47 protein-coding genes and 1 tRNA gene (2 of these 48 cut by a window edge) are annotated in these 57671 nt (G+C 47.0%); 27 read left to right on the top strand and 21 right to left on the bottom strand.

Features of this window, described 5'->3' with window-relative positions; translation table 11 throughout:
- Positions 1–375 carry the 3' end of a S66 peptidase family protein gene (locus B5D42_RS02405; protein WP_078829821.1) on the top strand. It extends 534 nt beyond the left edge of the window, so only the last 375 of its 909 coding nucleotides appear in the window; its start codon lies beyond the left edge, outside the window; its stop codon occupies positions 373–375.
- A gap of 103 nt (positions 376–478) precedes the next feature.
- A complete protein-coding gene (locus B5D42_RS02410; RefSeq protein WP_078829822.1) occupies positions 479–1417 on the top strand; it encodes a hydrogen peroxide-inducible genes activator in 939 nt (312 codons plus the stop codon).
- Here B5D42_RS02410 and B5D42_RS02415 read toward each other — a convergent pair whose 3' ends face one another.
- The 4 genes from B5D42_RS02415 to B5D42_RS02430 all read right to left on the bottom strand — a co-directional run bounded on the left by B5D42_RS02415 (position 1418) and on the right by B5D42_RS02430 (position 5434).
- Complete coding sequence (locus B5D42_RS02415; protein WP_078829823.1) at positions 1418–2230, bottom strand: alpha/beta hydrolase; 813 nt, start codon at positions 2228–2230, stop codon at positions 1418–1420.
- 71 nt (positions 2231–2301) lie between these two features.
- Complete coding sequence (locus tag B5D42_RS02420; protein ID WP_078829824.1) at positions 2302–3090, bottom strand: alpha/beta hydrolase; 789 nt, start codon at positions 3088–3090, stop codon at positions 2302–2304.
- A gap of 50 nt (positions 3091–3140) precedes the next feature.
- Positions 3141–3449, bottom strand: coding sequence for a rhodanese-like domain-containing protein (locus B5D42_RS02425; RefSeq protein WP_078829825.1), 309 nt, complete (start codon positions 3447–3449; stop codon positions 3141–3143).
- Complete coding sequence (locus B5D42_RS02430) at positions 3446–5434, bottom strand: KUP/HAK/KT family potassium transporter (RefSeq protein ID WP_078829984.1); 1989 nt, start codon at positions 5432–5434, stop codon at positions 3446–3448. Before B5D42_RS02430 ends, B5D42_RS02425 begins: the two co-directional genes overlap by 4 nt.
- A gap of 164 nt (positions 5435–5598) precedes the next feature.
- Between B5D42_RS02430 and B5D42_RS02435 the strand changes: the two genes are divergently transcribed.
- The 5 genes from B5D42_RS02435 (at position 5599) to B5D42_RS02455 (ending at position 11304) form a co-directional block, all read left to right on the top strand.
- On the top strand, positions 5599–7125 hold the full coding sequence (locus B5D42_RS02435; RefSeq protein WP_078829826.1) for a hypothetical protein: 1527 nt from the start codon (positions 5599–5601) through the stop codon (positions 7123–7125).
- A gap of 11 nt (positions 7126–7136) precedes the next feature.
- Positions 7137–8120, top strand: a complete 984-nt coding sequence (locus B5D42_RS02440; RefSeq protein WP_078829827.1) for a hypothetical protein — start codon at positions 7137–7139, stop codon at positions 8118–8120.
- A 76-nt stretch (positions 8121–8196) separates the two neighbouring features.
- The gene (gene purQ / locus B5D42_RS02445; RefSeq protein WP_078829828.1) at positions 8197–8859 is read left to right on the top strand and encodes a phosphoribosylformylglycinamidine synthase subunit PurQ; all 663 of its coding nucleotides are present in this window, start codon (positions 8197–8199) and stop codon (positions 8857–8859) included.
- A gap of 32 nt (positions 8860–8891) precedes the next feature.
- Positions 8892–9344, top strand: coding sequence for a protein-disulfide reductase DsbD domain-containing protein (locus B5D42_RS02450; RefSeq protein ID WP_078829829.1), 453 nt, complete (start codon positions 8892–8894; stop codon positions 9342–9344).
- A gap of 13 nt (positions 9345–9357) precedes the next feature.
- Positions 9358–11304, top strand: coding sequence for a protein-disulfide reductase DsbD family protein (locus tag B5D42_RS02455; protein WP_078829830.1), 1947 nt, complete (start codon positions 9358–9360; stop codon positions 11302–11304).
- 73 nt (positions 11305–11377) lie between these two features.
- Here B5D42_RS02455 and B5D42_RS02460 read toward each other — a convergent pair whose 3' ends face one another.
- Positions 11378–11959, bottom strand: a complete 582-nt coding sequence (locus B5D42_RS02460; RefSeq protein WP_078829831.1) for an RNA polymerase sigma factor — start codon at positions 11957–11959, stop codon at positions 11378–11380.
- A 206-nt stretch (positions 11960–12165) separates the two neighbouring features.
- Here B5D42_RS02460 and uvrA point away from each other — a divergent pair, with 206 nt between their 5' ends.
- Positions 12166–14997: an excinuclease ABC subunit UvrA gene (gene uvrA / locus B5D42_RS02465; RefSeq protein WP_078829832.1), complete on the top strand. Its 2832-nt coding sequence runs from the start codon at positions 12166–12168 to the stop codon at positions 14995–14997.
- Positions 14998–15079: 82 nt separating this feature from the next.
- Positions 15080–15286 (top strand): response regulator transcription factor, encoded by a 207-nt coding sequence (locus B5D42_RS02470; RefSeq protein WP_176112876.1) that lies wholly within the window; start codon positions 15080–15082, stop codon positions 15284–15286.
- 24 nt (positions 15287–15310) lie between these two features.
- Here the strand turns inward: B5D42_RS02470 and B5D42_RS02475 are convergent, their stop codons facing one another.
- Positions 15311–15718 (bottom strand): DUF4293 domain-containing protein, encoded by a 408-nt coding sequence (locus B5D42_RS02475; protein WP_078829834.1) that lies wholly within the window; start codon positions 15716–15718, stop codon positions 15311–15313.
- A 133-nt stretch (positions 15719–15851) separates the two neighbouring features.
- Positions 15852–17132: a serine hydroxymethyltransferase gene (gene glyA / locus B5D42_RS02480; protein ID WP_078829835.1), complete on the bottom strand. Its 1281-nt coding sequence runs from the start codon at positions 17130–17132 to the stop codon at positions 15852–15854.
- A 176-nt stretch (positions 17133–17308) separates the two neighbouring features.
- Here glyA and B5D42_RS02485 point away from each other — a divergent pair, with 176 nt between their 5' ends.
- Together B5D42_RS02485 and B5D42_RS02490 are read left to right on the top strand one after the other, a co-directional pair.
- Complete coding sequence (locus B5D42_RS02485; RefSeq protein WP_078829836.1) at positions 17309–18304, top strand: sugar phosphate nucleotidyltransferase; 996 nt, start codon at positions 17309–17311, stop codon at positions 18302–18304.
- Positions 18305–18345: 41 nt separating this feature from the next.
- The gene (locus tag B5D42_RS02490) at positions 18346–19293 is read left to right on the top strand and encodes an NAD(P)H-dependent flavin oxidoreductase (RefSeq protein ID WP_078829837.1); all 948 of its coding nucleotides are present in this window, start codon (positions 18346–18348) and stop codon (positions 19291–19293) included.
- A 20-nt stretch (positions 19294–19313) separates the two neighbouring features.
- On the opposite strand, the gene B5D42_RS02495 is transcribed toward B5D42_RS02490, so the two are convergent.
- Complete coding sequence (locus B5D42_RS02495; RefSeq protein WP_078829838.1) at positions 19314–20069, bottom strand: SDR family NAD(P)-dependent oxidoreductase; 756 nt, start codon at positions 20067–20069, stop codon at positions 19314–19316.
- A 16-nt stretch (positions 20070–20085) separates the two neighbouring features.
- Positions 20086–21279, bottom strand: a complete 1194-nt coding sequence (locus B5D42_RS02500; RefSeq protein WP_078829839.1) for an MFS transporter — start codon at positions 21277–21279, stop codon at positions 20086–20088.
- A gap of 83 nt (positions 21280–21362) precedes the next feature.
- Here B5D42_RS02500 and guaB point away from each other — a divergent pair, with 83 nt between their 5' ends.
- The 5 genes from guaB to B5D42_RS02525 all read left to right on the top strand — a co-directional run bounded on the left by guaB (position 21363) and on the right by B5D42_RS02525 (position 30901).
- Entirely contained in the window at positions 21363–22862 is a 1500-nt protein-coding gene (gene guaB / locus B5D42_RS02505; RefSeq protein ID WP_078829985.1) for an IMP dehydrogenase, read from the top strand.
- Between the two features lie 170 nt (positions 22863–23032).
- The gene (lnt, locus tag B5D42_RS02510) at positions 23033–24604 is read left to right on the top strand and encodes an apolipoprotein N-acyltransferase (RefSeq protein WP_139366947.1); all 1572 of its coding nucleotides are present in this window, start codon (positions 23033–23035) and stop codon (positions 24602–24604) included.
- Positions 24601–25407, top strand: a complete 807-nt coding sequence (locus tag B5D42_RS02515) for an alpha/beta fold hydrolase (RefSeq protein WP_078829841.1) — start codon at positions 24601–24603, stop codon at positions 25405–25407. Before lnt ends, B5D42_RS02515 begins: the two co-directional genes overlap by 4 nt.
- 39 nt (positions 25408–25446) lie before the next feature.
- Positions 25447–28038 carry a PKD domain-containing protein gene (locus B5D42_RS02520; RefSeq protein WP_176112877.1) on the top strand — a complete coding sequence of 864 codons (2592 nt, stop codon included), beginning with the start codon at positions 25447–25449 and terminating at the stop codon, positions 28036–28038.
- A gap of 181 nt (positions 28039–28219) precedes the next feature.
- Positions 28220–30901 carry a PKD domain-containing protein gene (locus tag B5D42_RS02525; protein ID WP_078829843.1) on the top strand — a complete coding sequence of 894 codons (2682 nt, stop codon included), beginning with the start codon at positions 28220–28222 and terminating at the stop codon, positions 30899–30901.
- Here B5D42_RS02525 and dprA read toward each other — a convergent pair.
- The 4 genes from dprA to B5D42_RS02545 all read right to left on the bottom strand — a co-directional run bounded on the left by dprA (position 30894) and on the right by B5D42_RS02545 (position 35569).
- Positions 30894–32000 carry a DNA-processing protein DprA gene (gene dprA / locus B5D42_RS02530; RefSeq protein ID WP_078829844.1) on the bottom strand — a complete coding sequence of 369 codons (1107 nt, stop codon included), beginning with the start codon at positions 31998–32000 and terminating at the stop codon, positions 30894–30896. The genes B5D42_RS02525 and dprA overlap by 8 nt on opposite strands.
- Before the next feature lie 57 nt (positions 32001–32057).
- Positions 32058–33965, bottom strand: coding sequence for an OmpA family protein (locus B5D42_RS02535; RefSeq protein WP_078829845.1), 1908 nt, complete (start codon positions 33963–33965; stop codon positions 32058–32060).
- 89 nt (positions 33966–34054) lie between these two features.
- The gene (locus B5D42_RS02540; RefSeq protein WP_245825526.1) at positions 34055–34678 is read right to left on the bottom strand and encodes a 7-carboxy-7-deazaguanine synthase QueE; all 624 of its coding nucleotides are present in this window, start codon (positions 34676–34678) and stop codon (positions 34055–34057) included.
- A 12-nt stretch (positions 34679–34690) separates the two neighbouring features.
- Complete coding sequence (locus B5D42_RS02545; RefSeq protein ID WP_078829847.1) at positions 34691–35569, bottom strand: bifunctional 5,10-methylenetetrahydrofolate dehydrogenase/5,10-methenyltetrahydrofolate cyclohydrolase; 879 nt, start codon at positions 35567–35569, stop codon at positions 34691–34693.
- Between the two features lie 271 nt (positions 35570–35840).
- On the opposite strand from B5D42_RS02545, the gene B5D42_RS02550 reads away from it, so the two are divergent.
- The 4 genes from B5D42_RS02550 (at position 35841) to B5D42_RS02565 (ending at position 42124) form a co-directional block, all read left to right on the top strand.
- Positions 35841–39023: a SusC/RagA family TonB-linked outer membrane protein gene (locus B5D42_RS02550; RefSeq protein WP_078829848.1), complete on the top strand. Its 3183-nt coding sequence runs from the start codon at positions 35841–35843 to the stop codon at positions 39021–39023.
- Between the two features lie 25 nt (positions 39024–39048).
- Complete coding sequence (locus B5D42_RS02555; protein ID WP_078829849.1) at positions 39049–40647, top strand: SusD/RagB family nutrient-binding outer membrane lipoprotein; 1599 nt, start codon at positions 39049–39051, stop codon at positions 40645–40647.
- A 24-nt stretch (positions 40648–40671) separates the two neighbouring features.
- Positions 40672–41682: a hypothetical protein gene (locus B5D42_RS02560; RefSeq protein ID WP_139366948.1), complete on the top strand. Its 1011-nt coding sequence runs from the start codon at positions 40672–40674 to the stop codon at positions 41680–41682.
- 130 nt (positions 41683–41812) lie between these two features.
- Positions 41813–42124, top strand: coding sequence for a DUF3467 domain-containing protein (locus B5D42_RS02565; protein WP_078829851.1), 312 nt, complete (start codon positions 41813–41815; stop codon positions 42122–42124).
- On the opposite strand, the gene radC is transcribed toward B5D42_RS02565, so the two are convergent.
- Positions 42121–42810, bottom strand: coding sequence for a RadC family protein (gene radC / locus B5D42_RS02570; protein ID WP_078829852.1), 690 nt, complete (start codon positions 42808–42810; stop codon positions 42121–42123). The two genes, B5D42_RS02565 and radC, sit on opposite strands and share 4 nt — an antisense overlap.
- A gap of 74 nt (positions 42811–42884) precedes the next feature.
- On the opposite strand from radC, the gene B5D42_RS02575 reads away from it, so the two are divergent.
- Together B5D42_RS02575 and B5D42_RS02580 are read left to right on the top strand one after the other, a co-directional pair.
- Entirely contained in the window at positions 42885–43835 is a 951-nt protein-coding gene (locus B5D42_RS02575) for a ribose-phosphate pyrophosphokinase (protein WP_078829853.1), read from the top strand.
- A 109-nt stretch (positions 43836–43944) separates the two neighbouring features.
- Positions 43945–44535 (top strand): 50S ribosomal protein L25, encoded by a 591-nt coding sequence (locus B5D42_RS02580; RefSeq protein ID WP_078829854.1) that lies wholly within the window; start codon positions 43945–43947, stop codon positions 44533–44535.
- A gap of 46 nt (positions 44536–44581) precedes the next feature.
- Here B5D42_RS02580 and B5D42_RS02585 read toward each other — a convergent pair whose 3' ends face one another.
- On the bottom strand, positions 44582–46033 hold the full coding sequence (locus tag B5D42_RS02585; RefSeq protein WP_176112878.1) for a sensor histidine kinase: 1452 nt from the start codon (positions 46031–46033) through the stop codon (positions 44582–44584).
- Here B5D42_RS02585 and pth point away from each other — a divergent pair.
- The 4 genes from pth (at position 45971) to B5D42_RS02605 (ending at position 49496) form a co-directional block, all read left to right on the top strand.
- A complete protein-coding gene (gene pth, locus B5D42_RS02590; RefSeq protein WP_078829856.1) occupies positions 45971–46552 on the top strand; it encodes an aminoacyl-tRNA hydrolase in 582 nt (193 codons plus the stop codon). The two genes, B5D42_RS02585 and pth, sit on opposite strands and share 63 nt — an antisense overlap.
- A gap of 114 nt (positions 46553–46666) precedes the next feature.
- Positions 46667–47278: a fumarylacetoacetate hydrolase family protein gene (locus B5D42_RS02595; protein ID WP_078829857.1), complete on the top strand. Its 612-nt coding sequence runs from the start codon at positions 46667–46669 to the stop codon at positions 47276–47278.
- A 37-nt stretch (positions 47279–47315) separates the two neighbouring features.
- Positions 47316–49382: an alpha-ketoacid dehydrogenase subunit alpha/beta gene (locus B5D42_RS02600; protein ID WP_078829858.1), complete on the top strand. Its 2067-nt coding sequence runs from the start codon at positions 47316–47318 to the stop codon at positions 49380–49382.
- 40 nt (positions 49383–49422) lie between these two features.
- Positions 49423–49496, top strand: a tRNA-Met gene (locus tag B5D42_RS02605).
- A 91-nt stretch (positions 49497–49587) separates the two neighbouring features.
- On the opposite strand, the gene B5D42_RS02610 is transcribed toward B5D42_RS02605, so the two are convergent.
- From B5D42_RS02610 to B5D42_RS02625, 4 genes are all read right to left on the bottom strand, one after another.
- Positions 49588–50781, bottom strand: coding sequence for an MFS transporter (locus B5D42_RS02610; RefSeq protein ID WP_078829859.1), 1194 nt, complete (start codon positions 50779–50781; stop codon positions 49588–49590).
- Between the two features lie 157 nt (positions 50782–50938).
- Positions 50939–51445 (bottom strand): GNAT family N-acetyltransferase, encoded by a 507-nt coding sequence (locus tag B5D42_RS02615; RefSeq protein ID WP_078829860.1) that lies wholly within the window; start codon positions 51443–51445, stop codon positions 50939–50941.
- 86 nt (positions 51446–51531) lie between these two features.
- On the bottom strand, positions 51532–52959 hold the full coding sequence (locus tag B5D42_RS02620) for an aminotransferase-like domain-containing protein (RefSeq protein ID WP_245825527.1): 1428 nt from the start codon (positions 52957–52959) through the stop codon (positions 51532–51534).
- Positions 52960–53064: 105 nt separating this feature from the next.
- A complete protein-coding gene (locus B5D42_RS02625) occupies positions 53065–53517 on the bottom strand; it encodes a DUF4268 domain-containing protein (RefSeq protein ID WP_078829862.1) in 453 nt (150 codons plus the stop codon).
- Positions 53518–53976: 459 nt separating this feature from the next.
- On the opposite strand from B5D42_RS02625, the gene B5D42_RS02630 reads away from it, so the two are divergent.
- Positions 53977–54414, top strand: a complete 438-nt coding sequence (locus B5D42_RS02630; protein ID WP_139366949.1) for a hypothetical protein — start codon at positions 53977–53979, stop codon at positions 54412–54414.
- A gap of 9 nt (positions 54415–54423) precedes the next feature.
- Here B5D42_RS02630 and B5D42_RS02635 read toward each other — a convergent pair whose 3' ends face one another.
- Together B5D42_RS02635 and B5D42_RS02640 are read right to left on the bottom strand one after the other, a co-directional pair.
- A complete protein-coding gene (locus B5D42_RS02635) occupies positions 54424–56808 on the bottom strand; it encodes an outer membrane beta-barrel family protein (protein ID WP_078829864.1) in 2385 nt (794 codons plus the stop codon).
- Positions 56809–56983: 175 nt separating this feature from the next.
- On the bottom strand, positions 56984–57671 hold the 3' portion of the coding sequence (locus B5D42_RS02640) for a LytR/AlgR family response regulator transcription factor (RefSeq protein ID WP_078829865.1). 59 nt of this gene lie beyond the right edge of the window; only the last 688 of its 747 coding nucleotides appear in the window; the start codon falls outside the window, past its right edge; its stop codon occupies positions 56984–56986.

The raw sequence follows: 57671 nt of genomic DNA on the forward strand, positions 1-57671 counted from the left end.
GGCGGAAACCTTTCACTTATAGCACATATTATCGGTAGTAAATCAGCATTCAGCACAAAAGGAAAAATCCTTTTCCTGGAAGATGTGGGTGAATACATTTACAATGTAGACCGTATGTTCATCCAGTTAAAGCGGAGCGGAATGCTGGATGAACTGGCCGGGCTGATCATCGGCGGTTTCTCCGAAATGAAAGATACCCTGATCCCTTTCGGTAGTGATGTGTTCGATCTGATCAGTGAACATGTTGCCGGATATGATTATCCTGTTTGTTATGATTTTCCTGTCAGCCACGAAAGAAATAACTACGCTTTGAAAGTAGGCCTGGAACATACATTCCACGTCACTGCCGGAAAAGTAACCCTGAAAGAAATATAGGAATCATTCGGATTTTATTGTTGATCCTGTCTCACAACGTCCCCCAAACCGGTGATCGATGGAATTGATTATTTTTGCAAATCAATAGCCAAAAATCTATAGGATGACATTCACTCAACTGGAATATATCATAGCCGTTGATACCTGGCGGCATTTCGCACTGGCAGCAGAAAATTGTTATGTGTCGCAGCCTACGCTAAGCATGCAGATCCAGAAGGCGGAGAAAAGACTCGGGGTGAAGATCTTCGACAGGAGTAAGCAGCCCGTCATTCCTACGGAAATAGGGGCTGAGCTGATAGAGCAGGCCAGGAAGATCATAGCCGAGAAGAATCGTATGGATGAACTGGTAAAGGAAAAGAAAGGCATTGTTTCGGGCGAGATCCGCATAGGGATCATTCCTACACTGGCGCCTTATCTGCTGCCTTTATTCGTGCCGCAATTTGCCAAAAAATACCCTTTGGTAAAACTGGTTGTAAATGAAATGATGACGGATGTAATGATTTCCAGATTGAGAGAAGGCCGTATTGATATGGGAATACTGGTCACTCCCCTGCATGAGCCCGGCATCCGGGAACATGTGTTGTTTTACGAAGAGCTGATGGCTTATGTGTCTCGCAAAAATGCTGCATACAAAAAGACCTATGTTCTTCCCCAGGATATCGACCCGGATAAATTATGGCTGCTCGAAGAAGGGCATTGTTTCCGCAGCCAGATCGTGCATCTCTGCGAGCTGAAGAAAGCAAGCCAGGCTTCCAGTCATTTTGAATATGAAGCCGGCAGTATCGAAACATTGAGGAGAATGGTAGAATTGAATGATGGCATCACTATTATTCCTGAATTGGCTACTATAGATATGACTGGTAAGCAGCTCGGACATATCCGTTATTTCAAAAAGCCGGCTCCCATGCGAGAAGTTAGCATTGCTGTACACCGTGATTTTGTAAAGAAAAAACTGGTAGAGATCATCCGGCAGGAGATCATGGCAGCGATACCTGAAAAGATCCGGCAGAATAAACAAAAGAACGTAGTACCTGTCCTGTAATTATTGCATCAGCAGGCTGTCGAGCTTATGCTGCATCAGCGGATAACTGTTCAGGTTCACATGGTCGCCGCCTTCGATCGTGATAAATTCATCACCCGGTTTGAAAGCCTGTTTCAGCATTGCTGCATTACTGTAAGGGATCAGTCTGTCTGCAGTACCGTGAAATACGGTAACCGGTGCAGTTACTTTCAGCAGATAATCACAGGTGGGGAATTGAAAATGCAGCAGGCTGCTGCTGTACGGATACATCCAGAGATAAGGTTTTGCGAGCGATGCAATGCTGTTATAAGGTGTTTCCAGTATCAGCTTTCTGCAGTCTCTCACAGATGCGAGTTGAGATGCAATGCCGGTACCAATGGATTTTCCGTAAATAATGATCTGGTCGGGCCGGTAATGTGTTCTTGCCAGCTTATAGATCTGTAAAGACATTTCATACAATGCTGCTTCAGATAACGGAACGGTTGACTTGCCGAAGCCGGGATAATCCGGCATCCAGACTGCATATCCTTTTTTGGTAAAAGCCGGTACAAACCGCGCATAGTGCGTTACATTTTTCATGTTCCCCGGGAAATAAAGCACAAGCCCCTTGTTCAGGGAATCGGGTACATTGAATTGTACAAGATGTACGCTGCCTTCATCGTCGAACGTAAGATCGGTTTCGGTATGTGGTTCAGGAAAGGAATACCGGATACCTGCTGCTACGGCTTCGGGGTGGAAAAATATCTTTTCCTGCAGAAAATACAATCCTGCACCAACCAGGCAATAGATCGCTGCTATGATCACCGCGATCCTGTAAATACGCTTTTTCTTCACATTGCAAAGTTAATGGAATGCTTTAATGATGCGGTATTCACGGTAAATACTGCTGCTCATACTGGCTGTTCTCAGTATTTAAGTATGTCACGTATAAATGCATGATATTCAGGAAAGGAAGGCAGGTTATTATGACGGCCGCCTTCTATGCTGATCAGTGTGATCTTTCCGGGATTCAGCTGCCTGAGTTTTTCACTGTGCCTAATCGGGATCAGTTTGTCCCTGGTGCCATGGATAATATAAGTATGACAATTCACTTTCATGATCCACCTGTCTGTTCGCAGGTGATAACGCAGCACGTATTTTACAGGCAGGATCGGCAGGAAACGTTCTACCACTTTTCTGAAGCTGTAATACGGTGAGTCGAGTATCAGGTAACGCGGCATATTATCCGATGCGATCTTGGCTGCAAATCCGCTCCCGATGCTTCTGCCATATACAAGGATATGGTGTTGCGGGTACTTTTTGGTGAGTTCATCATATACATACTGTATATCGGCCAGCATATCTTTTTCATTCCGCTTACCGGTACTCTTTCCAAACCCGCGGTAATCTACCAGTACCACATCATAATCATAACGGTAAAAATCCTTTGCATAACGTGCCCAGCCTTTGATGCTACGGGTATTGCCATGCAGGTAAAGGATCAGTCCTTTGGGCTCTTTCCTGTAAAAATGCAATCCATTGATCCGTACACCGGGTGCAGGATAGAAGAACAGCTCTTCAAACGGGATATCGTATTTGAAACGGAAATCGTCCCTGAGTTTTTCAGGCTTAAAGATGAATCTTTCCTGCAGGAAATAAACTGCTACAGAAAGAAGGGCAATGCCCCCGAGGATATAAATGACGATAGGATGCAAACAGGCGATTATGTAGTAAGATAAGAAGAAAAAAACATACCAGCTTCTTGTCAGAATGTTGCCGATGCCTTTTGCCAGGCGTCCATACCGCCACTCAGGTTGACAAGATTGGTATAACCTTTCTTTTCTTCCAGTCTTTGTATCGCGATCATGCTCCTGATGCCTTTACGGCAATAAAGAACAACCGTTTTATCAGCCGGGATCTGATCGGTATGATTGATGATCTCTCCCAGCGGTAACAATATGCCGCCGATATTGTATGCCGCATGTTCTTCCGGCTCACGCACATCTATCAGCAGCAGTGATGATGTATCCTGCTGCAATAATGTATGAAGCTGGCGGGGAGTTATGCTGGTCATTCAAATTCGTTTCCGTCGGTGTAGATCCTTTTCAGGTTCAGTTTGGAAACCGGCGCAACAATAAGCGGAAATTTCTCTACCGTTACGGTGCTCGGATCCAGTCCGAAACCTCTTTCTTCACCCAGGCTGATTTCCTTAAGCCAGAAATAAAGTTTCATGATCACGCGCTCGAGGAATGGCAGTTCATTATCCTGGCTGAGGTATTTCTCCAGTACAATGAACTGGAAGTCGCCCACGATATTGTTCTTCTCAAGACTTTCATATCTTGATGTGATATTCACTTCCTTGTTGTTCACCAGTTCTTCCACCACTTTACGGAACATAAGGTTGATGCGCTGTTCTACGCGGAACCCGAGCCTGAATTCCACACGGATAATATCGTTCGGGATGATATGTTCTACCGAAAATTCGCAGGTATACGGGTCGTCCAGTACGTCTACGTGCACGAACCAGTAAATATCTGCCCGCTTTGGTTTTTTATTGAGGATGGAGTAGATGATCTTATGTTCGATCTCTTTCGGGTTGTTGGCGCTGGTCATATAAACCAGGTGCGTGGCATATTTGGGGATGGTCCTGTCGTTGCTCAGTTCCTGGATCATCGGTATATAATGCTCCAGCCGTACAAATTCCACGTACCTGTTTTTGATCTTGCGGCTCCTGAACCAGACGTACATTACGAGGAAGAGTCCGCCACCAACGATCAGCGTTACATAACCGCCATGCATGAATTTTTCGAGGTTCGCAATGAGGAAGGATATTTCAATTGCGAAATAAACGATCAGGTAAAGATAGATCCAGCCCGCAAATACCCGCCGGCTTACGAGGAAATTGGCAAAGAGAATAGAGGTACTGATCATGCACATCGTAATGGCCAGACCGTAAGCCGCGCCCATATTGGCCGATTTCTGGAAATAGAGTACAATGCCCACGCAGCCGATGAACAGCAGCAGGCTGATGCCGGGTATATACAGTTGTCCTTTTTCTTCCGTAGGATAATTGATCTTCATCTTGGGCCACAGGTTGAGGCGCATGGCTTCACTGATGAGCGTAAAGGAGCCTGAGATCAATGCCTGGCTCGCGATAACCGCAGCTACGGTTGAAATGGCGATTCCTGCCAGTTTGAACCACTGCGGCATGATGCTGATGAATGGGTTAAAGCCGTCGGCCATGGTTTCCGGCGGAATGATCTCACCACTGTGATTGGCCAGCAGCCAGGCTCCCTGACCGAGATAGTTCAGGATAAGACAGGTTTTTACAAACACCCAGGACACACGGATATTACCGCGGCCGCAATGCCCGAGGTCGCTGTACAATGCTTCGGCTCCCGTGGTACACAGGAACACCGCACCGAGCAGCCAGAAACCTTTCGGATAATGGGTAAGCAGATCGATGGCATAATGCGGGCTCAGCGCTTTGAAGATACTGATGTCGTCAAACAGGTGCATACAGCCAAGCACGGCCAGCATGCCGAACCACAGCGCCATGATGGGACCGAATAATTTTCCGATAGAAGCCGTTCCGAATTGCTGCAGAAAAAATAATACCGAGATGATGGCAATTACAATGGCAACAATGGTTGACTGCTGAATATTCCTGAGTGAAGGAAGTTGTCTCAGGCCTTCAATAGCTGAAGTAACCGTAATGGGCGGTGTGATGATCCCGTCTGCCAGCAGCGCCGCGCCGCCTATCATTGCGGGGATCACCAGCCATTTGCGCCGGCGCCTTACCAATGCATACAGGCTGAAAATACCACCCTCGCCCTTGTTGTCTGCCTTTAAAGTAAGCACCACGTATTTGATGGTGGTCTGCAACGTAAGCGTCCAGATGATACAGGACAGCGAACCGAGGATGAGCTCATCCGTAATGGCCCTTCCGGTAATGATCTCGTTTAAAACATAGAGGGGAGACGTACCGATGTCGCCATAGATGATACCTAATGCAATGACGAGGCCCGGAAAGGTTGCCTTGTTGATGTTCTTGCTCACAAAGTGGATTTGCTTGTAAAATCTGTTAATCTTTAACAAATGTATAGCAATATACTGAAGTACAGATGAGGATAATCCTGCGTTGATTTACCGGGAGAAGAGTGGCGAACGGGGTGTTTAGTTTCGCCCCGTTTAACTACATTTGAATATAAATTGACGGGCACATGAAAAGACCGGTAATTCTCCTTATTTCCTCGCTTTTTCTCGCCGCACTCACAGGTTGGGGCCAGAAGATCAGTTATGCCGAACCTGAGCGGGACGATGCACGTACGCTCAACTTCGACGTGATCGGTAAAGTGGGCGGCCAGGTACTGGTCTACAAGAACTACAGGGATGCGCATTATGTATCTGCTTACGATAATGATATGAAGCTGATCGAAAAAAATAAGCTGGATTTCTTTCCCGATAACAGGATCCTGAACACGGATTTCCTGCAATACCCGGATTATGCCTATATCATATACCAGTACCAGAAAAAGAATATACTGTACTGTATGGCCGCCAAAATTGACGGTCACGGGAAGAAAATAGGGGAGCCCGTACTGCTGGACACTACCGCCAATGTTAACTATAACGTAACGAATAAGGTATATTCTTTTATCAACAGCGACGACCGGCAGCGGTTCATGGTATTCAAGATCAACAGCAGGAACGACAGGTCGCACATCCTTACCACCCTGCTTTTCGATAAGGATCTGAGCATGCTGAAACGTACCCGCGTGGCAATCCCAATGCCGCAGCGCAACGATTTCCTGTCGGAATTTTCCCTGGCCAATGATGGAGATCTCGCCTGTATCCGGGCTTCCGGAACAGCATCGAACGATAATATCAACAAGGTAACACTGATCACCAAACCGGCCGATTCGGACCAGGTATTCATGACCGATCTGCGTTTGAATAACCTCTACCTGGATGATGTCCGCATTAAAGTGGATAACCTGAATAAACATTATGTTATCACATCTTTCTTCAGCAAAACGAGGAGAGGGAACATCGATGGCTTGTATTACTATCTGTGGGACAAGCAGTTACGTAGTGAAATACTCACTGCTTCCACCACTTTTTCAGATGAGTTCCGTGCAGATGCGAAGGGCGACCGGGGGCTCAAAACAGCGTTCAATGATTTTTTCCTGAAAAACATCGTGGTAAGAAAGGATGGTGGTTTCATGGTAGCGGCAGAATCTGCTTATACCACTTCACGGGGCAATGCCCTTAACCGCTGGGATTACCTGTATGGGTCACCTTACTGGATGTCGTCTGATTATTATGCCTGGAGTAACCCGATGGGCTATTATCCCTGGTGGCGCTATAATTCTTTCAACAATACACTTACCCGTTATTATGCAGACAATATAGCCGTGATCTCTTTTGATCCGAAGGGGAAACTGGAGTGGAGTAACGTGATCAGGAAATCGCAGTACGACGATAATTCCGATAATTTCATCGGGTATGGTGTGATGAACAGCGGAGATCAGTTCCATTTCCTGTTCAATACACAGGAAAGAAGGGATCAGATCCTGACGCTGCAGTCGGTATCGCCTTCGGGGCAGATCACCAGGCCGCCAACACTGAAGAACCTGGATATGGCTTATGAGTTCATGCCCCGCCATGCCAAACAGGTAGGTGCAAGGCAGATGGTAATACCATGCCAGTACAGAGGGTATACCTGTTTCGCAAAAATTGAATTTTAATCTTTCATAGCGTGGTCTTTTTATTCCGGGATAAATCCATTGTCAATATTTTTTTCCTGGCGGTGCTCAGCATTGCCGTACACCTGCACTTTTTTGCAGAAACACCACTGATTGTTGTTAACAAAGACGACGGGTTCTTCTCCGATCTGCTGATCCGTTATGTGAAAGGCCAGCCAGACACGCTGCTGTTCCTGCTCTATCATTGCCTGATACTGATACAGGCGATCCGGCTGAACATGGCGCTGAACGACCTGCGTATGTTTCAGCAGAACACTTATACAGCTGCGATGGCCTATATCCTGCTGTCTGGGATGCTGGTGCAATGGTGCAGCATCTCATCTTCGCTGATTTCCAATTTTATGGTCATCTGGATCTTTATCCGGCTGAGCAAACTGTATAATCACCCCTCGCCCAAAACCCTTTTATTCAATACCGGCCTGATCGTTGGCGCATCCGTACTCTGTTATCATCCTACGGCGATACTGATAGGAGTGGTACTGTTTGCGCTGGCCGTGGTAAGACCGTTCAGGCTGGCGGAATGGCTGATATTGCTGATGGGTATTCTTTTACCGTTCTATTTCCTGTTTTCCTGGTTATTCCTTAATGATCAGCTGGGCCGTGTGCGTGTGTTCCTGCCATCGATAGAGGTAGATCTGCCTGTGAAGCACTGGAATCTGCCGCTTGTAATAGGGTTGTCGGTGCTTTTGCTGAACCTGCTGGTGGGTTTTTATTACTGGCAGCAGTCGATCAACAGGATGGTGATCCAGATCAGGAAAACCTGGAGTGTAATGCTGGTGATGTTGCTGATATTGCTGGCAATACCCTTCATTTTCAGGCATACCGGTATAGAATCGGGTGTAATGTGCCTGGTGCCGCTGGCATCATATGCTTCCATTGCATTTTCTGCACCGCGGCGGCTCATCGTTCCCAACCTGCTTTTCTGGCTTGCAGCAGCGGTGATCGTATACAATAACTGGCTGCTTTTTAAAAATTAACGCCCTTTTTTAACAAGTCATAGTTGTACCTTTGCGCCACTACTAACAAAGGCGAAAGCTCAAAACATAAACAGATATGAAATTCGGTGTAGTTGTATTTCCGGGATCTAATTGCGACAGGGACATGCAGGATGCTTTGCAGCATGATCTGGGCAAAGAAGTGATCATGCTCTGGCACAAAGACGAAGACCTGAGCATGTTTACCACAGAAGACTGTATTGTTCTTCCGGGTGGTTTTTCTTACGGAGATTACCTTCGCTGCGGAGCGATTGCCCGTTTCAGCCCGATGATGAAGAGCGTGATCGAGTTTGCCAATAAAGGTGGCAAGGTTTTGGGTGTGTGTAACGGATTCCAGATCCTGTGCGAAAGCGGATTACTGCCGGGTGTGCTGTTGCAGAATGCCAACCAGCAGTTCATCTGTAAAAACGTATATATCAGCAATAAGGCAGGGCAGGCGCTCAAAATACCGATTGCACACGGCGAAGGACGTTACCATGCCGATGAAGCAACACTGGATGAACTGGAGCAGAACAACCAGGTGATCTTCAGGTATTGCAATGAAAGCGGTGATGTAGGTGAAACCGGTAACCCTAACGGGGCCAGCAGGCATATTGCCGGGATCCGTAATAAAGCGGGTAATGTATTCGGAATGATGCCACACCCCGAAAGAGCCACTTCAACCGCGCTGGGCAACCTCGATGGTAAAGAAGTGTTCAGCATACTCGGATTGCTCAATTAATTCAAACGATTGCAACATAAATAAGGAAAAGTATGAAAAGGATCATGTTAACAATGCTGCTGGCTTTCCTGGGCATGTCAGCTTTTGCTCAGTCGCCAGACCCTGTAGAGTGGAACTTTGAAGTAAAACTGAAATCTGCCGGTACTTATGAAGTTATTGCTACTGCCAATGTGGAGAAGCCATGGCATCTTTATTCCCAGAATACAGGCAAGGGCGGTCCGATCCCTACCAAGTTCACGTTCAAGAAAAATCCGTTGATCACAGTTTCGGGCGCGGTTAAAGAAACCGGTAAGCTCGAGAAGGTATACGACAAGAACTTTAAAACAGATGTACTTTTTTATGGTGGTACTGTAAAATTCACACAGTTGATTACCGTAAAGGGGAAGGCCAAAACCAATATCAGCGGCGTTGTTGAATATATGGTCTGCGATGATAGCCAGTGCCTGCCCCCAACTAAAAAAGCATTTGATCTGAAGTTGCCATAATACCAAACTACTGATGAAAAAACTGTCGGCCCTCTGTATTGCCTTGCTGAGCTGCATGGTTCTGTGCGCCCAAAGCGAAAGTTTACTGAAATGGAAAGTAGAAGCAAAGAAGACCGGCAATGGCCAGTATGAGCTGGTTGCGGTAACTACCATTCCCGATGGCTGGTATCTTTATGGCATTAATAAGAATATCGCCGATCTCGAAACCGTTAAGTTCGTACCCGAATACGAAAATGCAAAAACTGCCGGAGAGATCAGGTTCAATAAAGAGCCGCTGCAGATAACCGACCCGGTATTCAGCCAGAAAGCCAGTGTATTCGATAAAACGATCGAGGTTCGCCAGCAGTTTGAAATAACCGGATTTATTCCAGCCACTTTAAAAGGAGTGATCACTGCCAATATCAGAAAGGGCGAAGAGTTCAACACAACAGAAGAGGTTTTTGAGGTAGCGCTCGAAGGCGGAGCGGTTGCCACACAGGCATCGGCTATCAAACTCAGCTCCATCGATATTAATAAGCCGCTTGCAGATTGCGGTCAGAAAAGCACGATTGCTGAAGGCGGTTTGTTATCCATATTTTTCCTGGGTTTGTTAGGTGGCCTTATCGCCCTGCTGACGCCCTGCGTTTTCCCGATGATACCGGTGACCGTATCGTTCTTTACCAAAAGGGCTGCCAACAGGAAACAGGCGATCCGTAACGGCGTGATGTACGGATTCTTTATCTTCCTGATCTATATCATGGCGAGCATTCCTTTCCATATACTGGGAAATGTGCAGCCGGAAATCTTCAATAATATCTCAACCAATTCCTGGCTTAATATCATCTTTTTTGCCATTTTCATCTTTTTTGCACTTTCATTTTTCGGCTTTTTCGAACTGACACTGCCGGGTAATGTAGCCAGCAAAGCAGATTCGAAAAGCGGCCTGGGAAGCATTGGTGGTATTTTCTTTATGGCCCTGACACTGGCCATCGTATCCTTCTCCTGTACCGGCCCGATCCTCGGTTCGCTGCTGGTGGGCTCACTGAGCGGTGGAGCATGGCAACTGACAGCAGGACTGGCCGGTTTCGGTGTGGCACTGGCACTGCCTTTTGCGCTGTTTGCTATTTTTCCCGATTGGTTACAATCGCTGCCCAAATCGGGCGGCTGGCTCGATACAGTGAAAAAGGTACTCGCCTTCGTTGAAGTGGCGCTGGCATTCAAATTCCTCTCGAACGCAGACCTGGTGATGCACTGGGGTATCCTGAAAAGAGAGGTGTTCATCGGCATCTGGATCCTGACAGGTATAGCGCTCACCTTATACCTCTTTGGTATATTAAGGCTGCCGCACGATTATAAAGGCATGAAGATCAGTAAAGGCCGTAAAGTGCTGGGTGTGGTATCCTTACTTTTTACACTTTACCTGCTTCCGGGTGTTACACAGTCTCCTTATGCCAATCTGAAGCTTCTGAGCGGTTTCCCGCCGCCACTGAGCTATAGCATCTATGGTAAGGATAATGTTCATGGCAAAGGACTTGAAGCGAATGTGGTAAATGACTATGATAAAGCCCTGCAGATGTCCAAAGAACAGCATAAACCATTGCTGATCGATTTTACCGGCTGGGCCTGCGTAAACTGCCGTAAAATGGAAGAGAACGTGTGGACGCAGCCTGAAGTATACAATTATATTAAGGAGAACTTTATTCTGGTATCCTTGTACGTTGATGACAGGGCGAAACTGGCAGCAGAACACCGTATCAACTCTTATAAGACCAAAGACGGAGCTACCAAAGATATCATTACCATCGGCGATAAATGGGCTACATTCCAGTCTGAGAATTTCAGTCAGACAACCCAGCCTCTATATGGGGTGCTCGATAACCAGCAGCGGCTGATCAACCACCCGGTTGGGTATACCCCGGATGCCAAAGAATACCTGGCCTGGCTGAAATGCGCAAAGGAAAAGTTCGATGCCATCCAATAAAGGGTAAGAAACGATAGTAAAAAGGTAAGGATACATTCCTTACCTTTTTTTATGACTATAAGATCTGTGAATATTAAAGAACGATCTGTCTTTCCTGCATCATCTTACGCAGGTTGATCAATCCGTAACGCATACGACCCAGCGCTGTATTGATACTGCAGTTGGTGATCTGCGCAATCTCCTTGAAGCTGAGGTTGGCATAATGCCGCAAGATAATGATCTCACGCTGCTCATCGGGCAGGAGATCCAGCATCTGGCGCACTCGTTCGTGGCTCTGGCCCTGCATGATCTTGCTGTCGGCGCCGTCTTCGGAAACCTGGAGCACTTCAAAAATATCTTTATCGTCGCTGGTCTTGATCGCCGGCGTACGTTTTACTTTCCTGAAATAATCCACGCAGAGATTATGGGCAATACGTAAAGCCCAGGGCAGAAATTTGCCTTCTTCCGTGTACCTTTTATTCTTGAGTGTATCGATGATCTTGATGAACACATCCTGGAAAAGATCTTCGGCCAGATAGCTGTCTTTCACAAAAAAGAGAATCGAAGAAAAGACCTTGTCCTTATACCGCAGCACAAGCGTTTCGAAAGCATTGAGGTCGCCTTCCTGAAATGCCAGTACCAGTTCTGTATCAGACGCTTGGTCTAAAGTTCTCATAATTCTTGCTTTTGATCAGCGTTTACAACGGTTTGAGATCGGGAAATACATAAGGAACTGCAACAAGGCAGTCCTCTTCGAACTTCAAAGTAGATATCTTTTTAAAACGCGCTGCCTTTGTGGAAAAGATTGTTTGTGAGGGTGGTAGTTATGCACATTTTTAAAGATGTGTAAAGGCGCCCAAAAAGCTTAAATTTGCTTACACTATGACAGTAAAAACGAAGTCGCCGTCATCGGCTATTCATAACGAAAGTTCAGACCAGATTATTGTGAAAGGTGCCCGGGTGCACAATCTTAAAAACGTTACCGTTTCTTTTCCACGCAACAAGTTGATTGTGGTAACGGGGGTTTCCGGCAGCGGTAAATCTTCCCTCACGATCGACACGCTTTTTGCCGAAGGTCAGCGCCGTTATGCAGAAAGTCTCAGCGCGTATGCACGTCAGTTCATGGCCCGTATGGCCAAACCGGATGTTGATTATATCAAAGGCTTATGCCCCGCTATAGCCATCGAACAGAAAGTGATCACGAGAACACCGCGCAGTACGGTGGGCAGCATGACGGAAATCTATGATTACCTGCGCCTGCTTTATGCGCGTACCGGTAAAACTGTTTCTCCAATCAGCGGAAATATTGTGAAGAAGGACGATGTAACGGATGTGGTAGCTGCAATCAGAAGCCTGAAGGATGGCACTAAAACGGTGATCATTGTTCCTTTCCGCCTGCATGCAAAACGTGATCTGCGTGAAGAGTTAAACATATTGATGCAGAAAGGCTTTTCAAGGGTATACCAGTTCAGCAATAGCGATGAACGTGAATTGCTGCGTATAGAAGATCTGCTGGAGCTGTCGGATAAAGAACTGAAGAAAACACTGCTGCCCGCCTCAGAAACAAAAGTGTTTGTATTGATCGACAGAATTGTGACGAAGGATTTTGATGAAGACGATATTCACCGGCTTTCAGATTCTGTGAATACTGCCTTTTACGAAGGCGAAGGTGAAATGTTCGTGGAAGCCGATGGTAAGCTGATGCACTACAGCAACAGGTTTGAGCTCGATGGTATCCAGTTCGAAGAGCCGGTTCCCAACCTGTTCTCCTTCAACAATCCATTCGGTGCATGCCCTACCTGTGAAGGCTTCAGCCAGGTGCTGGGAATAGATGCCGACCTGGTGATCCCCGACAGGCGTTTAAGCGTTTACGACGGTGCAGTAGCGCCCTGGAAAGGCGAGAAACTGGGCTGGTGGCGCGAGCAGTTTGTGAAAGAGGCTTCCAAAACAAAATTCCCTGTTCATAAAGCTATTGCAGATCTTACCAAAGAGCAATATAACCAGCTCTGGAACGGCATAGGCGGTGCGCTTGGAATTCATGATTTTTTTAAGGAAGTGGAACAGAACCTGTACAAGGTACAGTACCGCGTATTGCTCAGCCGTTACCGCGGAAGAACAACCTGTACTGATTGCGGTGGCTACAGGCTGAGGAAAGAAGCTTTATATGTAAAAGTGGGTGGTTGTCATATCGGCGAATTATGCGAATGGCAGGTGCGCGACCTGAAGCGCTGGTTCGATGAGTTGTCGCTTTCGGCACACGATCAGCAGGTGGCAAAACGCATCATGCTGGAAATACACCAGCGCCTGCAGACACTGATAGATGTAGGGCTTGGTTACCTCACACTCAACAGGCTTGCAAACTCACTGAGCGGCGGCGAAAGCCAGCGTATACAGCTTACCCGAAGCCTGGGCAGTAATCTTACCAATTCGCTTTATATACTGGACGAACCCTCAATCGGTCTGCACTCGCGCGATACGGAAAAACTGATCGGCGTACTGAAATCTTTGAGGGATCTTGGCAATACGGTAGTTGTAGTTGAGCATGATGAACTGATGATGCGTGAAGCAGATCATATCATCGATATGGGGCCGCTTGCTTCTCACCTCGGCGGAGAAGTGGTGGCAGAAGGGGATTACGATACGTTGGTCGCCAACCCGGAAAGTCTTACCGGAAAATATCTTTCAGGGAAGCTTAAAATCGAAGTGCCCAAACATACGCGCAAATCCAAACGGCAGATCACCGTGGAAGACGCGAGGCAGAACAATCTTCAGAACCTTACCGTATCATTCCCGCTGGATGTATTATGTGTAGTGAGTGGTGTGAGCGGCAGCGGTAAAACAACGCTTGTAAAGCAGGTGCTTTATCCTGCATTGCAGAAAATGCGTGGCGAATTTGCAGATAAAGTAGGTGCACATAAAGCGATCACGGGTGATATCGATCATATTTCGCAGATAGAAATGGTAGACCAGAACCCCATCGGTAAATCATCGCGCAGCAATCCTGTTACCTATATCAAAGCATACGATCATATCAGAGACCTTTTTGCAAAACAGCCCCTGTCTAAAATGCGTGGTTTCCAGCCCAAACATTTTTCTTTTAATGTGGATGGCGGCCGTTGCGATACCTGTAAAGGAGAAGGCGAACAGATTGTTGAAATGCAGTTTCTGGCAGATGTGCACCTGACCTGCGAATCATGCGGCGGCAAACGCTTCAAAGACGAAGTGCTGGAAGTGCAGTACAAAGGAAAAAGTGTTCATGACATCCTCGATATGAGTGTGGATGACGCCGTTGCTTTTTTCAGCGATGATAAAGCGATCCGGCAGGCCATCCAGCCGCTGCAGGACGTAGGGTTGGGCTACGTTAAATTAGGACAGAGCAGCGATACCCTCAGTGGTGGCGAAGCTCAGCGTGTAAAGCTCGCCAGCTTCCTTGGCAAGGGCAAAGGCCTCGGTCATATCCTGTTCATATTTGATGAACCTACTACCGGTCTTCACTTTCATGACATCCGGAAACTGCTGGCTTCTTTCAACGCACTGATCGACCAGGGACATTCACTCATCGTGATCGAACACAACACAGATGTGATCAAATCTGCCGACTGGCTGATAGAACTTGGTCCTGATGCAGGCGATGCCGGTGGCACACTTGTTTACAGCGGCGTACCAGCCGGGTTGAAAAAGGTTAAGGATAGTTATACCGCAGCGTTTTTGTAGACTGTTGGGTGCAAGTATGACAAAAGAAAACATGTGTTTGAGAAAAAACATAATGCTTATTATTGTTCTTATTTGTACCCCAATGAAAGCAGTAGTTTTTAAACCCAAGGAAATTCAGATCATCAAACTCATTTGCCGGCAATATTCCACCAGGGAGATCGGAGAGAAAATGGGCATCAGTCATCGTACCATTGAAGGATGCAGGGAAAGAATACTGGAGAAAACAAAAGCCAAGAATATGGTAGGCATAGCAATTTATGCCATCAAGAATGGCATCCATAAAATATAGCCGGATATTCTGTTTTGATGTTACTTAACGCAGCCTGTCAAGACTTTTGACGAGCTTCTGATCCCTGTAAATATTTCTTATTGCAAGTGCATAAAAGACCGGTGCTGCAAAAGCAAATACCGAAGAAAGTGCTATGCCGCCCGTATTGTAAGTCTGCGTTTTGGAGAAGAACAATGCAACATTGATGATGGCAACTGCAAAAGCCGCAATGGTCAGCTTCAGCTGCAAAGACCTGTTCTTATAAAGAAAGATCGCTACAAACCCCGTAATCGCAGCTGCAATGGTCAGTATCAGCAAAGGCAGGTTGCCCAGCGCCGTAAAACGTTCTGCAGGTAATGCGCCGATGCTGCCGATATAAAAAGGCAGTTGCAGGGTGATAAAACCACAGGCAGAAGCTGCCAGTAACCAGATTGTTTGTATGCGTTGTATCATAAAAATGGTTTGCCGTATTTGAAAAAAAGAACGGTCAATGGTGTAATATGAAGTTATTCATTTGACTGTAAACAACAAAACTTGTTAAGCCCGATGTTACTGTTCCTTCCATTGACCGTTATCGGATCAGCGTTTAACCCATTTCCGGGTAAAGCACAAACTGCTCCATAAATTCATTTACCTGCTTTTTAACGCTGTGGTGCAATGCTTCGTCGTCTGCATTCATCAACACCGTGTCGATCGAATTTACTACAAATTCCATGTCTTTTTCCACCATGCCGCGCGTGGTAATGGCTGCAACGCCAAAACGGATACCTGATGTTACGAATGCAGATTTATCGTCATAAGGAACCATGTTCTTGTTTGCAGTAATATCTGCATGTCCCAGTACCTGCTCGGCTTTCTTGCCGCTGATATTTTTGTTGCGCAGGTCGATCAGCATCAGGTGATTGTCTGTTCCGCCGCTGATGATCTGGTAGCCGCGGTCTGTAAAGGCTTTGGCCATAGCCTGTGCATTCTTTTGCACCTGCTGCTGGTAAGTAAGGTATTCCGGTGTGAGGATCTCTCCGAAAGCGATGGCTTTTGCAGCGATCACATGCTCCAGCGGCCCGCCCTGCGTTCCAGGGAATACAGCCATATCGATGAGGTTGCTCATCATACGCAGATTGCCCTTTACATCTTTCAGCCCGAAAGGATTTTCGAAATCCTTTTTCATCATGATCACACCGCCTCTTGGTCCGCGCAGTGTTTTATGTGTGGTAGAAGTTACAAAATGACAGTGATCGAAAGGATAAGATAAAAGTCCTTTGGCGATCAGTCCCGCAGGATGCGCGATATCTGCCATTACAAAAGCACCGATTTCGTCAGCCACTTTCCTGATCCTTGCATAATCCCAGTCGCGGCTGTAAGCGCTGGCGCCGCAGATGATCAGTTTAGGCTTTACTTCCCTGGCTTTCTGTTCCAGCATTTCATAATCTACCAGGCCGTCATCTTTCTTTACCCCATAAAAATGTGGCTGGTACAGCTTGCCGCTGAAGTTTACTGCTGAACCATGGGTAAGGTGACCGCCCATGCTCAGATCGAGACCAAGGATCGCATCGCCGGGCTGGAGAATCGCCAGCATGAGAGCGGCATTGGCCTGCGCACCGCTGTGAGGCTGTACGTTGGCATATTCCACATCGAATATTTCCTTGAGCCTGTCGATAGCCAGCTGCTCGGTTTTATCCACTATTTCACAACCACCGTAATAACGGCGGCCGGGATACCCTTCGGCATATTTATTCGTCATCACATTACCCATCGCCTGCATTACCTGCAGACTGGTAAAATTCTCAGAAGCGATCAGTTCTATGCCACGGCGTTGTCTTTCCAGTTCCTGCCTGATGATGTCAAAAACAAGGGTATCTCTTTGCATTGTTTTGAATTTGCTGCAAAAATAAATGTTAATTACATGTGACAGCGCTATTATTTAGCCACCTTTGCATCTGAAGGCCGCCGCATAATGTAAGTGATACACGGTTTCAATAGTTTTCCCTATTTTCGGCCTGATTGAAAATGCATGGCCCCGATAGCCAGGCAAAATCTCAACACATGAAAGCAATCATACCCGTTGCAGGGGCCGGAACCAAACTCAGGCCTCATACTTATACACAGCCCAAGGCATTGATACCTATCGCAGGTAAAACCATACTCAGTTTCATTGTAGACCAGCTTCACGATGCCGGCATCAATGAATTCATTTTTATCGTTGGTTATCTCGGTGAAAAAATACAGGACTATGTTAAACAGACCTATCCTGAACTGATAACGCATTTTGTTTACCAGAACGAAAGACAGGGTACCGGGCACGCCATCGAGCTTACAAAAAATATTGTGGGCGATGATGAAGTGTTTGTTGCGCTGGGCGATACCATCTGCGAATATGATGTGAAAGAAGTCGTGAACAGTCCTTACAGCATGCTCGGTATTAAAAAGGTAGATGATCCCCGCAATTTTGGTGTTGCCGCCATTGGCGAAGACGGGTTTATCGATCAGCTGATCGAGAAGCCGGCCATCCCGAAAAGTAATATGGCGCTGGTGGGTTTGTATAAGATCAAGGAAACGAATTTCCTTTTCGAATGCCTGCATACCCTGTTCACACAGAACATTAAAAGTTATGGTGAATATAACCTGACAGATGCGCTCGACTGTATGATCAAACGCGGCGCGAAAGTTCAGGCCTTCAAGGTGAAGAACTGGTTCGACTGCGGCCGCAAGGAAACCCTGCTGGAAAGCAATGCAACCCTGCTGAAAAAGCATGGCGGCAACGTAAATCCGGAAGCGCACGGGTTTAAGGATACTATCATCATCCCCCCGGTAAGCATTGCGCCGGGATGCGATATTTCCAACTCTATTATTGGTCCGCATGTGGCCATTGGTGCCAATACAACGGTGAAACATTCTATCGTGCGCGACAGCATTATCGGCTCGTTCACCAGCCTGTATGAAGTAGTACTCGATAATTCCCTGATCGGCAGTGATGCGGCGGTAAAAGGTTTGAGCCGCAGCCTCAACATCGGCGACAATACAGAGATAGATTTCGGATAACTGATTGCCGTTACATTCATTTCAAGACACAAACCAGCAGTATGGAATTTTCAAACCGGGTTACACAGTTATTCGGCGTTAAATATCCCATTATACAGGCGGGTATGATCTGGGCCAGCGGCTGGCGGCTCGCTTCTGCGGTAAGTAATGCGGGCGGATTAGGTCTGCTCGGTGCCGGAAGCATGTACCCCGAAGTGCTCAGGGAACATATTCGGAAATGCAAGGCTGCTACTTCCAGACCGTTTGGCGTAAACGTGCCTTTGTTATACCCGGATATAGAAGTACTGATGAAAGTGATCACGGATGAAAAAGTACCGGTTGTTTTTACCAGTGCCGGTAATCCCAAAACCTGGACAAAGCAGCTGAAAGATGAGGGGGTAACGGTAGTGCATGTAGTGAGCAGCAGCCTGTTTGCAGCGAAAGCAGCAGCAGCCGGTTGCGATGCGGTAGTGGCAGAAGGCTTTGAGGCAGGCGGACATAACGGAAGAGAAGAAACCACCACCATGGTGCTGATCCCTGCCGTTCGCGATGCAGTAGATATCCCGGTTATTGCGGCCGGGGGAATTGCCACAGGAAAACAAATGCTGGCAGCAATGGCATTGGGCGCAGACGGTGTTCAGGTAGGAAGCCGGTTTGTCTGCACACCGGAAGCGTCATCACATGCAGCATTCAAGGAAGCCATTATACAGGCAAAAGAAGGCGATACCCAGCTGAGCATGAAAAAAACAGTTCCCGTACGCTTGCTGAAGAATGAATTTTTCAAAGAAGTCAGTGAGGCGGAAAGCCGTGGTGCTTCTGCCGAAGAGCTGCAGCAGTTACTCGGCCGCGGGCGCGCCAAAAAAGGCATGTTCGAAGGCGATATGGCTGCCGGCGAACTGGAGATCGGTCAGGTAAGCGCATTGATCAGCCAGGTGAAACCTGCGGCAGACGTAGTGTCTGAGATCTGGCAGGAATTCCTGGAAACAGGCAGAGCCTGGAGCAGACTCTGATTTCTTATTCAAATACAATTCTATTTCTGAACATACATCGAGTTGGCCTGCGCAAGACAGGTTACAACCAGATCGTTGATGCATACATGTTCGGGCAGGTTGGCTACATATAATGCAATGTCGGCAATATCCTGTGCCTGCAGCGCCTGGTAGCCTTCGTAAACCTGGCGTGCTTTTTCTTCATCACCTTTAAACCGGACGATAGAGAATTCCGTTTCCGCTGCGCCGGGATGAATGGCAGTCACTTTTATTTTATGTTGCAACAGGTCTATCCGCATGGCCTTGCTGATGGCATCAACGGCATGTTTGGTGGCACAATACGTATTGCCATCTTTGTATACTTCTTTGGCTGCAGTGGAACCGATATTGATGATATGTCCTTTTTTTCTTTCCACCAGGTAAGGTAATACGGCTTTGCTTACATACAGCAGGCCCTTCAGGTTGGTGTCGATCATGGTATCCCAGTCGTCCAGGTTCGCAACTTCAAAACTGTCACGGCCCAGGGCAAGGCCGGCGTTGTTAACAAGCACATCGATCGCCTGCCATTCTTCCGGCAGCTGGCTGATGGCTGTGTTAACGGCATGCCTGTCGCGTACATCAAAAACAAGCGGTATCACATCCACACCGTAAGTTACCTGCAGATCGCCGGCAAGCTGTACCAGGATGTCTTCCCTTCTGCCGGTAATGATACAGTTCCAGCCTGCTTTACAAAAACTGGTAGCAATGGCTTTGCCGAAACCTGATGTAGCGCCTGTTACGAGAATGATCTTTTTCATGATATACGGATATGGGTTACGAAATTAAGGAACCTGGTGTTTTTTTATTCCATTTAAGCAATAAGCAGAAAGCGATCAGCGCCAGTGTTGCGGGAAGCAGGAAAGCATACATAAAATGGTCATGACGGTTGCCATAGATCAGCGCCGAAAAATAGGCACCGGAACCGATGCCGGCTTCCAGCGCAATATACATGGATGCCACAGCCCTGCCCCGGTTTTCGGGCAGGCAGAGATCTACGGTCCAGGCAGCAATGGTAGGGCCGTTCATGCCCCAGCTGCAGCCGAATATGGCAGCGCTGAGCAGCAGAACGGGCAGTGAGTTTGCAAATGCGAGCAAGGCCATCGCCAGTGCCATGCCCAATGATGAATAAATGAGCACGGCAATCCGGCCTTTTCTGTCTGAGCTTTTGCCCGCGGCAATCCTCATCAGTAAAGAGACCGCTGTGTAAAAACCGAAGAACAAACCCTTATTATGACCACCGACGGCTTCTGTAAGATCCGGCACCAGTGTTAACGTACAGCCGGTAGAAAAGGCGAGCAGCAGCATGATAATGGCCGGTTTTACCGCTGTTTTTTCAAAGACCTCATTACGGCTGATCTGTAGTATGCGTGGCGAGAACCGTTGCGGGTTAGGTAGTGTTTCCCTGATATTGTACAGGATCACAACAGACCCCAGTGCCGCTGCCGAAGAAGCATAAAACATGACATTGTACGAGAATAACTGCACCAGCGTACTGCCGGCAAGCGGGCCGAGCGACATGCCCACGGTATAACCAATGGACAAAGCACCCAGTGCTTCTCCGCGCCTCGATTCGTGCACTACATCGGCACCGTAGGCAGAAGTGGCGGTAGGCTTGAAACCGGTAGAAAAACCATGGAAAAAGCGGAGCAGTAAAAAACCTGCAACAGAAGTAAGTACAGGATATAAAAGACTGCAGATCACACAAACCAGCGAGCCGAATACCATCACCGGAACACGGCCAACGGTATCGGTGAGCTTGCCGCTGAAAGGACGTGAAATGCCAGCCATTAAAGTGAAAAGCGCAATGATCAGTCCCTTGTATTCCGCACCGCCCAGTCTGGTAAGATAACCCGGCAGTTCAGGGATCATCATACTGTAACTGGACGCGAACAGGAAATTACTGATACACAGTAAACCGAATTGCCAGTTGAAATAAGGATGATTTGCTGCAGGGGCCGTACTTGCCATCGCACAAATGTAGGAACAGCAGGCAAAACAGGACTTTATTAAAAACTTTTGGGGCGAACTTGGCGATTGATTTATCTTTGCACATGGCAACAAGAAATAGTTCTTCCAGCAACAAGGCAGCACAATCAAGGTTATTCGGCGATGGCCTGACATTCGATGATGTGTTATTAATGCCTGCTTACAGTGAGATTTTACCCCGCGAAGTAGACATCCGCACCCAGCTTACCAAAAACATCACTTTAAATGTGCCTATGCTCTCGGCAGCTATGGACACCGTGACCGAAGCCAGCCTGGCAATAGCCCTGGCAAGGGAAGGCGGACTGGGCATCCTGCACAAGAACATGAGCATTGAGCGCCAGGCAGACCAGGTGCGGAAGGTGAAACGCAGCGAAAGCGGCATGATCATCGATCCTGTAACCCTGCTGGTGGATGCTACCATCGGTGATGCCCTCAAACTGATGAAGGAAAACCGGATCGGTGGTATTCCCATTATAGACAGCAACCGCAAACTGGTAGGCATTCTCACTAACCGCGATCTGCGTTTTGAAACCGACAAGAGAAAAAAAGTGAAGGAAGTGATGACCAGCGAAAACCTGATCATCGCCCCTGAAGGCACAGACCTGAAAAAAGCAGAGAAGATCTTACGCCAGTATAAAATTGAAAAATTACCTGTTGTGAACAGGCAGGGTAAACTGATAGGACTGATCACTTACCGCGATATCATACAATTACATAATTATCCAAACGGGGTAAAGGACGGGCTGGGCCGCTTGCTTGTAGGTGCAGCATTAGGCATTACCCGCGACCTTATGGACAGGGCAGCAGCACTGCAGCATGAAGGTGTGGACGTGGTAACGCTCGACAGCGCTCACGGGCACAGCAAAGGCGTGATCGAAGCGCTGAAAGCACTGCGTAAGAACTTTAAGGGATTGCAGATCATTGCAGGTAATGTAGGTACGGCGTCAGGAGCCAAAGCACTGGCGGCAGCCGGAGCCGACTGCGTGAAAGTGGGAATCGGACCGGGTTCGATCTGTACCACCAGGATCGTGGCAGGCGCAGGTGTTCCGCAGCTCACCGCTATCATGGAAGCCAGCAATGCACTGAAAGGCACTAACGTTCCGGTGATCGCAGATGGCGGTATCCGTTACACGGGAGATATGGTAAAAGCACTTGCGGCCGGAGCCAACATCGTTATGATGGGAAGTGTTTTCGCAGGCGTGGAAGAAAGTCCCGGTGATACGATCATTTATGAAGGCCGCAAATTCAAGGAATACCGCGGCATGGGAAGCCTTGGTGCCATGAGCCAGGGAAGCGGCGACAGGTATTTCCAGGATGTGGAAGACGACGTGAAGAAATTTGTACCCGAAGGAATTGAGGGTCGTGTAGCGTATAAAGGAAACCTGAGCGAGATTGTTTACCAGTATGTAGGTGGTCTGCGTGCAGGTATGGGATATTGCGGTGCTAAAAATATCAAGGCACTGCAACAGGCAACTTTTGTGAAAATATCAAACGCCGGCATGAAAGAAAGCCATGCACACGATATCGATATCACTAAAGAAGCGCCGAATTATACAAGGAAATAACTTTTCTTCGGATAGGTGAAGCCGGTCGGTACTGACCGGCTTTTTTATGCCCGGAACAGGCGTTGCTGTGCAACACCGTCAAAAACTTTTTGTTAACCCCGCGATTCCGAAGCCAAACACATGCAGCTTCAGAAACAATTCCCGAACTTAGGCCGGAAAATGAAATTGCTTTGAAAAGATCATATACCCTATTACTGGCAGCTTTATCGGGATTACTGCTTTTTGCAGCCTGGCCGGTCTCGCCGCTGACAGCGCTGATATTTGTAGCATGGATCCCGTTGCTGATAGTAGCGGATAGTGGTATCAGGCGCAATCATTTTTTTGCCTGTGCCTTTATTACAATGCTGGTCTGGAATACCGGCGCAACCTGGTGGATCTGGAATTCAACGGACATAGGCACTATTGCAGCTATTATCACCAACAGCCTGCTGATGTGTTTACCCTGGTGGGGGTATCATATTTTCAGGAAAACATATAACAGGAATATCGCTTCTGCAGCGCTGGTTGTATGCTGGATGCTTTTCGAATACATACATCTCAACTGGCAGCTGAGCTGGCCCTGGCTGAACCTGGGAAATGTATTCGCTGCGCGGATCCAATGGGTACAATGGTATGAATATACAGGAGCAGCAGGAGGAACCCTGTGGGTACTGCTCGGCAATATCTGTTTATACCGCCTGCTGGTGAACCCCGCTTCCAGCGGAAGCAGGATCAAAAATATGATTGTATCCTGTGCCGTGTTGTTTATTCCCATACTTGTTTCTTACCTGGCAGTACCTCAGATAACGGAAAACAGAACTGCAGGTAATGTGGTCATCGTTCAGCCCAATATCGATCCTTATGGCAGGATCGGGAGCAATGGAACGGGGCAGCAGGTATCACTGTTGTTACAATTGACAAACCAGGCAATCGACAGTAATACACGACTTGTTGTATGGCCCGAAACAGCACTCACTGCAGCAGATCTTGTTGAGAATACGAGAACAAATCCATACTACGCACCCGTTTTTTCGTTCATGGAAATGCATCCTGCGGCAACATTGCTGACCGGGATAGAAACATATAAAAGTTACGGAACCACCAAATCCACGCCAACAGCACGAAAAGCGAATGATGGTAATTATTATGATGCCTGGAATGCAGCTGTTTCCATCCACGCATCAGCACCATTGTCATTTTATGCCAAAAGCAAACTGGTTCCCGGCGTAGAGTCCCTGCCAACGTTTCTCAATTTCCTTGCACCGGTATTCGAAAAATTCGGCGGAACGGCCGGTGGTTACGGAAGGTCAGATTCTGCAGCCGTTTTCCGCACACCCGGTAATCCTTATATCACCGCACCGATCATTTGTTATGAAAGTATTTATGGCGAATATGTGGCGGGTTATGTACAAAAAGGCGCCAATATCCTCACCATCATCACCAACGACGGCTGGTGGGGTAACACACCCGGGCATAAACAGCACCTCAGTTATGCAGCATTAAGGGCCGTTGAAACCCGCAGGTGGGTTGCACGCAGCGCCAATACGGGAATTTCAGCTGTTATAGATCCGGCAGGCAATATCCGTGAAACCAGGCCCTGGGACCAGGCAGCCGTGTTAAAATATAATATTCCGGTTACATCGGCCCGGACATTTTACGTACAATGGGGTGATTACCTGTACAAGACAGCATCACTGCTGGCCTTGTTTTTGATAGTTATACAATTGATCCGCGCCATAAAAAAGCGCTTTGTAAAAGCATGACAAAGCAGTTCACATACCAATCCGCAAATATCGTTTACCACCTGGCAGGCACCGGTAAAACAGTAGTGCTGCTTCACGGGTTTGGAGAAGATTGTCATATCTGGGATGAACAGGTGCTTTTCCTGAAAGAATATTTCCGGCTCATTATTCCCGATCTTCCCGGCAGTGGTGCTTCGGATCCATTAAGAGAAAAAAACGGGCAGCCGGTTTCTATTGATGATTATGCAGAATGTGTCGCGGCTTTGCTGGAAAAAGAACAGGTAGAATCCTGTGTGATGCTCGGACATAGCATGGGAGGTTATATCACACTGGCATTTGCCGAGAAATATCCGCTGGCGCTGGACGGTTTCGGGCTCATCCATTCAACCGCTTTCGCAGATAACGAAGAAAAAAAAGCAAACAGGCTGCGTGGCATAGAGATCATGGATCAGTATGGAGGCGCGTCGTTTTTACGCAATACGATCCCGAACCTTTTCGGCGAAAAATATAAACGTACACACCCGGAAATGATCGAAGGGCTGATCAGGAGAGCAGCAGCTTTTAAAACACCTGCCCTGCAGCAGTATTATATGGCCATGATGCAGAGGCCGGACAGAACAGCCGTATTGAGCAAGGCAGGGGTTCCTGTTTTGTTTATTATCGGAACGGAAGATGTGGCGGCACCAATGAAAGACGTGCTGCAGCAAGCCAGGCTGCCATTAAAATCGTATATTCATATTATTGAAGGCGGCGGCCACATGAGTATGTGGGAAGCTACCACAGAACTGAACAATTATATGCTCGCATATATTAACGGCTTGTAGATCCCCATTCTGCTTATGAAGAATATATTCTTCATAATAATGACTGTACTGCTCTTTTCCCTGCCCGCGGCCGCAAGGCATATAGCAGGAGGCGAATTATTTTATGAATACCTGTCGTCGGGCACAGGCAATAAAACCTACCGCATCACATTAAGGCTTTTCCGCGATTGCTTTTCAACCGGTCCCTTGCTGCAGAATGAACAGGTTACGGTTGGCATTTATGCGAGTGATCAGCTGGTGAATACATTGCCGTTATCGCTGCAGTCTGGCATTTCAACATTATCACTCAACACAAGCGCTTATCCCTGTCTGGTTGGAAATGTAAATGTATGTTACGAAATGGCGGTATACAGCAGTGTTGTTACATTGCCGGATAATACAGTTGGTTATACATTGTCGCGTATCGGTTGTTGCCGGGTAGACAGAATATCCGGGCTAAGTCAGCCGAATTCGGTAGGCAGCAATTATGTTACAAAGATCCCCGGTACCAGCACGCTTCCCACAGGGTTCAACAGCAGTCCGCAGTTTCTTGTAAAAGATACTTCACTTGTATGTTCGGGCCGGAGGTTCACACTTGATTTCGGGGCAATAGATCCGGATAATGATTCACTCACTTTCGCACTGTGCGACGCGTATACATCCCCTGGCGGTAATAACAACAATAATCTCCCGCCTGCATCCGTACTCAACCTGATACCGATACCATATAGCGCTCCTTTCAGCGGGGCTTTTCCGTTGGGGCCGGATGTGAACATAGATCCGCATACGGGTATCATCAGCGGTATCGCGCCGGCTGAAGGCCAGTATGTAGTGAATGTATGTATAACGGAATGGCGGAATGGCAAACCATTTACGGAACACCGTAAAGATTTTATCCTGCAGGTACGGAATTGCGATATGATAGAAGCCGTGCTACCGGATAAGATCGTTCAATGCAATGATTTTTCCGTTCATTTCGAGAACCAGTCGCTTTCTTCTGCAATACAATCTTATTTGTGGGATTTCGGCGATCCCGGATCTCCGGCCACTTCCGGTCTGGCAACAGTTAACCATATATACAGCGATACCGGCCGTTTTATGGCCAGGTTATATGTTACAGGCCCAAAAGGATGCGAGGGGCAGGACAGCACGATCGTATTGGTATACCCCGGGTTTAAGGTTGATTTTAATATCGCGGGAAGCTGTATCATCAATCCATACAGATTTCTTGATGCCACCACCACCAGATACGGCGTTGTAGACAGCTGGTCCTGGAATTTCGGGGATGCGGATACGCAGGCAGATACCTCGCATCTGCGCAACGCGGTCTACACATACAAACGATCGCAGACTGCTAGTGTGCGGCTGCTGGCTACCAGCAGTAAAGGTTGTGTGGACAGCCTGCATAAAGACCTGGTAGTGCGTGATAAGCCATTCGTTGGCCTGCCTTTCAAAGACACATTGATCTGCAGCATCGATACTTTGCAGATCATTGCATCAGGGAATGGAGTTTATTCGTGGTTGCCGAATAAGGATATTTTATTCCCGAATACCTCATCGCCGCTCGTTTTTCCGAAAGACACCACGAAGTATATTGTAACGGTCAACGATGCAGGTTGTATCGGAACAGATACGGTAACGGTGAATGTACTGGATTTTATCACAGTACAGCTGGCACCGGATACAACTATCTGCAGAACCGATACGTTCAGGCTGAACCCGGTAAGTCATGCACTCCGGTATAACTGGACGCCGGCAGCTTCCCTCAGCAGCGCAACGGCAAAATCTCCGCTTGCATTTCCGCTGACCGGCACAACCTACAGCGTTACAGCCAACCTGGGGAAATGCCAGGCTACGGCGCAGATCAACGTACGGGTAGTGCCGTATCCTGTGTCTTCTGTTATCACAAAAGATACCACGATCTGTTTTGGTGATCGCATCAGCCTTCGCGCGAATTATGTGGGTACATCATTCGCGTGGTCCCCCGCATCGGCTCTTTCGAACAGTAATACGCTTACGCCGATAGCGGGACCTGTACGTACCACGGATTATATCTTCATGGTAACAGACAATCTGTCCGGTTGTCCGAAACCTGTTTATGATACTGTTACAGTAACAGTGATACCACCGGTGCAGGTAGATGCAGGAAGGGATACGGCTGTGGTGCCCCAGCAGCCACTGCAGCTCAGGGCCATATCGGCAACAGGCAGGAGCTTTTTGTGGACGCCATCGTACGGACTCAACAACGCAAGTATTGCCAATCCTGTAGCCGTGCTTACTTCAGAGTCTGACCTGATAAAATACAAAGTACGTGCAACGGATCTGAACGGCTGTTACGGAGAGGATGAGCTGACAGTAACTGTTTATAAAACACTCCCTGAAATATTTATCCCGAGTGCGTTTACACCAAACGGTGATGGCAGGAACGATTTGCTCCGGCCTTTAACCGCGGGAATCAGTCAGCTGATCTATTTCCGGATCTACAATCGCTGGGGACAACTGGTGTTCAGTACATCAGAGCTGGGCAAAGGCTGGGACGGAACTTTCGATGGTGTAAAACAGCCATCCGGAACTTATGTGTATATGGCAGAAGCATTGGATTATACCGGCAGGAATCTGTCCAGGAAAGGCACCTGCGTATTGATCCGTTGAGCATAAGTTTACCGTTAGTCAAAGAAATCATAATATGAACGGCTATAGGATCGTTCATAAGCAATAAATGGCTATTTTACCTCGCTTTAAGCAACGAATATACTGTTTTGCATATCCTATGTAATAAACTGCCCCGGGCTTTTTGAAGCAGATAAATTTAGAAACAGGGAACAGAAGCGGAATGAAAAAATTACTATTAGGTTTGTTATTGTTGCTGCCTGCGGTATGCGTTTTTGCAGGACATATTGCCGGCGGTGAAGTGTATTATCGTTATCTCGGGCCGGGTTCCGGAGCAAATTCTTCACGGTATACCATTACCCTGCGATTATTCCGGGAGTGTAATCCGCCTACGCAACAGGGTTCGCAGGTAGCAGATTTACCTTCCTCTGTATTGCTGAATATTTACAACAATACCAATCCATCTACCCAATATGGCGGCCAGCAGGCTGTAGGTCTTACCGGTGGTGTGAATGTGCTGAATCTGATTCCGACAGATCCGTGTATTACCAATGCGCAGCCCGTCTGTTACCAGGTGGGGCAATATGCGCTTACCATTGAATTGCCGAATACGCAGGAGGGTTATACGGTAGCATTTCAAACCTGTTGCCGCACCAACCTGATTGCCAATGTGGAAGTGTTTGCTATTCCGGGATCACCCAATCCGGGAGAAGGCGCCACATATACCTGTAATATTCCCGGAACCGGCATGCTCAGTATCGGCTCCAATTCGAGCCCTGTTTTTGCTTTGAAGGATACCACACTTGTCTGCCAGCGTTCGCCGTTCAGGCTGGATTTCAGTGCTACCGATCCTGATGCCGGAGATTCTTTGTCTTATGCATTCTGCAGTGCTTTCGACAGGGGGCTTACCACCAATTCCGCCTCTACATTGTACAGCTCTCCGCCATATAACCCTGTAACGTATAGCGGCGGTTTTTCAGGCACACAACCTCTTGGTCCTGATGTGAGCATTAATCCGGTAACAGGACTGATATCCGGAAGGGCACCTGCCGCGGGCCGTTATGTGGTGAATGTATGTATTACCGAATGGAGAAACGGCGTGCCGATCTCGGAACACCGGAAAGATTTTACACTGATCGTAACAGCCTGCCAGCTCACCGCAGCAGAACTGAAGCCATCCTACATCAACTGTGATGATTTTACGATGAGTTTCGAGAATGAATCGACTGCTGCCGCTGCCACTTATTTATGGGATTTCGGCGAACCATCCTCACCTGTGCCAACATCAACTAATCCCACACCTACACATACATACCAGGCAGCAGGTACTTATACTGTTAAACTTAAAGTAACCAGCCAGGGAGGTTGTGCAGATTCCACTACTTCAGTGGTAAATATATATCCGGGTTTTACACCTGATTTTAATATCACGGGCAGCTGTTTCCTGAATGCATACCAGTTCAGGGATGCAACGGTAGCACAATACGGCGCGGTGAACAGCTGGAAATGGGATTTTGGCGATAACACAACCATCAGGGATACGGCATCTTCTAAGGATACGGCCTGGAAATACCCGGCGCCGGTGAACACGCAGGTACGGTTGATCGTAACAAGCAACCGGGGCTGTATCGATACGATTACCAAACCGTTGAATGTGCTCGACAGGCCGATAATAGACCTGCCTTTTAAAGATACGCTGATCTGTAGTATTGATACTTTGGCATTAAGGGTAAATATTGCAGCTACAGCAACCGCGCAATGGACGGTTTCCGGAACCCCCGTTAATATGACACGTATACTGAATGCCGGAACTGCCAATCCATTGGTATACCCGTTGGATACCACGCGTTACCTGGTAACGGTAAATGATAATGGCTGTGTGAATACAGATGTAGTAACGGTCAATGTGCTCGATTTTATTACAGTGCAGCTATCCGATACAACGATCTGCTTAACAGATTCCGTTATGCTGCAACCGGTCAGCCATGCGCTGAGTTATCGCTGGACGCCGGTTAATACGCTAAGCAATCCGAATATTAAAAATCCATTCGCCCGTCCTTTGCAAAGTACCACTTACCGGGTAGATGCAAACCTTGGTAAATGTCAGGCCAATGCATCTATACAGGTACGCACAGTTCCTTACCCCGTAGTGAATGTGATAAATAATGATACGGCTATTTGTTTCGGTCAAAGGGTACAGTTGCGCGCTACCCATAATGCTACTACATTTCAATGGACACCCGCAACCTCTCTTGCCAATCCTGCTACGTTAACACCTGTTGCGGGCCCTGTGCGGACAACACAATATATTTTTACAGCCAGGGATAATAACAGCGGCTGTCCGAAACCTGTGAGCGACACTGTTACAGTAGTGGTTATCCCTCCACCAACCGCTTTTGCAGGAAATGATACAGTTGCTGTGGCTGGACAGCCTTTGCAGCTGCAGGCAACAGGAAGCGGAACGTTCTTTTCCTGGAACCCGCCGATCTGGCTGAATAATCCTTCCATATCCAATCCTGTGGCAAACATTCCGGCAACTGTAGATTCTGTACGTTACCGTGTAAGGGTTTCAACAGCAGAAGGCTGCTATACCGATGATGACCTGGTTGTGAAGTTATTCAGCACCGGCCCGGAAATATTTGTTCCGTCTGCGTTTACACCAAACGGCGATGGCCGCAACGATGTATTGAAACCTATTGCTGTGGGGATCAGCCGCCTCGTCTATTTTAAAGTATTCAATCGCTGGGGACAACTGATCTATAGCACTTCCGAGATCGGAAAAGCCTGGGATGGTACTTTTTCGGGTGTTAAACAACCCAGTGGCACGTATGTATTTGAAGTTGCCGGCGTCGATTACCGTGGCAACCAGCTATACCGGAAGGGTACCGTGGTCCTGATCAGGTAGCATGCGCAAGCCGGTATCTTTTACCTGGTAATGAACAAACCTGGTGCTGTAACTCAAGATTGAGCATTGCTGCCGCTACCGTGCTGCTGCTGAGGCCACTTCGGATACAGATCTCGTCAATAGCAGCAGTCCCTTCCTGCTCAAATACATTCATGATTGCATGTTCTTCTGTGCTTAACGGAATAAATATTTTTTGCTGTACCGGAGGCTTCGGCCTGCATTTGTTCCAGCCGAGTAATTCTGCGAGTTGCTGACCCGTTCTTAATAATACGGCTTTATTACTGCTGATCAGCTGAAGGCAACCTTCGCTTCGGATATCATTAAGCCTGCCCGGCACTGCAAACACATCCCGGTTATATTGAAAGGCCAGCTCTGCAGTGATCATACTGCCGCCTTTCGTTGCTGTTTCTATTACAACAGTAGCATCGCACATACCAGCAACAATGCGGTTGCGCCGGGGAAAATTATGGCGGTCTGGTTTTGATTCCTTCCCAAATTCTGTAAGCAACCCGCCACGCTGCAGCATCGCCCCTGCCAGCCCTTTATGCTGGCAGGGGTAAATATTCTTATGACCATGCGCCAGTACCGCAACAGTAGGCAATTGCAGCTTCAATGCCGTTTTGTGCGCAATAGCATCAATGCCAAATGCAAGCCCGCTTACAATTAGAGGTTGCATGGGCTGTAATGCGGTAAGCAACTCTTCGGTTACCTCGCGTCCGTATTCCGAATTACTCCTTGTGCCGATAATATTGATAACCCGTGCTGCATTGAGATTCGCATTACCCCGATAATAAAGTAGTATTGGTGCGTCGTAACAATTGAGCAGCCGTTGGGGATAACATTTATCCGTAATGAATAATGGCTGTATATGATTGGCTTCAATAAACCTGAGCTCTTCTTCTGCAGTGCTGAAATCATTCCATTGTTTGATAGCCGCGGACCTTTGTTCGCCAATACCTGGCAAACCCGCTATTTCCTTTTTACGCGCATTGAAGATTGATGCGGCTCCACCGAAATAATCGATCAATGTTCTTGTCTGAACAGGCCCGATGCCAGGAACCTGCGTTAGTGCTATCCGGTATAATAATTCCTCTTTCACTCCCCGAATATCCCTATTACTCTTTGGAATAATCGAAGGTATTTATACCTGATTTTACTACATGCCGGTAACCGTAAATGCAGTTCGTCTGTTCTGTGCCCTGCCTCCTTCTGTTGTATTATCAGCGATTGGCTTTGACGCTCCGTAACCTTTATAAGTCAGACGCGCTGCAGCAATCTGGTGCGCCACCAGGTAATCCACGATTGATTTTGCCCTGTTGGTACTCAGCAGCAGGTTATCATCTTCCTTGCCGATATTGTCAGTATGTCCGCTGATCTCCACCTTTAACGTAGGATTCTCTTTTAATACCTGCACCAGTTTCTCCAGTTCCACAAGTCCCTCGGATGGCAACTCATAAGAATTACTTGCAAAGCGGATATTGCTGAATATAAATGATGCATTCAGCGCAACCGGCTGGAGATAAATATCTTTCTTGTAAGTACTGTCGGGCTCCTGCCGGCTGAGTGCGTAATGTTCACTGTAAAACAGGTATCCTTTGCGGTTAACAGTAAAGGTATAATCCCTGCCGGTTGGCAATGTGATAAAGTATTCGCCTAATTCATCCGTCTGTACATTCATCAGCGCATTACTGCTGCTGTTGTCCGTAAGCTCTACATTGGATGGTAATGGCTTACCGGTTTTGCTGTCGATCACTTTTCCTTTTACATACAAAGTGCGGTAGGGGCGTATGTCAGGGCGAAGACTGAATTTATAAAGATCCAGTCCGCCGCGCGAATCACTTCTGTCGCTTGCATAATAAGCAGTCAGACCATCTGCCGATACAGCCAGGCTGCCTTCATTTTCAATGGTATTGATGGGATAACCCAGGTTCTCCGGTTTGCCCCATTTGCCACTGAGGTCTTTGCGCACGAGAAAAAGATCCGAGCCGCCATAACCCGGTAAACCGTCGGAATGATAATACAGGGTCTGGTTATCCGCATGAATAAACGGCGCGAAATCATCACCCGCCGAATTGATATCCGGCCCCATATTCACGGCTTCCGACCATTGTCCGTTCGGTTTCCTGTAGCTTACATACAGATCCCTGCCACCGCTGCCACCCGGGCGATTGCTGCTGAAATACAAAGCTCTTTTATCCGGACTGAGTGAGGGCGAACTTTCCCAGAATTCTGTATTAATGGATGGTCCGAGGTTTTGCGGTTCACTCCAGCCTTCAGGTGTGTAATAGGAAATATAAAGATCATAATTGCCGAAGCCCGTTCCGAAATAACCTGCAAACAACAGCCATTCACCATCCTGCGATACGGTGATCGCCCCTTTCAATGGTTCTATATTGATGGTACCGTTAATCGGGTGCGATGCTCCGAATCCTTTTTTGTTGATATCGCTTTCAAAAAAATCTTCGCGTGCCGCACCGGTTTTCCTGGTAAAGACAAGCTGGTTATCTGTTACAGTTACGGATGGATAATATTCCGACTTCGCAGAATTCACACTGTCACCAAGGTTCACGGGAGAGAAAGCGTAATCTGTAGCAGGATGTGTTTTTGCGTAGGCGATTGCAAACTCATAACAGCGTCTTCTGTAGGCAGCGCTCTTTACCCCGCGTTCACTGATGTTAGGGATCGCTTCAAAAATGGAGACTGCATTCAATGCTTCTTCAAAACGACCCAGTCCCGCCAGGTTGATAGAATAGGGAAGGTTGTAAACTTTGAAATATTCGTTGTCTCTGGCTCTTACTTTTTCATAGAGCGTAACGGACTGCTGGTATTTTTTCAGTTCGCCGCAGGCGCCTGCAAGGGAGAGGTATGCATCGAGGAAGGTGCTGTCGATCCTGATACAGTCAGTGAGTAACGGGATCGCTTCTGTAAATGCACCGGCCTGTAAAAGATCCAATGCTTTTTCGTACAGGGCACTCGCTTTTGGTTTCACTTTGCCTGGATCATAGCCCTGCGAAAAAAGCATGCCTGAAAAAAATAACCCGATGCAGAAAAACAATGCTTTCATAGGATGAAATGAAAGCGGAAGTTCGGAAAAAAAGCTACGCAGTGGTGTTAAAGTTCGGGTACGGGGATGGCTTCAATACTGAATTGCAGCTAAGGTACATTGATGTATTTATGAAGCTGCATGCTCAGTTCCCAACGGGGATTTGCTTTGATATAATCAACGATGAGAGGCGTTATGGTATCTGCCTTACTCCATTCCGGCTGAAGGTATAGCTTACATTCCGGCGATGCCTGTGCGGCATAGTTCTCCGCCCATTGAAAATCGGTCTTATTGTAGATCACCACTTTCAGTTCGCTGGCCAGCGGTACGATCTCGGGGCGCGGAGCTTTGAATTTTTTAGGCGAAAGGCAAACCCAGTCCCAGCTCCCGCTGAAAGCAGAAGATCCGGAAGTTTCAATATTGGTTTCAAAACCTGCAGCCTTCAATGCGGTGGTGAGTTCGGTAAGATCATGCATCAGTGGTTCTCCGCCGGTAATTACAGCAAGCCTGCCGGGGTAGGCCGCTGCTTCTTCAACAATGGAAGCGATTTCCCTTTGCGGATGCGCAGATGCGTCCCAGCTTTCTTTTACATCGCACCAGAAACAGCCCACATCGCAACCTCCAAGCCTGATAAAATAGGCCGCTCTTCCCTGGTGAAAGCCTTCGCCCTGGATCGTATAGAACGATTCCATTACAGGCAGGCTTGTGCGGGTAAGTGTTGGAGATGTTATCATGATCGTGGTACCTTAATTATTGTTTTGCTGGTAAGCCTGCATTGTGTTTTTAAGTAAACCGGCAATGGTCATCAGTCCAACACCGCCAGGAACCGGTGTAATCGCAGCGGCTTTGGCTGCTACTTCTTCAAATGCAACATCGCCTTTGATGCGGAAACCTTTTTTTGCTGTCGGATCTGTTACGCGTGTAATTCCTACGTCAATGATTACCGCACCGTCTTTCACCATGTCTGCACTTACAAATCCCGGCCTTCCCAGTGCTGCTACAACAATATCTGCCTGCAGGCAAAGCTCTTTCAGGTTGGGTGTATGTGAATGGCAAAGCGTTACCGTGCAGTTACCCTGCGGCAGGTTGCTGCTGAGCAGTATGCTCATAGGTCTGCCCACGATATTACTGCGGCCGATCACTACGGCATGTTTGCCCTTGGTTTCAATTTTATAATAAGCCAGCATCAGCATGATGCCATATGGGGTTGCTGAAACAAAACTAGGAAGTCCCTGTACGAGCTTGCCCACATTTACAGGATGAAACCCGTCCACATCTTTGGCCGGATCTATTGCCTCAATTACTTTCTGCTCACTGATCTGACCGGGTAAAGGCAGCTGAACAAGGATGCCATCAACAGATGGGTCGAGATTCAGCTCGGAGATCTTGGCCAGCAGAACGGATTCATCGATATCGGCATCGAAACGGATCAGGGTAGACCTGAAGCCGGTTTCTTCACAGTTTTTCACTTTACTGGCCACATAGGTTTCACTGGCTCCGTTATTCCCGACAAGAATAGCTGCCAGATGAGGGGCTCTTTTACCATTTTCCAGCAATTGCTGAACCTGCTGCTTCAGTTCTTCCTTAACTGCTGCCGATGCGATCTTTCCGTCTAATAATAACATGCCGCAAAGTTACCTTAAAACATTAACTCCCTGATTAATAAGCGTTAGAAGTTAAATAGATATTTTGTACTCATATAAGCAATTGATTAATAAGTTTTTAGTTTAAAAACAAACACTTGTTAACTTTTTTAACAACTAATGCAGCGATATCCGGATTAGAGGGGTCTAAGAGTTTATGTTAATTTTTAGCTAAAAAAACATGTTAAAAGTCTCTTAACATATTATAAATAGCTCTAAATTCACATTAACGTCTATTAAAAAAAACAATCACATGAAGAAAATTGTATCATCTTGCATGGTGGTGCTCCTATGCTTCGTTGTAGGAGTTACTGCCCAGGTGCGGACTGTTACGGGCAAAGTAACAGATGAAAAAGGGGCCCCCGTTCCCTCCGCGTCTATCGTTGTTAAAGGGAAGACCACCGGCGTCGCCGCTTCCGAAAATGGCTCTTATGCCATCAATGCACAACCTGGAGACATTCTCGTCGTATCCAGTGTCAATTTCGCTACAAAAGAAGTGAGAGTGGGTACCGCTACCGTACTCAATGTTATCCTCTCCGCCGAAACTGCGCTTTCTGAAGTGGTTGTTACCGCTTTGGGTGTTAGACGTAAAGCCGAAGAGATCGGCTATGCCACCACAAGGGTGGGACCAGAGCAAATTACTGCCGGTAAATCCTTTAACCTTGCCCAGGCGCTTGCCGGTAAGGTGGGTGGTCTGGTTGTAACCAACACTTCCGCTTCGGTAAATGCAACACCCCGTATCGTACTGCGTGGTCTGCGTTCCATTTCCGGTGACAACACCGCACTGATCGTTCTGGATGGTGTTGCCGTTCCTTCAAACACTATTAACTACATCAATCCGAACGATGTTGAACGGATCGATGTGATGAAAGGTGGTCAGGCTGCAACCCTCTTCGGATCCGAAGGTGTGAACGGTGCCATCATGATCACCACCAAAAAAGGAAACCGCAAACCTGAAATTACCGTTACACACAGCAGCAATATCGAAAACCTCGCTTACCTGCCTAAAACGCAGCACGGCTTTGGTTCCGGTTCTGCTTACGGCTCAAGCAGGGAAGAGAATTTCCACCCTGCTGAGAACCAGCAATACGGTCCTGCTTACGACGGATCTCTCCGTCCGCTCGGCCGCCAGCTTTCTGACGGCTCTATCCTCCTGTTGCCTTATTCCGATATTCCCGACATGCGCAAGCAGTTCTGGAATACCGGCTACACTGCACAATCAGACGTTTCTTACCGTGCGGGTGATGCCAACAGCAGCTTCTATGCATCTTACCAGAATATGCATTCCGATGGTATCGTTCCCGGTGATAACTATAACAGGAACTCTCTGCGCATGAACTCGTCCAAGACTTACGGAAGAATGAATCTTTCCTTCGATGCAACCTATGCATGGGATCATGCCGACAGAACCAATTCCGATTTCTATTTCTTTGCGCTGAACTCTGCAAGCTGGACGCCTACTTCTTTCTTTAAAGACTGGCGCAATAACAAGTATGCAGATCCGAGCAATTATTTCAATGACTACTATGCTAACCCATGGTGGAATAAAGACAACAACAGGTTCGATACCAAGAACACTTATTTCAACGGTAACATCAAGCTGAATTTCAAAGCCAGCAATGAGCTCGACTTCACTGCCCGCGTTGCCATTGCAAATACCAATACCAACACTACCACTACCGCAAACACTTATACATTCTCAGGCTGGGCAAGAACAGCAGCATTCGTAAACTATTATAATAATAACTACGATCGCTTCCTTACCGGTCTCGGTCGTTCTGTAGCTCGTACTCCTATCGCGGGTAGTATCGGCGAATCACAAAGCAACGGTAACCGTTTCAATGCCGACCTGTTTGGTAACTACAACAAATCTTTCGGTGACGTTTCCCTGAAAGTACTGGTGGGTGGATCGATCCAGGCAAGGACCAGCAAGAACATCGGTGTAAGTACCAGTGGTATCGGTTCTCCTGATCTCTATAACCTTACCAACAGTTCTACCGGTTTATATGCCGGAAGTAACGGGCAGTCTACCCAGCGTAAGATCGGTGCTTATGGTGATGTTACTGTAGGCTATAAAGGATTCATCTACGCTCACGGTGTTGTGCGCCGCGATTATACATCTGTATTCTCAGGCCCAACTATCGGATTCAACGATCCTACCTTCACCACTTATGGTGCTGACCTTTCATTCATCGTTACAGATGCATTCCCTTCCCTCAAGTCAAAAGTAGTTGACAACGTGAAGATCCGTGCGAGCTATAACAAGAACGCAAACGATAACCTGAGTGCCTACAGTCTGCAAACCGTTTATGGCAATGCAACCGGTTTCCCTTACTCAGGTCTGCTGGGTACAACAGTAGGTGGTACCATCGTGGATCCTTCACTGAAACCTGAGATTGTAAAAACAACAGAAGTAGGTTTAGAATTTGGTCTGTTTAACAACAGGATTACTGTTGAAGCGAGCTATTACTATCAGAAATCGCAGCAGCAGATTCTGAATGTAAGCATCTCCAATTCAACCGGATTCCAGAACTACCTGCTGAATGCAGCTGACGTTACCAACCAGGGTATCGATATCGAAGCACGCGCAGTTGTTGTGAAAAATAAAGACTGGACTGTAAATGTCAGCGGTAACTATGCCTACACAACAAACGTTGTAAATACACTGTATGGTGGTACCGGGCTGAACAGTCTTGAATACCAGGCTCCGGATGCGTTAGCCAGCCTGAATGCTGAAAAAGGAATGATGTTCCCTTCACTGCGTACCACAGTATTCCAGAGGGATGCAGAAGGACGTGTGATCATTGATCCTAACGACGGATGGCCATTAAGGGCTTCTTCAAGGGTAACACAGGGAACCACACTGCCTAAGCATGTACTGGGCGTTGGTCTGAACGTAAGCTATAAAAACTTCACCCTGATCGCCAATGCTGAATACCGTGGCGGACACGTTGTATACCACGATATTGGAACCGACATGACCTTCACAGGAACAGGACAGGGTACTGCTTTATATGGCAGGGATCAGTTTGTATGGCCTAATTCGGTATACCTGGATGGTGCCGGCAAATCTGTACCTAATACAAATATTGCTGTTGATAATTACAAAGCGATCTACCAGGGTTTTGGTGACCTCGGTTTCTCAAGGGGCTTCACCGGTATCGGCGAAATGTTCGTAAGCTCGGGTGCATTCTGGAAGCTGCGCGATCTTTCACTGACTTACGATTTCCCTACATCGCTTTTCCGCAATATGAATGCGATTAAAGGAATATCACTCACTGCATTTGCCAGGAACCTGATCACTATTTTACCGGCTGATAACTGGTATGCGGATCCTGAGTTCTCTAACACAAATGGAAATGCAACCGGTATCAACAATACCTTAAACACTCCTCCTGTACGTCAGATCGGTGGAACACTGAGAGTGATATTCTAACTACTAAACGTATAAATTATAAGCTATGAAGCAATTCTTTAAAATATCATTTATCGGCACAGCTCTGATCCTGCTGGTGAGCGGGTGTAAGAAGTTTGTCGATGTGAACACTAACCCCAATAATGCGGTTACAACAAAAGCGCAGTTCGTGTTCACCGGTGCGCTGGGCAACAGCTACCGGATCCAGACCAGTGCTGCCCTGATGGTAGTGCCGGGTTCATGGGTAGGCTTTTACGGACACAGTACCAGCTTCACCGGTGGTGGTGCCGAAAAGACCTACGATTTTACCACTGCAGATTTCAATGCATTCGATGGTATTTATGATAATATCGGCGATTACCAGTATGTGATTACCAACGCAGACCGCGATGGTGTTGCATTCCTGAAAGATCCTGCCAATGTAATGCAGTGTTATATGTTCCAGCAGCTGGTAGATATGTACGGCAACGTACCATATACGGATGCATTGAAAGGTGTAACGAATATCACACCTACTTATACAGATCAGAAAGTGATCTATGAAGACCTGGTGGTTCGCCTCGATTCTGCAATGGCGCGTATCGCCAGAGCTACCTGGCCAACGGATGCGTCGCTCACTGCCCAGGATGTTTATTTCCAGGGCGCCAAAGACAGCTGGATCCGTTTTGCCAATACGATCAAACTGCGTATACTGATGCGCCAGAGCTTTATGCCCGGTCGTGATACTTATATCACTACCAATATCAACAATACAATCGCGAGAGGTTATATCCAGCAGAATGTATTGGTGTCTCCCGGTTATCAGAATATAGCAGGCAAGCTGAATCCGTTCTATGCTAACTACGGATACAATGAACTGAATAACGTTACGTCCAACCACCAGTACCGTAAGATGGGTGCGCCTATCATCAACTGGCTGAAAAACAGTGTTACCACAAACGCAAGGCCGGCTTCAGCTGGTACAGTTGCTGCTACTGCAGATGCTGATACCTTCCGTTTACAGGGTCTTGCATGGCCTATCGGTACCACACCAAGTGCTCCTTCCAATACATTGTCTAACTATGTAGGTATTCCGCTGGGAGCAGGTAGTGGTTTTGCAACGGCAAGTTCTTCACCGATCGGACCATTCCAGGTTCAGGTGGGTCAGGGAACACGTCCGGGTATGCTGATGCTGCTTGCCGAAGCTTATTTCCTTCAGGCGGAAGCTGCACAGCGTTATGGTGTTGCACTCGGAACGGCGCAAAGTCTTTATGAGAGCGGTATCCTGGCACACTTCAGAACCGTGGCTGCTCCTTCTACTGCAGGTAATGCAAGCAATACCGGAGATGCATATGCGATCCGTTATTACAGCAAGCCTATACAGAATGTAGGCTGGGCTGCATCCACTGATAAGATCAGGGCTATCCTGATCCAGAAATGGGTGTCTCTGGAACATATCAACGGATTGGAAGCATGGAGCGAATACAGGAAATCATCCGGATCAACTTCAGTAGGAGTGCCGATCCTTCCGGCTACCGTTGCTTCAACCAGCAACCCTGAACCGGTGCGTTACCTCTATCCACAGACAGAATATGATGCCAATACAAATAATGTACCTGCGAGCATCAACAGGTTCACATCAAAAATCTTCTGGGACGTAAACTAATTACTAATTATAAAGGACAGCATTATGAAATATATAAAATATAGTTTGCTCTTATTTCTTGTCGCTTCTTTATCGTCATGCCTGAAATCGGCTACTGATATGGCGGGGTTGCGTACAGATAAGGGTACTATTGTGACTGCCATTACGGAAGCACAATACCTGAATACCGATGCACAGAATATCGGCTTTGGATTCAACGCGTTTACCAATTTCAGCTTTGCAACACCTGCAACTGAAGAAGTGAAATTCTTCACCCTTCACGTATCGCAGCCGCGCGAAACAAAGCTTTCAGGACCATTGCTGGTAAAAGTGGCTATGACAGCCCTCTCCGGTTTCACCGCACCACCAGCCGGAGCGATCACGATCCCGGCAGAAATATCCGTTCCTGCATCAACAGCCAATTCGTTCGATTTTCCCGTAAGGTTCACAGTTAATAAAGCTGGTTTCAACCCGGCGTTATGGTATGGTGCTACTTTCACCATTACCGCCGTTAACCAGGGAGTGTACAGCGAACTGGATAAAACGGTTGATATCATCTTTAATGGTGCCGCCGCATTCAATAACAGCCGTTATACGGGCAGGTACAAATGGACCACCACGGTCTCTGACCCCGCCGGCCAGTATGGTTATACCAACAACACCAAACCGGTTAACCTCGAAGCGAACTCAGCAGGAACACTGGATATTCTCGATTTCTCTGCTGCTGCGCTTTCTTCCGCAACCACCTATCGCTATCTGTTTGCGGCCAACCTTTCAACAGGTGCGTCAACAGCGCTGTTTGCACCAAGGTATGTGATCGATGGAACAGGTAAGGTTACGGGCATTCTGAACCAGTCAGGTACAACGGCTGTAACAGGTATTACACTGGATGCTTCCGCTCCTAACCAGTTTACTTATACGGCCAATGATAACAGGTCCATGGTAGTCAAATATTCGTTCACCCTCACTACTACTATCGGTGGCGTGGTAACACCAAGGGTTGTTACGGTTACTGAAAAATTCGAATATGATGCCCTGCAGGCTTATTACCCTTAACAGCAATACGTTTTAAGGAATATAAAGGGGCCGCCGTTTGGTGGTCCCTTTATATTTTAAGGAGGTAAATGGGAGGTCGCAGGCATAATTGTTGCCGATTTGAATACATTTGTCTATTAATTTGATTTTTATGGAGGATCCACAACAAGCCAACCAGTTGAATATCGAGATCAGTGAAGAGGTAGCGGAAGGTACCTATGCCAACCTGGCCATCATTACGCACAGTAATGCCGAATTCGTTATCGATTTTGTGAATGTGATGCCGGGAACGCCTAAAAGCAGGGTGAAATCAAGGATCATCTTTACGCCGATGCATGCCAAGCGCTTTATGAAAGCCCTGGCTGAGAATATCGAACGTTTCGAAGCAGCCAATGGGGATATCCAGGACCTTGAACATATCGAGATCCCGATGAATTTCGGTGGTCCTACCGCGCAGGCCTAAAGCACGCCGGCATCTGCAAAACTGTAATAGCCATCTTCGCCCACGATAATATGGTCGAGTATCCTGATATCAAAACAGGCTGCAGCGCGTTTCAGTTTTTCGGTAACCTGGTGATCGGCCCTGCTGGGTTTTAAATTTCCGCCCGGATGATTGTGGCAGAGGATAAGTGATGTGGCATCGTATTCCAGCGCCTTTTTAAGAATGATGCGCGGATCAGCCACCGTGCCCGTTACACCGCCCTCGCTTACGATATCCATATGCAATACCCTGTTGCCGTGATTCAGGAAGACAACAGAAAACATTTCAGTTTTTTTATATCTGAACCGCTCGTGCAGGTAATCTGCTATATCCTTGCTGCAGGTGATCACTTTTTTCTTTTTACCTGCAGTATTCCGTCTCACGCCCAGTTCCAGGGCAGCGGCCAGGTAAACGGCTTTTGCCGGGCCGATGCCTTTTATTTTCAGGTTTACCAGTTCCTTCACCGAAAAAGCCGCCAGGGTGGGGATATGCTGCCCGGAAGCATCCAGCAGGTCCCGGGCCAGTTCTACGGCATTTTTCCCGGAAATGCCGTTATTGATCAGTATCGCCAGTAATTCCGTATTACTCAGCGATTCAGGTCCGTTCTGTAAGAGCTTCTCCCGGGGCTGGTCATCACCCGACCAATCCTTGATCGTATTTTTTCTCATAGTAAAAATTTATAAAAAATCAAATCATAATTTCTTAACCTAATCTATATCTTCGCCGCACATTCCCCATACATATGAACCCTTCCGTTAAGATATTCTCCGGCACAGGGTCGCAGAAACTGGCAGAGAAAATTGCACAGAAATTCGGCGCACCTATTGGCAAGATCAATATCCAGAAATTCAGCGACGGTGAATTTCAGCCGATCTTTCTCGAAAGCATCCGCGGCGATTATGTTTTCCTTGTACAAAGCACTTATGCCCCCACAGACAACCTGATGGAGCTGCTGCTGATGATCGATGCGGCTAAAAGAGCAAGTGCCTATCGCATTATTGCGGTTATTCCGTACTACGGATTCGCACGCCAGGACCGTAAAGACAAACCCCGTGTTGCAATCGGCTCCAAACTTATAGCAACGCTGTTGGAGTCAGCCGGAGCGCACAGGGTAATTACAATGGACCTCCATGCTGCGCAGATCCAGGGCTTTTTCGATGTGCCGGTGGATCACCTGGACAGTTCAGCCATTTTCATTCCTTATATTGAACAACTGAAGCTGCAGAACCTCGCTTTTGCCGCACCGGATGTGGGAAGTACCAACCGTGTAAGGGAGATCGCCAGCTATTTCAATGCTGAAATGGTGATCTGCGATAAACACCGCAAACGCGCCAATGAAATTGCCAGCATGGTAGTGATCGGCGATGTGCAGGACCGGGATATTATCCTGGTAGACGATATCTGCGATACCGGCGGCACCCTGGCCAAAGCGGCAGGATTGCTGAAGGAAAAGGGCGCCCGGAGTGTACGGGCCCTTATCACGCACCCGGTATTGAGCGGCAAAGCGTATGAGAACATCGAAAACAGCGTACTGGAAGAGCTGGTTGTATGTGATACCATACCGCTGAAGCAGGAAACACCAAAAATTAAAGTAATATCAGTGGCAGATCTGTTTGCAATTGCAATACGTAATGCCTATGAAAATAAGAGTATTACAAGTCTTTTCATCCATTCCCAACTGAAAGGGAAATAGAGCGGGCAGAAGAGACGGAAACGGGGTTCGCAGTAATTGTTCGGTATAAAGAATATAAACTGCGAACCCATTGTTTTTTTCCCTACCTTCGCCGTCCAAAATTTTAATCATGAATACAATTACAATCGAAGGACAACTGAGGACCGAGCATGGCAAAAAAGCCGCCCGCCAGATTCGCTCTCAGGAGAACGTGCCAGCTGTAATTTACGGGGGTGCTGAGGAGATCAATTTTTATGCTCCTGCAAAGGCTTTCAAGCCTATCGTATACACAGCCGAATTCCAGGTAGCAGAAGTGAAAGTGGATGGTAAAACCTACCGCTGCATTCTGAAAGACCTGCAGTTCGACAAAGTTGATGATTCCCTGATCCACGTAGATCTGCTGGAACTCGTAGAAGACAAAAAAGTAGTAGCTACCCTGCCACTGAAGTTCGTAGGAACATCTGCCGGTGTAAAAGCGGGTGGTAAGCTGGTAACCAAGATGAAATCTCTGAAAGTAAAGGCACTGCCTAAAGACCTCAAAGAAGCCATCAATGTGGATATCACTAACCTGGAACTGAACGGAAATATCCGTGTTGAAGATGTTGATGCTCCTAACATGGAGATCATGAACTCTCCGCGTATTCCTATTGCTTCAGTAGTAATGACCCGTCAGCTGAAACAGGAAGAAGCTTCTGCAGAAAAAGAAGGAAAGAAGAAATAAGCGCCTGCAGGTGTTTATATACAAAGCCCGGTTCATCCGGGCTTTTTTATGCCTGGTGATGAACGGGGAATGAAACGAAGAATGTGCTGCCTTTGCCTTCTTCGCTTTCCACCCACATATAGCCTTTATTGAAAGCCGTGAATTCCTGGCATAAGCGAAGCCCGATGCCGGTCCCTTTTTCGTTGAGCGTGCCTCTTTTGGAGACAGGCGGCTCCCCTCCAAAAAGACTTTTTGCCGTTTCTGCGCTCATGCCAATACCGTTATCCTGGATACTGATCACGATGCGGTCGTCCTTTTTAAAAACTTTGAGCGCAATGGTGCCGCCCTGGTAACTGAATTTGACCGCATTGGAAACAAGGTTACGTAAGATCAGCAGCAGGTGATCAGGGTCTATCCACAATGTTCTTTCTATTCCCGATTCTGCAATATTCAATTGCTTGTTGTCGATATTTTCTTTCTGCAGGATCACAGCCTGGCGGAATACCGGTTCAATAGCCACATGCTGGGGCCGTGTAGCAATACCATGCAGCTGGTTCCGGCTCCATTTGAGCAGGTTGTCGAGGCTGCCCAGTAGTTCGGTAACCTGTAAGGAAAGCTGTTCGGACAGCTCCTGGAATTTCTCCTGTGTGATCGTCTTATTATTGATAAGGTATAGGGAAAGTTTGAGCTGCGCGATGGGAGATGATACATCGTGCGCAATAATGGAGATCAGCTTTTCCCGGGTATTGTTCAGTACTTCCAGTTCCTGGTTTTTGGCGGCGAGCTTTTGCTCGGCAAGGATATGTTCGTTCCGGAGATACTGAACAACGATGCTTACGAGCGAAAGCGCCATCATGATATTCACGATCACCCGGTTGGCCGGTAAAATATCGATCGCATAAGCGCTGGTGTCTGTCATACGCATCCAGGTGAAAAGGAGTACGTCGAGACAGGATAGCAGTATAATGAGCCACCTTTTATGAAAGATGATCGCAACTACCGTCATGTGGGCAATCAGGTAATATTCGTTCCCGTTTTGAAATGCGATGCCGCCGAAAGTGAAGAAGAAACTTCCTAGTACGGCCAGTACGGTGACAAATACCCTGAATCGCCTGAAGTGATTGATCAGGATGAAAAAAAGGTTGCCGGCCAGGCTGCATCCGCCAATGGCTGCGGCCGCATAATGCCCGTTGATAATATTCGTAATGATAAAGAAAAGGGTAACTGGTGCATAGACAATTGCAACCAGGTTCAGGGTCCTGATCCGCTTCCGTTCACGAAATGAAATATCGTCCGTAACGCCTGCATCGAGCAAAGCATTAACCAGTTTTACCAGGTTACCTGTCATGTTCACAGTGGAAGGAGGGGGAAAGCCTTCCGGGAGCAATATAAGTTTTATGGCAATAAAATGGCGTAAAAAACCATACAATCCGCTGGTGTTCAGTAATTTTACACTATGAGCAAATTCCTGCTGGTTGGCTTGGGTAATATCGGTGAGGCATACATTAATACACGTCATAATATCGGTTTTGATGTGGTGAACGCCTTCGTATTGAAGCATGGCGGTTTTTTCCGTAACGACCGGCTGGCCGATGTGGCAGAAGTGAAGTGGAAGGGCAGGCAGTTCATCTGCATCAAACCCACCACTTTCATGAACCTCAGCGGGAAAGCATTTAAATACTGGATGGATAAGGAAAAGGTCCAGTTAGCCAATACACTCACTATTGTAGATGATCTGGCTTTGCCCATCAATAAACTCAGGCTCCGCCCTTCAGGCAGCGATGCCGGCCATAACGGACTGCGCGATATACAGCTTACATTAGGAACGGATGCTTATCCCAAACTGCGTTTTGGCATCGGGAACAATTTTCCCAAAGGCAGGCAGGTAGAGTTTGTACTGGGGCGATGGCAGGCTTCAGAACAGGGCCTGGTAAACCAGAAAGTGCAGAAATGCACCGAGATCATCGAATCTTTTGCTACCGTTGGTATAGAAAAAACCATGAATATGGTAAATAATTTGGCATTCACCCAAGAATGACCTTATTTCACAATATAATAATGCACAAAATCTAATACAAGTGAAAACAACCTGACCCCCAAGGCTGTAAATCATTATTTGAAAACGCTTGTATTAGCATTTAAACGTATTAGTATGAAGATTTTTTGCGTAGGCAGGAACTACGCCGATCATGCGAAAGAACTGGGCAATGCGGTTCCTGAGGAACCTGTTATCTTCATGAAACCCAAGAGCGCACTACTTCAACCCAACGTACCATTCTATTACCCGGAATTCTCCAACGAGCTTCATTACGAGGCAGAACTGGTTTTGAGGGTATCCAAGAACGGTAAATATGTTCCCGAAACACATGCCGGTAAATATTATGACGCCATTACGGTGGGGATAGACTTTACCGCCCGTGACCTGCAGGCCGAACTGAAGAAAAAGGGGCTCCCATGGGAAAAAGCAAAAGCCTGGGATAATTCAGCCGTACTTGGTAAATGGGTGCCGCTTACACCCGAGATCTCACGCAACCCGATCCTCTTCTCGTTGAAAAAGAACGGTGAAACCGTACAGAGCGGTAATTCAACTCACATGATCTTCTCTTTCAACCAGATCGTTGCCCATATTTCAAACTATTTTTCACTGAATATCGGCGACCTGATCTATACCGGTACACCGGCCGGTGTAGGAGAATGTGTATCAGGTGACCTGCTTGAGGGTTATCTTGCAGAACAGAAAATGTTCGCGCTGGAAATAAAATAACAGATCCGGCGTTTTTAACCCAAGAGGAAAACAGACGATGCTGACGCCAACTTTACTATTGCAGGCTTATAAACTAATGGCTACAGCCAAAGCCATGTGCGATACCTACGATGCCAACAGGCAGGTATGCAAATATGTTCATTCAACTTCCCGGGGTCATGAAGCCATCCAGCTGGCTACAGGTATGCAATTGTCTGCCTGCGACTGGGTGAGCCCTTATTACCGCGACGACAGCATTATGTTATCTGTCGGGTTTACACCCTATGAGCTGATGCTGCAGCTGCTGGCCAAAAAGGATGATCCTTTTTCCGGCGGCCGTTCTTATTACTGCCACCCGAGCAGCCGCGATGAAGACAGGCCCTTTATCATACACCAGAGCAGTGCTACGGGCATGCAGGCTATTCCAACCACAGGCCTTGCACAGGGCATCCGCTTCCTGGAAAAATACGCTTCTGAAAAGATCGGCAGAACCGCTGAAGGACAATTGCCGATCGTGGTTTGTTCGCTGGGTGATGGCAGTGTAACGGAAGGTGAAGTGAGCGAAGCGCTGCAGTTTGCCGTGCTGAAGCAATTACCGGTCGTATACCTGGTACAGGATAACCAATGGAGCATCAGCGCTTCTTCAGATGAAGTGCGGAATATGAATGCATTTGATTATGCCCAGGGTTTTAAAGGATTAAAAAGACTTCAGTGCGATGGCAGCGATTTCGTACGCAGCTATGAGACGATGGGAGAAGCCATTGCTTATGCAAGAATGGAAAGAAAACCTGTACTGGTGCATGCAAAAGTGCCCTTGCTGGGTCACCATACGAGTGGTGTACGCAAAGAGTTTTACCGTACCCGTGAAGACCTGCTGAAGCACGGTTTATACGATCCGCTGCCTAAACTGCGGCTCCTGCTCACAGATGTTGGTGTGCCTGAACATGAAGTGAGCGCAGCGGAAACAGAAGCGCTGGAACTGGTAACGGAAGCATTTAAAAAAGCGCAGATCGCGCAGGATCCGCATGCGGCATCTGTTGCAGATCACGTATTTGCGCCTACGCCGGTTAAAGAAGAAAAAGGCCAGCGCTCACCGAAGAACGCTGAGAAAATATTAATGGTTGATGCAGCTTTGCATGCCGTGGAAGAGATCATGGAAGAATATCCGGAAGCAATCCTCTACGGACAGGATGTGGGCGGAAGACTGGGCGGTGTTTTCCGCGAAGCGGCAACACTGGCAGACAAATTCGGCGATCACAGGGTATTCAACACTGCTATACAGGAAGCTTATATAGTGGGTTCTACAGCCGGTTTATCGGCGGTAGGGATGAAGCCGATTGTAGAAGTACAGTTTGCAGACTATATCTACCCGGGGTTTAACCAGCTGGTAACGGAATTGTCCAAATCATGCTATCTCTCCAACGGAAAATTCCCGGTACAGATGGTACTCCGCGTTCCCATCGGCGCTTATGGCGGGGGCGGGCCCTACCATAGCGGAAGTATAGAAAGCACTTTGCTTACCATTAAAGGGATTAAAGTAGTATACCCTTCCAATGCCGCTGATATGAAAGGCCTCATGAAAGCAGCTTTCCTCGATCCAAACCCGGTGATCATGCTGGAGCATAAAGGCCTGTACTGGAGCAAGGTTCCCGGTACCGAGGATGCCCGTACCACGGAACCGGATAAGGATTATGTACTCCCGCTCGGCAAAGCGAATACCGTGCTTGCGGCCGACAGCAATGCCCTGAAAAAAGGCGAGACTGTATGCGTGATCACTTACGGAATGGGTGTATACTGGGCTAAAACGGTAGCTGCCCAATACCCCGGCCAGGTAGAAATTATTGACCTGCGTACGCTTTATCCATTGGATGAAGAAGCGGTTTTTGCAGCAGCAACCAGGCACGGAAAAGTACTGGTATTAACGGAAGAGCAACAGAACAACTCCTTTTCTGAAGCCCTTGCCCTGCGTATTACCAACCAATGTTACCATTTCCTGGATGCCAGAGTGGAAGTAATGGGCGCCATGGATCTGCCTGCAGTGCCTATTAATACTGTATTGGAGGCTATGATGCTGCCTACTCCGGCAAAACTGGCAGAAAGGATCGATAAACTTTTGCAGTACTAAATGCAAGTTCCTATATTTGCACCCCCTAAACGGGGGAATCGGCGAGGTAGCTCAGTTGGTTAGAGCGCAGGATTCATAACCCTGAGGTGATGGGTTCAATTCCCATCCTCGCTACAAAATGCAAAAAGTCGCTAATCATTAGCGACTTTTTTGTTGTTAATAGTTCCAGCCAGGAAATGCAGGCCTGATCGGGTTGCATTCCGTGTTATTTTTCACCTTTGAATGTTTTCACTGCAATACCTGCGGCGATCACCCCCGCTCCTCCGAATAACATAAAAGTTTCATTCAGCCCGGTATTAACGATCAGGCTGAAAAGCAGGCTGCCAAACCCGTAACCCATAAAAAGAAAAAATGCGAATAAACCTGTTGCTGCTCCTTTTTTAGGAGAAACGGTGGTGATGATGGCGGCATATAAAGGCTGGGTTAGATCAAAGCCGAGGGATAAGGTGGCGATAAAAACACAGGATGCTGCCAGTGAATAATTCATCCCCAGGAATATGGCTGATAATGCCCCAGTCAGAATACCGATCGGGATGATCCTGTTGCGGCCGAATTTGTCGGCAAGTTTGCCAAGCAGCGGGCCAAGTAATAATCCCGGAATACCATAACCAAGCAGCGCAAAACCGATCTCCCTTTCATCAAGCTGGTAATTTTTATAAAAGTAATAACCGGTCCAGGAGAAAACACCGCTGTGAAACATGCCATTGAACAATACAAAAAGATAGGTTTTCCTGCCCCGGGGCTGCCAATAGATTTCTTTGAACGATGTAAACATTGTACGGAAGCTTCCGTAATTGCTGTCATTTTTATGATACAGTTTTTTGCTGTATAAGATTAGTATGATTAAAATACATACACCAACTGCGGCTACAGTCCAGAACATCATCTGCCAGCCTAACCGGGCTGTAAGCAAAGCGCCGGCGCTGGATCCGAAAGCCATTCCCCCGGCCATACATCCGAAAAAAATGCCTAACGCATGTCCGCGCTTTTCATACGGGAACCGATCTCCTATCCAGCCGATCGTGGTTGGCGCCACACCGCCTGCACCAATACCGGTTAACAGCCGTAGCAGGATCATCTGATCGATGGAATAACAGAAGCCTGTACATGCAGTTAAAACAATGAAACAGGACATTGAAAACAGTATAACCGGAAACCGCCCGTATTTGTCAGATAAAGGTGCGTAGATCAGGGTTGCAATGCCGTATCCTAATAAATAGGCAGGCTCTATAAAACTCACGTGACGTACAGAGGCCCTGAACAGTGAAGCAAGCCCGGGTAAAATCGGCGCTACCATAAATCCCTGAAAGAAAATGATAAAAGTTCCTAATGATAATATCACAACCAGCAATACAGATGCTGGTTCAGGGATGCTGTTTGATGATTGATTCGATCGCATTTTGATGAATTGGAAAAGATGAACAGAAACCTGACAGCAATGCCCACTCCATCTGCAGTAATACAAAAACGGATGAGCTTAATCAATGCGCAGGAATAAATAAAGTGATGATCCGGAAAGATATTTATTCAGCCACCGATCGACGGTACAGCAACTGTTATGCAATTAAATACAGCGACTTTAACGGTAAATCGTCATGTTGCGCCGCCTCATTTTGCCTGACGAATCCGTTTGCTTCAAAAAAATCAATGAGCGGGTTTTCGATGTATTCATTCACCCAGATATTCTCATAGGATCTGCAGACTGCTATGCATTTACTGAATAAAGATTCTCTTACAGCAATATTGTTATGCCTGTTTAATACAGAGAAGTCTGCAATGCGGATAGCTCTGTTCTGATGCAGAGAAGCAGGCTTTTTTCCTTTAGTGGTGATCCGTGCATAACCCGCGGGCTCATTATCCGCATACACAACCAGCCATTGATTCGACATGCTGTTGACCTCATGAATAAGCGCCTGCCTGGTTAAATGCGCTGCGATATAACTGGTGATTATCTGCTCTTCGGGGAGGAATAAAAACTTTTCTTTTGCCGACTCCCGGGTCAGCATTAAAAGATCATCAATTCCCTGATCAGTTGCTACTGTAAATTTTGTGATGATAGCCATATCTTATTAAATGAAGACAGGCAAATGTAAGCGGCATTCCAGGCTGCATTCCGGTACACATTCTGTAATTATAACCAGTACAGATACTAACGAAACTTCAACCCGGCAAGCCTGATCGCTTTTATTCTTTCCGGTGAAAATTTATCTGCAAATACCAGCCTGAAATGTTTACTGAATGTTCCGGAGAATGAGAAAGTATATCCCGGCGTGAATCTTACCCCTACCTTCTCGCAATGCGCGTAAAAATGTTGCATATCGGTATCGTCGGGCATCCTGACCCATAGATTATAGCCGCCCGGTGGAACATGTACGGCCGTTTTATCAGGAAAATAATCTGATAGCAAACTGACAGCCAGGTAAGCGTTCCGGGCCAGCTGCATACGGAATGAACGAACATGCCGGTCATAACTGCTCCTGCTCAATAAACGGTTCACAGTTTCCTGGTATAATGGCGAAACCGTACTGCCCAGGGCAAACTTAATCTGTTCCGCGCGCTGCATGAATTTACCTGCAGCCAGCCAGCCGAGCCTGATGCCCGGCGCAAGTGTTTTTGCATAAGACGAATACGACAAGACGATGCCACTTTCATCAAAACTTTTTATTGTTGAAGGTCTCTCGCCTCGAAAATTAAGATCGCCATAAATATCATTCTCAATAACTGCTACATTGTACCGGAGCGCTACAGATAATAACTCCTGCTTTTGTTCGTCTGAAAGCAATGTCCCTGTCGGGTTATGAAAGTTCGGTGTTACAATTACAGCTTTAACGCTATTGTTTTGACATGCTTTCCTCAAAAAAGCAATATCAAAACCCTGCGATACACTCACCGGTATCTCAATTACTTTTAAACGGAGCACTCTTATTACTTCAAGTACTGAAAACACACAAGGACTTTCTACCGCAATGATATCTCCGGCATTACAAACAGAAGTCAACGCTATATATAGTGCCTGTAATGCACCATCGGTAATCATCAGTTCATCCGGGTCAATTATGGACTGATAGGCAGAAGCCCTTTGAATAATACGGTTCTTCAGCTCTGTTAAACCATTTGACGGATAATACCGCAACAGGCCAGCGCTTTGCTGCCGGATCACTTCCTGCATGGTCCGTAGCAGCAATTTGTGCGGTATTAAAAGATCGCCCGGAGCTGCAACATTAAATTCAGAAAACTTACGCCCAGATTTTAATGAAGTAGTCAATTCGAGATGTTTTTTGAAAACTGCATCCCTGACTACGGGACTGCGCTTAACCTTTTCAGACCGCTCCGGCCGGATTGGCTTGGCTGTAACATAATAACCTGATTTTGGAATGCTTTCCACCAATCCCCTCATCAGCAGGTAAGCATACCCATTTTGTACAGTACTGATGCTCAGCTGGTATTGCTCCTTTATTTCCCGTACGGACGGAAGCTTGTGCCCAGGCGCGAAGACCCCCTGCCTGATATTTTTTTCGATAATGGCGGTAAATATTTCAAATTTATAGACCTTCATATCTGTACTGCTTCTTTTCACATATCTGATACCTGTATTGCAAAATTAAGCAGTCGGCCCGGATTTTAATTTTGTAACTCACCGATCAAATGCAGTAAGCGTAGCCAGGGAACTGAAGATGCATTGTCAGAGAAACAGCTCCTTCACCTCATTCCAGAACTGATCGAGCAGGATGATCCTGGGTTTGAAGAAAGAAATGATTTCGGGCCAGTCAGCCTGTTTTAAAACATCTACATCTTTAATCTGAACCGAGATACTGCTTATAGGTGTACCATCGCTGTTGATGGCATTTTCTTCCCAGTTCCAGGCCTCGCCCAGTGTCTCGTGCAGCATTGATCTGACTTGTTCAAAACGGGCAAAATATTGTGCACGGAGTTCCGGGTCGGAATGTGTGATCTCTATTGCAACGGCGGCGAATGACCTTTCGGCTTTCAGTCTGAAATAAATATTCCGGATGCCTGTTTTATAGTTCGACCAGCTCACTTTATCTCCGCCTGCTGATGGAACGGGTTGCATATACTGGCCAAATCTTGTCCAGAAGGATTGTTTGATAGCAGAAGATTCTTCCCTGGTGTACATAATGGAAAGGTAAATGATAATTTGGTTGGTGAAAGTTGTTACTGGTCAGGCGAGCTCAGGTATTCGTAAGAATTTACTAATCAAATAAATCGACCAGTCTTTGCTGAGTCCCCTTCGAAAACATCGGCGGAGGCAGCGTAAGATCGGTATGGTTAACCAATAACCAAAAGATCCTACCAGTCTTTGCAGAGGCGCCTCTTTGGGTTCGGTACAGTTGTGGTCCGGCGACCAACAACGGCGGAAAGAATCTATAAACAGCTTTGGAATAGCGAGTGCCTGCTCGGAAGACATCAGCGAGAGAAAATAGTCTTCAATCGGCTGCCGGCAACCACATATTCCTGCTTGGATAAATAAAAAGAAATGTTCAACTTTACAGTGGTAAAGCTCTTACGAAGGATATAATTCAGCTTGGATTTCCGGATTGTTTGGACAGATTCTCTGACTCTAAAACATCTCTATATGGAAACCACTTCACCTTACAGGTATTCAATCCCCGTGAGGGGTATTATGGGCGGCTTGTTCGTTGGCATCGCTGCCACAATTCTCAATCTGATTTTTGATGTTATGTACCGCAAAATGACCGGCTATGAATTTGCCGAGTACATCAATATCAATTCCATCATTTTCTTTACAATTCCCACGCTGATCGTTGCAGGCATTGTGTATGGTATTCTCCGCGAATACGTCAGGAATGGTATGGTGATCTATATCGTGCTTTCTGTTGTGCTGACGATCATTGTAGCATTCATCCCGCTCGGTCCGCATATGCTCCCGACAGGAGCCCTGATGCCCCCCAGTGCAAGAGGACTTACGCTGGGTGTAGAGATCATTACCGGTGCAGCAGGTGCATTTGCGCTACCATATTTTGCCGAGCACCCCAAAATATGGATAAGCTGAGAATGGTGATCAGTTGTCGATCCGCTTTTTCTCATCGCTGTTTTCCTGTTCAATCTTCTTCCTGGCGAAAGTTTTGCCAAGGCTGAAATTGTAATTGAATGCCAGTGCAAAATTCCTTGTTTGTCTTTTCTGATAAAACTCTACATGTGTGCCGTTATAATCTGTTTTCTCCTGCTCACGTGCTGTATTGAGAAGGTCTGAAATATAAAAGCTGATGCGGCCTTTGTTGTTCAGGATCCTGCGCGACATACTGAAGTCAGTATAGATAAAATCAGATGCTTTGGAATTGGCTGTTACATAAGCTGATCTGTATTCGAGACCAATATTCAGTTCGGCTATTTTCTTCAGTATAAAATTCTGTGTTGATCTCAAGGAGTAGCTTGTCTGCTTAATCGAAAAATCCTGGTATTTATTGCTGGTACGGTAAAGCGAAAGATTACTGATGCTGTTCCACCAACTGAAGATCTTTGTATTGGCATTCAGCAGTAAGCCAGCTTCGGTACTGCTGTTAAAGTTCCGGTACTGTGTTTCAATAATATTATTGCCCAGCGGATTGGTTAGCTGCGCGATGATATGATCTGTTACCGAAAAATATATATCTGCCGACAGTCCATGCAGAAACTGGTAACCAGCCTGTATATTATGGGTATATTGTGGTAACAGATCCGGGTTGCCAGTGATAACTGTTACCTTATTGATCTGGAGCCGGTATGGATTCAGCTGGTTGAACCCGGGGCGCTGTAATCTCCGCGCATAGCTGAAATAGATCATACTGCCACCCTCTTCGTTAAGTGTCTGCGTTGCAAACAATGAAGGGAACCAACCGAAATAACTGCGTGAGAATTGCTGACCATCTGTAACCGAATGACCATGCGCATAGGTCTGCTCGGCCCGGAGTCCCGCGTGAACACTGGTTTTATTCCATGTTTTGCTCAGCGAAGCATAAGCCATCAGTAAGGTTTCATCGTAAATGAAATGATTGCTGGCAGACTGGTTCCTTACGGGTATATTATTAATGTAATCGTCTACAATCGTTTCATTATCTCTTTTAATAGCAGCATATTTGGCCCCCGCTTTGAATTCTGTTTTAGCCGGTAATACTTTGGTGAAGTCGGATTGTAATGTATAAATGGTGGTTATATTCGGTGTGCTGTTGGTATACCGTGCGTTTTGCTGTACATCACTGTATAATCCTTCAAATGCATTGATCTCCTCTTTTGTTCCTTTTGTATAGTCGCCGATGATCTTTAATCCGGAACCAAGGGAATCCAGCTTCAGTTTGTAAGTAATATTGACACCATTGTTCCCCGGCTTACGGAACCAGTCTGAATAATTAACACCTGTAACGATTGTGCCTCCGGTATGCTCTTCTATGTATGTGGTAAATACATTGGATAATCTGCTGTTGGTAAGCTGACTTTGCAGGGTAACGGACTGGTTATCCGAGATATCATATGCAGCGTTCAGGCGGTATAACTGACGCGTATTGCGGTTATGCCTGAAGCCGGAACCATGATAAGTATTCTTGTTCGCATAAAGAATATCATTGGTGCCGCTGGCGCTGTTTTTATCAAGCATTGCTGATGTGTTTCCGGACAGATAAAAGGCATTTCGTTTATAATCGAACGATATGCCACCGTTGATATAGGGCTCTTTCCCCTGCTGCCGGTATTGCGAAAAAATGCTGCCGGTCAGCCCGTCACGTCTTCCCTTTTTCAGAATGATATGAATGATGCCGCCGGAACCGGATGCTTCAAATTCTGCGGGCGGGTTCTGGATAATTTCTATACGGCTGATATCTTCCGATTTAAGGGTTCTCAGGTATTCTGCAAGTGCATCGCTATCCATGCGCTGCATTACATCGTTGATCATAACAGTTACCGACTGGTTGCCGTTGATGCGTATGCTGCCATCCTGCGATACCCATACACCGGGTGATCTTTCCAGTACATCAAGCCCCGATCCGGCACTTGCGAGAAAGCTGTTCTCGACGTTCACAATATAACGGTCCGCCTTTCTTGTTACCAGCGGTTTGGTTGCCGTAACTGTAACGTTGGCCAGCATATGTGCATCCTGCACTAATACGATCTTTGAGATACCTGTAGTGTCTGGATAAACAAAATGTTTGGTAAAAGGAAGATAACCTGCCAGCGTGCATTTCAGATCATAAGATTTTCCCTGTTCGGGCGAAGCTGATAAAATAAAATGACCGGCGCTGTCTGCGATGGACGCAGCTGCAAAACTGCTGTCCCTGAGCAATACCAGTGATGCATTTGCAAGGGGATTACCCTTATTGTCTGTAACAGTGCCTTTTAATTGCTGTTGTGCAATGGTATAAGCAGGAAAACAGAATAAGATCAGGCCAATGTATAAATAACGAAACGGTTGCTGCATAATGCCGGTTATACAAAATTGATAATGATGTTTAAAACGGAGGGCGTATAGACATACTCCCTCTTAACCCAATCAGCTTTATAGTATGAAAAGCGATTGATTAAAATTAGAGTTGAGAAAGAAGGTTGAAAAGAGGGATTGAGCGGTCTGCGGCTTCCGGTTAGTGACCGGTAACTTATTTACCCGATAGTTGTTTCAGCAACTGGTCTTTTTTGGAGCGTGATACATCGATAAGCGAACCATCGCTCATGAGCAGGCTGCCACCTTCGCCGCGGATGTATTTTTTGATTTCGTTCAGATTAACCAGGCTGGAATGATGCACGCGAAGGAAAGGATGTTCTTCAAGCATTTCAGCTATCTCTTTCAGCGTGCGGGAAATGGTAAGCTTCTGATTGTCTTTTAATGTAAGGATGGTGTAGTTGCTGCTGGAAGTACAGAAAAGGATATTGTTGATCGCGATCATTTGCAATCCTTCCATTGTAGGCAGTGCAATACGGTTCGATAATGTCCGCGGATGCTGAAGCTGCGCGAGTAAAATATCGAGCTGTTGCGGCAGCAGGCGGCTTTTTCTCGTGATATATTTTTCGACGGCTGTTTTGAGCTCATTCGGATCAACGGGTTTCAGCAGGTAATCCAGTGCACTGATGCGGATCGCTTTAATCGCATACTGATCATAACTGGTGGTGAAAATAAAATCGAAAGATACCGGTGTGAGCTTTTCCAGCAGGTCAAATCCGTTCATGTGCGGCATTTCTATATCGAGAAATACCAGGTCAGGTTTCATGCCCCGGATCGCTGTTAAACCTGCTTCAGCACTGTTGCAGATCTGTATGATCTCTGTTTCAGGGCAATACTTTTTGAGC

The sequence above is a fragment of the Sediminibacterium ginsengisoli genome (assembly GCF_900167075.1).
Classification (GTDB): domain Bacteria; phylum Bacteroidota; class Bacteroidia; order Chitinophagales; family Chitinophagaceae; genus Sediminibacterium; species Sediminibacterium ginsengisoli.

Coding starts and splice junctions, on each gene's coding strand:
- B5D42_RS02615 (WP_078829860.1), bottom strand. CDS start 51,445: ATGGCTATCATCACAAAATTTACAGTAGCAACTGATCAGGGAATTGAT.
- B5D42_RS02635 (WP_078829864.1), bottom strand. CDS start 56,808: ATGCAGCAACCGTTTCGTTATTTATACATTGGCCTGATCTTATTCTGT.
- pth (WP_078829856.1), top strand. CDS start 45,971: ATGAGCAAATTCCTGCTGGTTGGCTTGGGTAATATCGGTGAGGCATAC.
- B5D42_RS02575 (WP_078829853.1), top strand. CDS start 42,885: ATGAACCCTTCCGTTAAGATATTCTCCGGCACAGGGTCGCAGAAACTG.
- B5D42_RS02450 (WP_078829829.1), top strand. CDS start 8,892: ATGAAAAGGATCATGTTAACAATGCTGCTGGCTTTCCTGGGCATGTCA.
- B5D42_RS02610 (WP_078829859.1), bottom strand. CDS start 50,781: ATGCGATCGAATCAATCATCAAACAGCATCCCTGAACCAGCATCTGTA.
- B5D42_RS02565 (WP_078829851.1), top strand. CDS start 41,813: ATGGAGGATCCACAACAAGCCAACCAGTTGAATATCGAGATCAGTGAA.
- purQ (WP_078829828.1), top strand. CDS start 8,197: ATGAAATTCGGTGTAGTTGTATTTCCGGGATCTAATTGCGACAGGGAC.
- B5D42_RS02435 (WP_078829826.1), top strand. CDS start 5,599: ATGAAAAGACCGGTAATTCTCCTTATTTCCTCGCTTTTTCTCGCCGCA.
- B5D42_RS02485 (WP_078829836.1), top strand. CDS start 17,309: ATGAAAGCAATCATACCCGTTGCAGGGGCCGGAACCAAACTCAGGCCT.
- B5D42_RS02595 (WP_078829857.1), top strand. CDS start 46,667: ATGAAGATTTTTTGCGTAGGCAGGAACTACGCCGATCATGCGAAAGAA.
- B5D42_RS02410 (WP_078829822.1), top strand. CDS start 479: ATGACATTCACTCAACTGGAATATATCATAGCCGTTGATACCTGGCGG.
- B5D42_RS02540 (WP_245825526.1), bottom strand. CDS start 34,678: ATGATAACATCTCCAACACTTACCCGCACAAGCCTGCCTGTAATGGAA.
- B5D42_RS02535 (WP_078829845.1), bottom strand. CDS start 33,965: ATGAAAGCATTGTTTTTCTGCATCGGGTTATTTTTTTCAGGCATGCTT.
- B5D42_RS02560 (WP_139366948.1), top strand. CDS start 40,672: ATGAAATATATAAAATATAGTTTGCTCTTATTTCTTGTCGCTTCTTTA.
- B5D42_RS02585 (WP_176112878.1), bottom strand. CDS start 46,033: ATGACGTGTATTAATGTATGCCTCACCGATATTACCCAAGCCAACCAG.
- B5D42_RS02515 (WP_078829841.1), top strand. CDS start 24,601: ATGACAAAGCAGTTCACATACCAATCCGCAAATATCGTTTACCACCTG.
- B5D42_RS02555 (WP_078829849.1), top strand. CDS start 39,049: ATGAAGCAATTCTTTAAAATATCATTTATCGGCACAGCTCTGATCCTG.
- B5D42_RS02490 (WP_078829837.1), top strand. CDS start 18,346: ATGGAATTTTCAAACCGGGTTACACAGTTATTCGGCGTTAAATATCCC.
- B5D42_RS02550 (WP_078829848.1), top strand. CDS start 35,841: ATGAAGAAAATTGTATCATCTTGCATGGTGGTGCTCCTATGCTTCGTT.
- B5D42_RS02500 (WP_078829839.1), bottom strand. CDS start 21,279: ATGGCAAGTACGGCCCCTGCAGCAAATCATCCTTATTTCAACTGGCAA.
- B5D42_RS02495 (WP_078829838.1), bottom strand. CDS start 20,069: ATGAAAAAGATCATTCTCGTAACAGGCGCTACATCAGGTTTCGGCAAA.
- B5D42_RS02625 (WP_078829862.1), bottom strand. CDS start 53,517: ATGTACACCAGGGAAGAATCTTCTGCTATCAAACAATCCTTCTGGACA.
- glyA (WP_078829835.1), bottom strand. CDS start 17,132: ATGCAAAGAGATACCCTTGTTTTTGACATCATCAGGCAGGAACTGGAA.
- B5D42_RS02455 (WP_078829830.1), top strand. CDS start 9,358: ATGAAAAAACTGTCGGCCCTCTGTATTGCCTTGCTGAGCTGCATGGTT.
- B5D42_RS02460 (WP_078829831.1), bottom strand. CDS start 11,959: ATGAGAACTTTAGACCAAGCGTCTGATACAGAACTGGTACTGGCATTT.
- B5D42_RS02600 (WP_078829858.1), top strand. CDS start 47,316: ATGCTGACGCCAACTTTACTATTGCAGGCTTATAAACTAATGGCTACA.
- B5D42_RS02425 (WP_078829825.1), bottom strand. CDS start 3,449: ATGACCAGCATAACTCCCCGCCAGCTTCATACATTATTGCAGCAGGAT.
- B5D42_RS02520 (WP_176112877.1), top strand. CDS start 25,447: ATGACTGTACTGCTCTTTTCCCTGCCCGCGGCCGCAAGGCATATAGCA.
- guaB (WP_078829985.1), top strand. CDS start 21,363: ATGGCAACAAGAAATAGTTCTTCCAGCAACAAGGCAGCACAATCAAGG.
- B5D42_RS02470 (WP_176112876.1), top strand. CDS start 15,080: ATGAAAGCAGTAGTTTTTAAACCCAAGGAAATTCAGATCATCAAACTC.
- B5D42_RS02630 (WP_139366949.1), top strand. CDS start 53,977: ATGGAAACCACTTCACCTTACAGGTATTCAATCCCCGTGAGGGGTATT.
- B5D42_RS02525 (WP_078829843.1), top strand. CDS start 28,220: ATGAAAAAATTACTATTAGGTTTGTTATTGTTGCTGCCTGCGGTATGC.
- B5D42_RS02475 (WP_078829834.1), bottom strand. CDS start 15,718: ATGATACAACGCATACAAACAATCTGGTTACTGGCAGCTTCTGCCTGT.
- B5D42_RS02580 (WP_078829854.1), top strand. CDS start 43,945: ATGAATACAATTACAATCGAAGGACAACTGAGGACCGAGCATGGCAAA.
- B5D42_RS02545 (WP_078829847.1), bottom strand. CDS start 35,569: ATGTTATTATTAGACGGAAAGATCGCATCGGCAGCAGTTAAGGAAGAA.
- radC (WP_078829852.1), bottom strand. CDS start 42,810: ATGAGAAAAAATACGATCAAGGATTGGTCGGGTGATGACCAGCCCCGG.
- uvrA (WP_078829832.1), top strand. CDS start 12,166: ATGACAGTAAAAACGAAGTCGCCGTCATCGGCTATTCATAACGAAAGT.